Annotated in this window: 30 protein-coding genes; 13 read left to right on the top strand and 17 right to left on the bottom strand. The window is 71.5% G+C overall.

From position 1 onward, the window contains the following. Positions 1–390 precede the first annotated feature (390 nt). The 3 genes from ACGFZA_RS40970 to thyX all read right to left on the bottom strand — a co-directional run bounded on the left by ACGFZA_RS40970 (position 391) and on the right by thyX (position 3,998). Positions 391–2,076, bottom strand: a complete 1,686-nt coding sequence (locus ACGFZA_RS40970; RefSeq protein WP_385281774.1) for a ribonuclease J — start codon at positions 2,074–2,076, stop codon at positions 391–393. 132 nt (positions 2,077–2,208) lie between these two features. Next, entirely contained in the window at positions 2,209–3,108 is a 900-nt protein-coding gene (dapA, locus tag ACGFZA_RS40975) for a 4-hydroxy-tetrahydrodipicolinate synthase (RefSeq protein WP_385281771.1), read from the bottom strand. Between the two features lie 152 nt (positions 3,109–3,260). Next, on the bottom strand, positions 3,261–3,998 hold the full coding sequence (gene thyX, locus ACGFZA_RS40980) for an FAD-dependent thymidylate synthase (RefSeq protein WP_385281768.1): 738 nt from the start codon (positions 3,996–3,998) through the stop codon (positions 3,261–3,263). A gap of 186 nt (positions 3,999–4,184) precedes the next feature. Here thyX and ACGFZA_RS40985 point away from each other — a divergent pair, with 186 nt between their 5' ends. Then, positions 4,185–4,424, top strand: coding sequence for a hypothetical protein (locus ACGFZA_RS40985; RefSeq protein WP_385281765.1), 240 nt, complete (start codon positions 4,185–4,187; stop codon positions 4,422–4,424). Positions 4,425–4,518: 94 nt separating this feature from the next. Beyond that, a complete protein-coding gene (locus ACGFZA_RS40990) occupies positions 4,519–5,070 on the top strand; it encodes a hypothetical protein (protein ID WP_385281762.1) in 552 nt (183 codons plus the stop codon). A gap of 117 nt (positions 5,071–5,187) precedes the next feature. On the opposite strand, the gene ACGFZA_RS40995 is transcribed toward ACGFZA_RS40990, so the two are convergent. The 6 genes from ACGFZA_RS40995 to eccD all read right to left on the bottom strand — a co-directional run bounded on the left by ACGFZA_RS40995 (position 5,188) and on the right by eccD (position 12,270). Continuing rightward, a complete protein-coding gene (locus ACGFZA_RS40995; RefSeq protein WP_385281759.1) occupies positions 5,188–5,658 on the bottom strand; it encodes a hypothetical protein in 471 nt (156 codons plus the stop codon). 14 nt (positions 5,659–5,672) lie between these two features. Beyond that, positions 5,673–6,425 carry a 4-hydroxy-tetrahydrodipicolinate reductase gene (gene dapB, locus ACGFZA_RS41000; protein WP_385281756.1) on the bottom strand — a complete coding sequence of 251 codons (753 nt, stop codon included), beginning with the start codon at positions 6,423–6,425 and terminating at the stop codon, positions 5,673–5,675. A gap of 24 nt (positions 6,426–6,449) precedes the next feature. Continuing rightward, the gene (locus ACGFZA_RS41005) at positions 6,450–7,829 is read right to left on the bottom strand and encodes a M16 family metallopeptidase (protein ID WP_393686091.1); all 1,380 of its coding nucleotides are present in this window, start codon (positions 7,827–7,829) and stop codon (positions 6,450–6,452) included. Further along, positions 7,826–10,039 (bottom strand): polyribonucleotide nucleotidyltransferase, encoded by a 2,214-nt coding sequence (locus tag ACGFZA_RS41010; protein WP_385281785.1) that lies wholly within the window; start codon positions 10,037–10,039, stop codon positions 7,826–7,828. The genes ACGFZA_RS41005 and ACGFZA_RS41010 overlap by 4 nt, the downstream gene beginning before the upstream one ends. Positions 10,040–10,308: 269 nt before the next feature. Further along, positions 10,309–10,599: a 30S ribosomal protein S15 gene (gene rpsO / locus ACGFZA_RS41015; RefSeq protein ID WP_018551846.1), complete on the bottom strand. Its 291-nt coding sequence runs from the start codon at positions 10,597–10,599 to the stop codon at positions 10,309–10,311. A 222-nt stretch (positions 10,600–10,821) separates the two neighbouring features. Continuing rightward, positions 10,822–12,270, bottom strand: coding sequence for a type VII secretion integral membrane protein EccD (eccD, locus tag ACGFZA_RS41020; protein ID WP_393686094.1), 1,449 nt, complete (start codon positions 12,268–12,270; stop codon positions 10,822–10,824). A gap of 202 nt (positions 12,271–12,472) precedes the next feature. Here eccD and eccCa point away from each other — a divergent pair, with 202 nt between their 5' ends. Together eccCa and ACGFZA_RS41030 are read left to right on the top strand one after the other, a co-directional pair. Then, the gene (eccCa, locus tag ACGFZA_RS41025) at positions 12,473–16,429 is read left to right on the top strand and encodes a type VII secretion protein EccCa (RefSeq protein ID WP_393686096.1); all 3,957 of its coding nucleotides are present in this window, start codon (positions 12,473–12,475) and stop codon (positions 16,427–16,429) included. Positions 16,430–16,602: 173 nt separating this feature from the next. Further along, positions 16,603–16,836, top strand: coding sequence for a DUF397 domain-containing protein (locus ACGFZA_RS41030; RefSeq protein ID WP_148021251.1), 234 nt, complete (start codon positions 16,603–16,605; stop codon positions 16,834–16,836). Between the two features lie 78 nt (positions 16,837–16,914). On the opposite strand, the gene ACGFZA_RS41035 is transcribed toward ACGFZA_RS41030, so the two are convergent. From ACGFZA_RS41035 to eccB, 4 genes are all read right to left on the bottom strand, one after another. Further along, positions 16,915–17,220, bottom strand: a complete 306-nt coding sequence (locus tag ACGFZA_RS41035; protein WP_385281744.1) for a WXG100 family type VII secretion target — start codon at positions 17,218–17,220, stop codon at positions 16,915–16,917. 46 nt (positions 17,221–17,266) lie between these two features. After that, on the bottom strand, positions 17,267–17,617 hold the full coding sequence (locus ACGFZA_RS41040) for a hypothetical protein (protein ID WP_385281742.1): 351 nt from the start codon (positions 17,615–17,617) through the stop codon (positions 17,267–17,269). Between the two features lie 342 nt (positions 17,618–17,959). Then, the gene (mycP, locus tag ACGFZA_RS41045) at positions 17,960–19,180 is read right to left on the bottom strand and encodes a type VII secretion-associated serine protease mycosin (RefSeq protein ID WP_393686099.1); all 1,221 of its coding nucleotides are present in this window, start codon (positions 19,178–19,180) and stop codon (positions 17,960–17,962) included. 53 nt (positions 19,181–19,233) lie between these two features. Next, on the bottom strand, positions 19,234–20,775 hold the full coding sequence (gene eccB / locus ACGFZA_RS41050; RefSeq protein WP_393686101.1) for a type VII secretion protein EccB: 1,542 nt from the start codon (positions 20,773–20,775) through the stop codon (positions 19,234–19,236). A 375-nt stretch (positions 20,776–21,150) separates the two neighbouring features. Between eccB and eccE the strand changes: the two genes are divergently transcribed. The 8 genes from eccE to ACGFZA_RS41090 all read left to right on the top strand — a co-directional run bounded on the left by eccE (position 21,151) and on the right by ACGFZA_RS41090 (position 32,759). Next, the gene (gene eccE / locus ACGFZA_RS41055) at positions 21,151–22,320 is read left to right on the top strand and encodes a type VII secretion protein EccE (RefSeq protein WP_393686121.1); all 1,170 of its coding nucleotides are present in this window, start codon (positions 21,151–21,153) and stop codon (positions 22,318–22,320) included. Further along, on the top strand, positions 22,320–23,042 hold the full coding sequence (locus tag ACGFZA_RS41060) for a hypothetical protein (protein WP_393686103.1): 723 nt from the start codon (positions 22,320–22,322) through the stop codon (positions 23,040–23,042). The genes eccE and ACGFZA_RS41060 overlap by 1 nt, the downstream gene beginning before the upstream one ends. A gap of 310 nt (positions 23,043–23,352) precedes the next feature. Then, positions 23,353–26,493, top strand: a complete 3,141-nt coding sequence (locus ACGFZA_RS41065) for an SCO5717 family growth-regulating ATPase (RefSeq protein ID WP_393686105.1) — start codon at positions 23,353–23,355, stop codon at positions 26,491–26,493. A 197-nt stretch (positions 26,494–26,690) separates the two neighbouring features. Then, positions 26,691–28,568 (top strand): ABC transporter substrate-binding protein, encoded by a 1,878-nt coding sequence (locus ACGFZA_RS41070; RefSeq protein WP_385281729.1) that lies wholly within the window; start codon positions 26,691–26,693, stop codon positions 28,566–28,568. A 117-nt stretch (positions 28,569–28,685) separates the two neighbouring features. Further along, positions 28,686–29,768 (top strand): ABC transporter permease, encoded by a 1,083-nt coding sequence (locus ACGFZA_RS41075; protein ID WP_385281726.1) that lies wholly within the window; start codon positions 28,686–28,688, stop codon positions 29,766–29,768. Continuing rightward, positions 29,765–30,733 (top strand): ABC transporter permease, encoded by a 969-nt coding sequence (locus tag ACGFZA_RS41080; protein ID WP_393686108.1) that lies wholly within the window; start codon positions 29,765–29,767, stop codon positions 30,731–30,733. The genes ACGFZA_RS41075 and ACGFZA_RS41080 overlap by 4 nt, the downstream gene beginning before the upstream one ends. Then, entirely contained in the window at positions 30,730–31,758 is a 1,029-nt protein-coding gene (locus ACGFZA_RS41085; RefSeq protein ID WP_385281721.1) for an ABC transporter ATP-binding protein, read from the top strand. The genes ACGFZA_RS41080 and ACGFZA_RS41085 overlap by 4 nt, the downstream gene beginning before the upstream one ends. Next, the gene (locus ACGFZA_RS41090; RefSeq protein ID WP_393686111.1) at positions 31,755–32,759 is read left to right on the top strand and encodes an ABC transporter ATP-binding protein; all 1,005 of its coding nucleotides are present in this window, start codon (positions 31,755–31,757) and stop codon (positions 32,757–32,759) included. Before ACGFZA_RS41085 ends, ACGFZA_RS41090 begins: the two co-directional genes overlap by 4 nt. Positions 32,760–32,989: 230 nt before the next feature. Here ACGFZA_RS41090 and ACGFZA_RS41095 read toward each other — a convergent pair whose 3' ends face one another. Continuing rightward, positions 32,990–34,102: an XdhC family protein gene (locus ACGFZA_RS41095; protein WP_393686113.1), complete on the bottom strand. Its 1,113-nt coding sequence runs from the start codon at positions 34,100–34,102 to the stop codon at positions 32,990–32,992. A gap of 274 nt (positions 34,103–34,376) precedes the next feature. Then, positions 34,377–34,955: a MarR family winged helix-turn-helix transcriptional regulator gene (locus tag ACGFZA_RS41100; protein ID WP_393686115.1), complete on the bottom strand. Its 579-nt coding sequence runs from the start codon at positions 34,953–34,955 to the stop codon at positions 34,377–34,379. A 493-nt stretch (positions 34,956–35,448) separates the two neighbouring features. Between ACGFZA_RS41100 and ACGFZA_RS41105 the strand changes: the two genes are divergently transcribed. Then, positions 35,449–36,813, top strand: coding sequence for an MFS transporter (locus ACGFZA_RS41105; protein ID WP_385281710.1), 1,365 nt, complete (start codon positions 35,449–35,451; stop codon positions 36,811–36,813). Between the two features lie 89 nt (positions 36,814–36,902). Here the strand turns inward: ACGFZA_RS41105 and ACGFZA_RS41110 are convergent, their stop codons facing one another. Next, positions 36,903–37,856 (bottom strand): bifunctional riboflavin kinase/FAD synthetase, encoded by a 954-nt coding sequence (locus ACGFZA_RS41110; protein ID WP_385281707.1) that lies wholly within the window; start codon positions 37,854–37,856, stop codon positions 36,903–36,905. A gap of 43 nt (positions 37,857–37,899) precedes the next feature. Continuing rightward, entirely contained in the window at positions 37,900–41,550 is a 3,651-nt protein-coding gene (locus tag ACGFZA_RS41115; protein ID WP_393686118.1) for a trypsin-like peptidase domain-containing protein, read from the bottom strand. Positions 41,551–41,821: the final 271 nt, after the last annotated feature.

Consider the following 41,821-nt stretch of genomic DNA (forward strand, 5'->3'; position numbering starts at 1 on the left):
GGGCTTTCCTCCGGGCGCTTCCCTTCGGTCTTGCGTTTCCGACTCTATCAGACTCTTTCGTGTCCGATTCCCGGTCGAAGCGGGCCTCGCATTTTTGCTTTCCAGTTCTTCGCTCTCGCGATTTCCCTTTCCAGCGATTCCAACCTTACCAGACTCATTTCGTTCCGTTTCCGGTCCGAATTTGAATTCCGGTGGCCTTTGGAATGGCCTTGCCTTTCGGCGGATACCGACTTTATCAGAAGTTCTGAGTCGGAATTTCCAACCCCCGCAGACGCTCCCGGCACACATGTGTGCGCCGTGCTTCCCGGTGAGGCGGAGACGCAAACGTACTGGAGCGGGGCGCCCCGATGCAAATCGGGGGCCCCGCTCCGGAGTTCACGCCCGTCGGGGTCAGACCTCGACGACGACGGGAAGGATCATCGGACGCCGGCGATAGGTGTCGGAGACCCACTTGCCCACCGTGCGACGGACCAGTTGCTGGAGCTGGTGCGGCTCCATCACGCCATCCTGGGCCGACTTGTTGAGAGCCTCCTCGACCTTCGGCACGACAGCGCTGAACGCGGAGTCGTCGATGCCGGAGCCCCGCGCCTGGATGTGGGGGCCGCCCACGATCTTGCCGGAGGAGCTGTCCACCACGATGAAGACAGAGATGATCCCCTCGTCCCCGAGGATGCGGCGGTCCTTGAGGGAGGTCTCGGTGACATCGCCGACCGAGAGGCCGTCGACGTACACGTAACCGGCCTGGACCTTGCCGACGATCTTGGCCTTGCCGTCGATCAGGTCGACGACCACGCCGTCCTCCGCGATGACGATGTGGTCCTTCGGGACACCGGTGAGAGCGCCCAGCTCCGCGTTGGCCCTGAGGTGGCGCCATTCGCCGTGGACCGGCATCAGGTTCTTCGGCTTGCAGATGTTGTAGAAGTACAGCAGCTCGCCGGCCGAGGCGTGGCCCGAGACGTGGACCTTGGCGTTGCCCTTGTGGACGACGTTGGCACCCCAGCGGGTCAGACCGTTGATCACGCGGTAGACCGCGTTCTCGTTGCCCGGGATCAGCGACGAGGCCAGGATGACGGTGTCGCCCTGGACGATGCGGATCTGGTGGTCGCGGTTGGCCATCCGGGACAGGGCCGCCATCGGCTCACCCTGCGAACCCGTGCAGACCAGCACGACCTCGTCGTCCGGCAGGTCGTCGAGGGTCTTCACGTCGACGACGAGACCCGCGGGAACCTTCAGATAGCCCAGATCGCGGGCGATGCCCATGTTCCGGACCATCGAACGCCCGACGAAGGCGACCCGGCGGCCGTATTCGTGGGCCGTGTCGAGGATCTGCTGGATGCGGTGCACATGGCTCGCGAAGCTCGCCACGATGATGCGCTTCTGCGCATTGGCGAAGACCGTGCGCAGGACGTTCTGGATGTCGCGCTCGGGCGGGACGAAGCCGGGGACCTCCGCGTTCGTCGAGTCGGAGAGCAGAAGGTCGATGCCTTCCTCGCTCAGCCGGGCGAACGCGTGCAGGTCGGTGAGACGGCCGTCCAGCGGAAGCTGGTCCATCTTGAAGTCGCCGGTGGCGACGGCCATGCCCGCGGGGGTGCGGATGGCGACCGCGAGAGCGTCCGGGATGGAGTGGTTGACCGCGATGAACTCGCAGTCGAAGACTCCGAGGCGCTCGCGCTGCCCCTCCTTGACCTCAAGGGTGTACGGCCGGATGCGGTGCTCCTGAAGCTTCGCCTCGATAAGCGCGAGGGTCAGCTTCGAGCCGATGAGCGGGATGTCCGGCTTCAGGCGCAGGAGATACGGGACACCACCGATGTGGTCCTCGTGTCCGTGCGTCAGGACGATGCCCTCGACGTCGTCGAGGCGGTCCCGGATGGTGGTGAAGTCCGGAAGGATCAGGTCGATTCCGGGCTGCTCCTCCTCCGGGAAGAGGACGCCGCAGTCGACGATGAGCAGGCGGCCGCCGTACTCGAAGACCGTCATGTTGCGGCCGATTTCGCCGAGGCCGCCCAGCGGGGTGACCCGCAGGCCGCCCTTCGGGAGCTTCGGCGGGGTGCCGAGTTCAGGATGCGGATGACTCAAAAGACTCTCCTTACCACACACGCCACGTACCGCTTGGGCACGTGGCGCGCATGTCATTCGTGCACTTGCTGTTGTCTTTGGTGGTGCTCTGTCGCGAATGTTTCTTCGCGTATTCAGTTGTGAAGTCTGTGGTTACAGCTGTACCCCACCGGCGGCGAGATCGATCTTGAGCTGTGCCGTTTCCTGTGCGCTGAGTTCCACCAGCGGGAGGCGCAGCGGGCCCGACGGGAGGCCCTGGAGGGTCAGCGCGGCCTTGGTGGTGATCACACCCTGTGTGCGGAACATGCCTGTGAACACGGGCAGCAGCTTCTGGTGGATCTCCGTGGCCTTCTGTACGTCTCCGCCGAGGTAGGCCTCGATGAGGGCGCGCAGGTCCGGGGTGACGACATGGCCGACGACCGAGACGAAGCCGACCGCGCCGACCGACAGGAGCGGCAGGTTCAGCATGTCGTCGCCCGAGTACCAGGCCAGGCCGGACTGTGCGATGGCCCAGCTGGCGCGGCCGAGGTCGCCCTTGGCGTCCTTGTTGGCCACGATGCGCGGGTGCTCGGACAGCCGGACCAGGGTCTCTGTGTCGATCGGCACACCGCTGCGGCCGGGAATGTCGTAGAGCATCACGGGCAGACCGGTGGAGTCCGCGATGGCCGTGAAGTGGCGGAGGAGGCCCTCCTGCGGCGGCTTGTTGTAGTACGGGGTGACCGCGAGGAGGCCGTGGGCGCCGGTGCGCTCGGCCGTACGGGCGAGCTCGACGCTGTGCCGGGTGTCGTTGGTGCCGATGCCGGCGACGATGTGCGCACGGTCTCCGACCGCCTCCAGCACAGCCCGTACGAGCTGGTCTTTCTCCGCGTCGCTGGTGGTCGGGGACTCGCCGGTGGTGCCGTTGACGATCAGGCCGTCGTTGCCTGCGTCCACCAGGTGAGTGGCGAGCCGCTGGGCGCCGTCGAGGTCGAGTGCGCCGTCCGCCGTGAAGGGCGTGACCATAGCGGTGAGGACCCGCCCGAAGGGGGTCTGCGGAGTGGAGATCGGAGCCATGGGTACCACGCTACTCGTTGCTCGGCGCCCGTTGTCCCCTCGGGGGGACAAGCAAGAGGAGCCCGGCACTGCCTGCTCGGGGGTTCAAGCAGTGCCGGGTCCGTTTGATCAGCCTAGATGAACTTCACGAAACGCCGCAATACGGACACCGCTTACGGGGCGACGCGTCCGTTTTTGTTGAAGGCTGCATGGGTAAGCGGCATGAGCTGCGCCCAGTGCGCCTCCATCTGCTCGCCCACCATCTCGATCTCCCGCTGCGGGAACGAAGGGACCTTCGCCAGCTCGTGCTGGGTGCGCAGCCCGAGGAAGTGCATCAGCGAGCGGGCGTTGCACGTGGCGTACATCGACGAGAACAGGCCGACCGGGAGGACCGCGCGGGCGACCTCGCGGGCCACTCCTGCCGCGAGCATCTCCTGGTAGGCCTCGTACGCCTGGCGGTACGAGTCCTCCATGACCCGGCCGGTGAGCTCCGACTGCGCCTCGGTGCCCTCGACGAACTCGTACTTGCCGGGACGGCCCTGCTGGACGAGCTTGCGGGACTCCCCCGGGACGTAGAAGACCGGCTCCAGCTCCCGGTAGCGGCCCGATTCCTCGTTGTACGACCAGCCGACGCGGTGCCGCATGAACTCGCGGAACACGAAGATCGGGGCGCTGATGAAGAAGGTCATCGAGTTGTGCTCGAACGGGCTTCCGTGCCGGTCCCGCATCAGGTAGTTGATGAGCCCCTTGGAGCGCTCAGGATCCTTGGTGATCTCTTCGAGGGACTGCTCACCGGCCGTGGAAACGCGGGCGGCGAACAGCACATCGGAGTCACCGGCGGCGTGTTTCACCAGGTCAACGGTGACATCACTGCGGAAGCTGGGCTTTGCGGGCTCGGGGGTCTCGGTCACCGGCGGGGTCCTTCCAATGGCGTCGCTCGGGCGGCGCCCACTCTACGGGCCGCCACTGACAACGAGGTCAGCACCGCCCGTTCGAGGATTTCTTCGGCCAATTCGGTGATTCGGGGCACCGATCGGGCTTCCCGCGCGTCTGACTCAGTAGCACCACCCGAATCAGAGTTCAAGGAGAGTTTCCTCATGTTCCGCCGGCGTGAATCCGTCCCGTTCTCGTTCGTAGCCGAGGCCGACCGATTCCGCAGTAACGTCACACCGCCCCCGCGGGAGCGCGCCTCACTCTCCGAGAAGGCGGGCCGCACCCTGACCGGCCTTGCCGTGATCGCCGGGCTCGCCGGATCTCTGCTGCTCGGTCTGCCCGCTCTGGGCCCCGACCAGTCACCGCTGCACGACCAGCGGGCCGAGGCCGCACAGGGGCGCTGACCCGACCGGGCCCCCTGGGGTGGCCCGGTCGGTACGCTCCTCGGTAGCCTCACCGGGCACAGCAATCGAGCGTGCTTGTGAGTGAGGATCAGTCGTGCCCCTGCCCTTTCTGACGGCCGACCGCGCATTTGACGCGAGCGCTGAGGACGTCGCGCTGCCGTTCGACGACCACGACAGCTGGCGGCGCCCCTACCGCCCCGGGCCCTGGCGTGTCGCCGCTGCGGCGGGCCTGCTGCTGCTTGCCTCGTTCATCCTGTTCGCCGGGATGATCACGGCGTTCGCCGGAGCGCTGCCCGGGGCCGGAGCCTGTCTCGCCCTGGCCCTCGCGGTCATCCTCTGCGCGCTGCGGATGCTGCGGATCGGCGCCTGGGTCAGCCGGCACGGCGTGCGCCGGGTGGCCTTCTTCCGGACGACGACCGTGCCGTGGCACCGTGCCGCCGCGGTGCGTACGGTGCAGCAGCCGGTGAAGTGGCTCGGTTTCCCGCGCACGGTGCAGGGTCAGGCCCTGATCGTCGTACGCAAGGGCGGGGACGCGGTGCCGCCGCTGCTGACCGACTCCAACGCGGACTTCCTCGCGCGCAGTGAGGCGTTCGACAGGGCTGCCGACACGATCGAGGCGTGGGGGGACGAGTACCGCCAGCACTGAGGGCTCGCCTTCCCCGGCGGAATCGACGGGACCGCGCACACGACGAGACCGTCCGGCGTTCTTCGCGAACGCCGGACGGTCTCGTCGTGTGCGGGGAACGTACCGGTTCCCCCTCCCCTAGGTGCCGGAAGGCGCCGCCGAGGCCGGTGTGCGGCCCCTGTGGAGGGCGATGGCCCGCTGCATGGCCTTCCTGGCCCTCGGCGTGTCCCGGGCGTCCTGGTAGGCGACAGCGAGGCGGAACCAGCAGCGCCAGTCGTCCGGCGCGTCCTCCGTCTCCTCCCTGCGGCGGGCGAACACCGCGTCGGCGGAGTCCCGGTCGATACGTCCGCTCGGAGTGCGGACCAGGTCGTCGACGGGCAGGCCGCCCTCGGCGTCGAGTTCGGCGGCCAGGGCGTTGGCCCTCCGGACGAACTGGGTGTTCTTCCAGAGGAACCAGATGCCGATCACCGGAAGGATCAGCACGGCGACCCCGAAGGTCACCGTGAGCAGCGTGCCGTGCTCGATGAGCAGGACACCTCGGCTGCCGACCAGGACGAAGTAGAAGACCAGGACGGCAGCGGTGACGGCGTAAGTGATCTTTGCGCGCATGGTGGTGGGCTCAGTCAGTTCAGGTCGAGGAAGTTTTCCAGGCCGAACGTGAGGCCCGGCGTGGTCACCACGCGGCGTGCTCCGAGCAGGATGCCCGGCATGAAGCTGCTGTGGTGCAGGGAGTCGTGCCGGATGGTGAGGGTCTCGCCCTCGCCCCCGAGCAGGACCTCCTGGTGGGCCAGGAGGCCGCGGAGCCGTACCGAGTGGACCGGAATGCCGTCCACGTCGGCGCCTCGCGCCCCGTCCAGTGCCGTCGCCGTGGCGTCCGGCTGCGGCGCGCAGCCCGCCTCGCGGCGGGCGTCGGCGATCAGCTGGGCGGTGCGGGCGGCTGTGCCGGAGGGGGCGTCGGCCTTGTTCGGGTGGTGGAGTTCGATGACCTCGACCGACTCGAAGTAGCGGGCGGCCTGCTGCGCGAACCTCATCGTGAGGACTGCGCCGATCGAGAAGTTCGGCGCGATGAGCACGCCGGTCCCCGGCGAGGCGGAGAGCCAGGTGCCGAGCTGCGCGAGCCGTTCGTCGGTCCAGCCGGTGGTGCCGACCACGGCGTGGATGCCGTGCCGGACGCAGAAGTCGAGGTTGTCCATCACCGACGTGGGGGTGGTGAGCTCGACGACGACCTGGGTGCCGGAGTCCGTGAGGCTCTCCAGCTTGTCGCCGCGGCCGAGCGCGGCCACGAGTTCCAGGTCGTCGGCGGCCTCGACCGCTCGTACCGCCTCGGAGCCGATACGGCCCCCGGCTCCGAGAACGGCTACGCGCAGCTTGCTCATTGCTCTGCTTCCTTACAAAGGGATTTAGGAGACCGCTTCGTCGAGGCGGCCGGCCTGCTTGTCCTTGAGCGGGCCGATGACGGAGAGCGAGGGGCGGTGTCCGAGGACCTCGCCCGCCACCGCGCGGACGTCGTCCGGGGTGACCTGCGCGATGCGGGCCAGCATGTCGTCGACCGACATCTGCTCGCCCCAGCACAGTTCGCTCTTGCCGATCCGGTTCATCAGGGCGCCGGTGTCCTCCAGGCCGAGGACGGTGGAGCCGGAGAGCTGGCCGATCGCGCGGCTGATCTCCTCGTCGTCCAGTCCGTCCGACGCGACCTTGTCGATCTCGTCGCGGCAGATCTTGAGGACGTCGTGGACCTGGCTGGGCCGGCAGCCCGCGTACACGCCGAAGAGTCCGCAGTCCGCGAAGCCCGAGGTGTACGAGTAGACGCTGTAGGCCAGTCCGCGCTTCTCCCGTACCTCCTGGAAGAGGCGGGAGCTCATGCCGCCGCCGAGGGCGGTGTTGAGTACGCCGAGCGCCCAGCGGCGCTCGTCGGTGCGGGCCAGCCCCGGCATGCCGAGAACCACGTGGGCCTGCTCGGTCCTGCGGTTCTGCAGTTCGACCCGGCCCGCGGTGCGCAGCGTGCGGGAGCCCGCACGCGGCGCCGTCGGGACGGCGTCGGTGCGGGACAGAGCCCCGGCGCGCTCGAAGGCCTTGCGGACCTGGCGCACGACCGTGGCGTGGTCGACGTTGCCGGCTGCGGCGACGACCAGGTGCGTGGGGTCGTAGTGCTTCTTGTAGAACCGGGCGATCTGGCCGCGGTTCAGCGCGTTGATCGTGTCGACGGTACCGAGGACCGGGCGGCCGAGCGGGGTGTCGCCGAGCATGGTGTGCGCGAACAGGTCGTGCACGCAGTCGCCCGGGTCGTCCTCCGTCATCGCGATCTCCTCGAGGATGACGCCGCGCTCGGCGTCGACGTCCTCGGAGGTGATCAGGGAGCCGGTCAGCATGTCGCAGACGACATCGATGGCCAGCGGCAGGTCCGTGTCGAGGACCCGCGCGTAGTAGCAGGTGTACTCCTTCGCCGTGAAGGCGTTCATCTCGCCGCCGACCGCGTCGATCGCGGACGAGATGTCGAGGGCGCTGCGCTTGGCGGTGCCCTTGAAGAGGAGGTGTTCGAGGTAGTGCGTCGCGCCGTTCAGCGTCGGGGTCTCGTCGCGTGATCCGACGTTGGCCCAGATACCGAAGGTGGCGGAGCGTACGGAGGGCAGCGTCTCGGTGACGATGCGCAGGCCGCCGGGCAGGACCGTGCGGCGGACCGTGCCGATGCCGTTGGTGCCCTTGAGAAGCGTTTGGGTACGGGCGACGGCCCGCCCCTCCGAGGAGGGGCGGGCCGTCGTCACGGAACTACGGGACGTCACTTGTCGGTGTCGTCCTTCTTCTCGTCCTCTTCGCCCTCGATGACGGGGATGAGGGAGAGCTTGCCGCGGGAGTCGATCTCCGCGATCTCGACCTGGACCTTGGCGCCGACGCCGAGCACGTCCTCGACGTTCTCCACGCGCTTGCCACCGGCGAGCTTGCGGATCTGCGAGATGTGCAGCAGGCCGTCCTTGCCGGGCATCAGGGAGACGAACGCACCGAAGGTGGTGGTCTTGACGACCGTACCCAGGTAGCGCTCGCCGACCTCCGGCATGGTCGGGTTGGCGATCGCGTTGATCGTGGCGCGCGCGGCCTCGGCCTGCGAGCCCTGCTGGGCACCGATGTAGATGGTGCCGTCGTCCTCGATCGTGATGTCGGCGCCGGTGTCCTCCTGGATCTGGTTGATCATCTTGCCCTTGGGGCCGATGACCTCACCGATCTTGTCCACCGGGATCTTGACGGTGATGATCCGCGGGGCGTTCGGGGACATCTCGTCCGGGACGTCGATGGCCTCGTTCATCACATCGAGGATGTGGAGGCGTGCGTCACGGGCCTGCTTCAGCGCGGCGGCCAGGACCGAGGCAGGGATGCCGTCGAGCTTGGTGTCGAGCTGGAGCGCGGTCACGAACTGCTTCGTACCGGCGACCTTGAAGTCCATGTCACCGAACGCGTCCTCGGCACCGAGGATGTCGGTGAGGGCGACGTAGTGGGTCTTGCCGTCGATCTCCTCGGAGATCAGACCCATGGCGATACCGGCGACGGCGGCCTTGAGGGGCACACCGGCGTTCAGCAGCGACATGGTGGAGGCGCAGACCGAGCCCATGGACGTCGAGCCGTTGGAGCCCAGCGCCTCGGAGACCTGGCGGATCGCGTAGGGGAAGTCCTCGCGCGACGGCAGCACCGGCACGATGGCGCGCTCGGCGAGCGCGCCGTGGCCGATCTCGCGGCGCTTGGGCGAGCCCACGCGGCCGGTCTCACCGACGGAGTACGGCGGGAAGTTGTAGTTGTGCATGTAGCGCTTGCGGGTCACCGGGGAGAGGGTGTCCAGCTGCTGCTCCATACGGAGCATGTTGAGGGTGGTGACGCCCAGGATCTGGGTCTCGCCACGCTCGAAGAGCGCCGAGCCGTGCACGCGCGGGATGGCCTCGACCTCGGCGGCGAGCGTACGGATGTCCGTGACGCCGCGGCCGTCGATGCGGACCTTGTCCTTGATGACGCGCTCGCGGACCAGCTTCTTGGTCAGCGCGCGGTAGGCACCGGAGATCTCCTTCTCGCGGCCCTCGAAGGCCGGGAGGAGCTTCTCGCCCGCGATCTCCTTGATGCGGTCGAGCTCCGCCTCGCGCTCCTGCTTGCCGGCGATGGTGAGCGCCTTGGCGAGCTCGGTGCTGACGGCCTTGGAGAGCGCCTCCAGGACGTCGTCCTGGTAGTCGAGGAAGACCGGGAACTCGCCGGTGGGCTTGGCGGCCTTGGCGGCGAGGTCCGACTGGGCCTTGCAGAGCGACTTGATGAAGGGCTTCGCCGCTTCGAGACCGGCGGCGACGACCTCTTCGGTCGGGGCCTCGGCACCGTCCTGGACGAGCTGGATGGTCTTCTCGGTGGCCTCGGCCTCGACCATCATGATCGCGACGTCGCCGTCCTCCAGGACGCGGCCCGCGACGACCATGTCGAAGACGGCGTCCTCGAGCTCGGTGTGCGTCGGGAAGGCGACCCACTGGCCCTTGATCAGGGCGACGCGGGTGGCGCCGATGGGGCCGGAGAAGGGCAGGCCCGCCAGGATCGTGGAGGCGGAGGCGGCGTTGATCGCGACCACGTCGTACAGGTGGTCGGGGTTGAGCGCCATGATCGTCTCGACGATCTGGATCTCGTTGCGCAGGCCCTTCTTGAAGGAGGGGCGCAGCGGGCGGTCGATCAGGCGGCAGGTGAGGATCGCGTCCTCGGAGGGGCGGCCCTCCCGGCGGAAGAACGAGCCGGGGATCTTACCGGCGGCGTACTGCCGCTCCTCGACGTCCACCGTGAGGGGGAAGAAGTCGAGCTGGTCCTTGGGCCGCTTGGAAGCGGTGGTGGCCGACAGCACCATGGTGTCGTCGTCCAGGTACGCGACGGCGGAGCCGGCGGCCTGCTTGGCCAGGCGGCCCGTCTCGAAGCGGATGGTGCGGGTGCCGAAGGTTCCGTTGTCGATAACGGCCTCGGCGTAGTGGGTCTCGTTCTCCACTAGTGATTTCTCCATACTCGTCGTCTTTCGTCCTGACGCCCGTGTGGCGCAGGACGGTGCGGAGAAGCGCACCTGTGTGCGGGGCCGGTCTTCGATCGAAGCTCCCGGGCGTTGTCCCGGGGGCCACTACCGAGGACCGGCGGCGGCCGTGGCGCGCCTCTCCTCGTCTGTTGTTGTACGTCCAGGTTACTGAGGTTCCCCCCGGTCCCGCACGTACGGCAAAGGGAGCGGCCCCCTAGAAGTGGGAACCGCTCCCTTTCACAGCGTCCTTACTTGGCGCCGCCGGCCGCGCCACGGCGGATGCCGAGGCGGTCGACGAGCGCACGGAAGCGCTGGATGTCCTTCTTGGCCAGGTACTGCAGGAGGCGGCGACGCTGGCCGACCAGGATCAGCAGACCACGACGGGAGTGGTGGTCGTGCTTGTGCGTCTTGAGGTGCTCCGTCAGGTCCGAGATACGGCGCGAAAGCATGGCGACCTGAACCTCGGGGGAACCGGTGTCGCCCTCCTTCTGCGCGAACTCGGTCATGATCTGCTTCTTCGTAGCGGCGTCGAGCGGCACGCGGTACTCCTCTTGGTGTTCGATGCGCCCACGAGTGCCCCTGGTCTTGATCTCAGGGGAGCTTGAGTGACTCGGGAGCGAAGGTCCGATGAGCGCAGCCCCCAGAGCCAACCGGGAACGCGTACACAAACGGCCACAGCCAGACTACCAGCCGTCCGGAGCAGCCCCGACGGGCCTCAGCCCGTCAGCGCCCCGGCCAGTCCGGAGCGGCCCCGACCGGCCTCAGCCCGTCAGCGCCCTGGCCCTGGCGAAGACGTCGAGGACCGCCAGGCAGAGCGGGACCAGGGAGAGCAGGAGCGCGCTCTCCGTCAGGTCCAGGACGCGCCCCCAGAACGGGGAGAGCCCCTTGCGCGGAACGATCAGGCCGGCCGCGGTCAGCAGCGCCGCCCCGGTTGCGATGGCCGCGGACAGCTGGACCGTGCGGATGGCGAGCGCCGCCGCCAGGTCGGCGGGCGGATTCAGTGCGAGGCCGAGGATCAGCAGGGTGAGCGCCCCGAGGCCCGCCGCGAGCGCGCAGACGACCTGCGAGGTGTAGCGGAAGAGCCGGGCCCGCAGCAGCATGGCGAGCCCCGTGGCCAGCGCGAGGAGCTGCCCCCGGACATCGCCGGAGAAGCCGAGCACGGCGGCGGACGCGGCGACGAGGGCCGCGCAGCCTCCGACGAGGCCGAGCAGGAGCTCGTGGCCCCGCCGCGCCCGCTCCGCGATGTGCGCGGCGTCGACGGGGGCGTCCCGGTGTCCGGCGTCCGGATCGGCGTAGGGGTCGTCGTGGCCGGTCCCGGCGGTGTGCTGCGGGACGTACCCGATGGGGAGCCGGGCGAAGCGGGCCGAGAGACCGGGCAGGAAGGCGACGAGTCCGATGGCGGCCGGCGCGCAGACGGCGGCGGCCGAGGCGGCCGTGGATTCGGCGAGGATCGCGCCGAAGGCCGCCAGGGTGCCCGCGGTGGCGAGGAAGGCCGCCGCGACGAACGGGGCATCGCCCCCCGGGGTGACGGCGGTCAGCACGACGGCGGCGACCAGCACGGCGACGCAGCCGAGCAGGAACTGCAGCCTGCCCGGCCCCTGACCTGCGTCCGGGCCGATGATGCCGGAGCCCGCGAGGAGGACGAGGGGCAGGGCGCCCAGGCCGAGCGCGACGGCCGTGAGGCGGTCCGCGTAGACCCGGGCGCGGACCCCCGCGAAGGCGGTGAGCAGCACTCCGGCGGCTCCCGCGATGACGCCGGGCAGGCCGTGCATGTCGTGGCGGACCGGGTCGGCGGACCAGAGGACGAAGCCGAGCAGGACGAACAGCAGCGCGGCCCCCGCCGGGCCCGCGCCGCGCAGCAGGTCGTCGCTCCACAGATGGCGGTCGCGGGCGACGGCCGAGGCGACGGCGTCCGAGACGTCGTCGAACACGGCGGGCGGCAGCGAGTCGGCGAACGGTCGCAGGCTGAGGATCTCGCCGTCGAGCACCTGCTGGGCCGCGAGGGTGCGGGCGCCGTCGAGGACGGTGCCGTCACGTCGTACCAGGTGGTACCCGGTGGGGGTGGCGACCGCCTGGGTCCGGCCGGTGAGGCGGAGGATCTCCGGGCAGACGTCGGCGACGGCGAGGTCGTGGGGCAGTGCGACGTCGATCCGGCTGTCGGGTGCCACGACTGTGACACGGCAGAAGCCGGTCGCCGCGGTCGTACTCACGTGTCTGGTCCCCCTAGTCGACGGTTGCGCACGATGCGCGCGCAACCCTACCGGGAGGGGTGAATCCCGGAACTTCCGCGAAGGTCCGGCCAGTAGGATCGCGGTCGCGCGGAGGCCAGTCCGTGGGCGGAGGCAGCCACGGGGGCGCCGGTGCGGGTCCGTCCGGCCTCCGGCCCGTCCGTACCGAAGGATTGATGCACCGGTGAGCCACATCGTCGTGAAGCGACCGCCGCGGGCCCTGCCGCCGGAACTTCCCTCGGACGGGCTGACGTTGAAGGCTCCGCCCTCGCTGCCGCGCGGACAGCGGGAGGGCGTGCTGATGCAGGTCCTGCCGGTGCTGGGCATGGGTTCGTCGGTGGTCTTCTTCTTCTCGCCGCAGGCGCCGCCGTTCATGCGGATCATGGGTGTGCTGATGCTCGTGTCGACGGTCGCCATGGCGGTGGCGCAGCTGGTCCGTCACCGCCGTGGCACACAGGGGCAGTTGGCGGACGCCCGGCGCGACTACCTCACCTACCTGGCGCATACCCGGCGTACGGTGCGGCGGACCGCGCGCGCCCAGCGTGATGCGCAGTGGTATCTGCATCCGGGCCCCGACCAGTTGTGGGCGGTGGTCGCCGAGGGCGTCCGGGTCTGGGAACGGCGGTCCGGTGACCAGGACTTCGGGCAGGTGCGGATCGGGCTCGGGGTGCAGGGGCTGTCGACGCCCCTGTCGGCGCCGGAGACCGATCCCGCCGATGAGGCGGAGCCGGTGTGCGCGGGGGCGCTGCGGCGCTTCCTTGCGGTGCACGGCTCGCTGGACGGGCTGCCGGTGGCGTTCCCGGTGCGGGCGTTTCCCCGGGTGACGGTGAGCGGGCCGCCGGAGTCGGCGCGCTCGGTGGCGCGGGCGATGGTGGCCCAGTTGGTGACGCTGCATGCGCCGGACGACCTGGTGATCGCGGTCGTGGCGGGGCCGGACGCGGTGGCGCGCTGGGACTGGACGAAGTGGCTGCCGCACACCCAGGTGCCGGGGCAGGCCGACGGGGCCGGTTCGAAGCGGCTCTTCGCGGCGGATACGGCCGCCCTCGATCCGTTGCTGGGCGACCGGCTGGAAGGACGGCCGCGGTTCGGCCGGGAGAGTGCGCCGCTGCCCGACCAGCCGCACATCGTGGTGGTCCTGGACGGTGGCGCGGTGTCGACGGACTCGCTGTGGGCGGCGCCCGAGGGGTTGCAGGGCGTGACCGTCGTCGAGCTGGTGCGGGGCGAGCCGGCCGTCTCGCGCGGCGGCCTCTCCGTGACGGTGCGGCCGGGACTGCTGCGGATGGAGTCGGGTACGGGGGCGGCGTACGACGGTGTTCCGGACGGCATCTCCCTGCCCGCGGCCGAGGCGCTGGCCCGGCAGCTGGCGCCGCTGCGGACGGGCGGCGGCAGGGAGGGCGAACCCCTGCTGTCCGACCTGGACTTCACCGAACTGCTTGATCTCGGCGACGCGGACACGGTCGACGTGGCGCGCACGTGGCGGCCGCGTCCCGTCTCGGAGCGCCTGCGGGTGCCCATCGGGGTGGGCGAGGACGGGCTGCCGGTGATGCTGGACCTCAAGGAGGCGGCGCAGGACGGCATGGGGCCGCACGGGCTGTGCGTCGGCGCGACGGGGTCCGGAAAGTCGGAGCTCCTGCGCACGCTCGTGCTGGGGCTCGCGGTCACGCATCCCTCGGAGACGCTGAACTTCGTGCTCGCGGACTTCAAGGGCGGGGCGACCTTCAGCGGTATGTCGCAGCTGCCGCACGTGGCCGCGGTCATCACCAACCTGGCCGACGACCTGGCCCTCGTCGACCGGATGGGCGACGCGATCCGCGGGGAGCTCCAGCGCAGGCAGGAGCTGCTGCGCTCGGCGGGCAACTACGCCGGCGTCCACGACTACGAGAAGGCACGGGCGGCGGGGGCGGCACTGGAGCCGCTGGCCTCGCTGGTGCTGGTGATCGACGAGTTCTCCGAGCTGCTCACCGCCAAGCCCGACTTCATCGACATGTTCATCCAGATCGGCCGCATCGGCCGTTCGCTGGGGGTGCATCTGCTGCTGGCCTCCCAGCGGCTGGAGGAGGGCAGGCTGCGCGGTCTGGACACGTATCTCTCGTACCGGATCGGGCTGCGGACCTTCTCGGCCTCGGAGTCCCGGACGGCACTGGGGGTGCCGGACGCGTACCACCTGCCCTCCGTGCCGGGCTCGGGCTATCTCAAGTCCGGGACGGAGGAGATGACCCGGTTCAAGGCGGCGTACGTGTCGGGGGCGCATCGCACGGGCGGTTCCGCCGCGGTGGGGCAGGTGCCGGCCGTGCGGCGGGCGGCCCTGTTCCGTGCGCTGCCGGTGCCGGTGCCGTCGGCGGGTGCGGAGGCCGGTGCGGCCGCCGTGACGGTCGCACCGGCGCGGGACGAGGCGTTCGCCGACACGGTGCTCGACGTGGTCGTGCGGCGGCTGGAGGGCCAGGGGGTGCCGGCCCATCAGGTGTGGCTGCCGCCGCTGGACCGGGCTCCGGCACTGGACCAGTTGCTGCCGGGGCTCGCGCCGGCCGAGGGGCGCGGGTTCACCGCCACGGAGTACAGCCGGCCCGGCGGGCTGACGGTCCCGCTCGGTCTGGTCGACAAGCCGTTCGAGCAGCGGCGCGAGGTGCTGTACCGGGACTTCTCCGGGGCTGCGGGGCATCTGATGGTGGTCGGCGGGCCGCAGTCGGGCAAGTCGACCCTGCTGCGGACGCTGATCGCGTCGTTCGCGCTCACGCACACGCCGCAGGAGGTGCAGTTCTACGGTCTCGACTTCGGTGGCGGCGGGCTCGCCCCGATGGCGGAGCTGCCACATGTGGGACAGATCGCCTCACGGCTGGATCCGGAGCGGGTGCGGCGCACGGTCGCGGAGGTGGCGGGGGTACTGGCCCGGCGCGAGGAGCTCTTCCGGGCGCAGGGTATCGACTCCGTCGCCACGTACCGGCGCATGCGCGCTCTCGGAGAGCTTCCCGGTGAGGCGTGGGGTGACGTGTTCCTGGTCATCGACGGCTGGGGCGGTTTCCGGACCGCGTACGAGTCGCTGGAGCCGGTCGTCACGGACATCGCCGCGCGCGGTCTGGGCTACGGGGTCCACGTGGTGCTCTCCGCCGCGCGGTACATGGAGGTGCGCGCCGCGCTCAAGGACCAGGTCCTCGGGCGGCTCGAACTGCGGCTCGGCGACGTCATGGACTCCGAGTTCGACCGGAAGGTCGCCGGCCGGGTGCCGGCCGGGGCGCCGGGGCGCGGTCAGGTGGCGGAGAAGCTGCACTTCATGGCCGCGCTGCCCCGCGTCGACTCGGTCACCGACGCGTCGGGCCTCGCCGGGGCGACCGCCGCGCTCGTCGGTACGGTGCGGGCGAGCTGGACGGGCGCGTCGGCACCTTCCGTACGGCTGCTGCCGCTCACCCTGCCCGCGGAGCGGTTGCCGAAGGGCTTCGAGTTCCCGCACCGGGGCGTCGCGGTCGGGATCGCGGAGACGGATCTGGAGCCGGTGTTCGTCGACTTCGACGCCGACCCGTTCTTCCTGGTCTTCGGCGAGAGCGAGTCGGGGAAGACCAATCTGCTGCGTCTGATCGCGAAGCAGATCGCGGAGCGGTACTCCCCCGACGAGGCGAAGCTCGTCGTCGGGGACTACCGGCGGGGGATGCTGGGCGCGCTGCCGGAGAGCCATCTGCTGGAGTACGCGCCGACGGCCGACGCGCTGGGGACGCACATGGAGGCGCTGGCCGGTGTGTTCGCGCGGCGGCAGCCGCCGGCGGACGTGACTCCGCGGCAGCTGCGCGAGCGGAGCTGGTGGACCGGTCCGCGGATCTTCGTCGTCGTCGACGACTACGACCTGGTGGCGACGGGCGCGGGTGGCCCGCTGGCCCCGCTGGCGGAATACCTGCCGTTCGCCCGGGACACGGGGGTGCGCTTCGTCATCGCGCGCAGTTCGGCGGGGGCGTCGCGTGCGATGTACGAGACGTTCATGCAGCGGATCAAGGAGTTGGGTGCCCAGGGGGTCGTGCTGTCCGGCAGTCCGGCCGAGGGGGATCTCATCGGGGCGGTGCGCGGGCATCCGCTGCCGCCGGGGCGCGGGTACTTCGCCTCCCGGCGGCAGGGCAGTCCGCTGGTGCAGACCGGAAGGTTCCCGGAGCGCCCCTGAGCCGGGCGGCGGTCAGCTCCCGGGAGGCCTCGCCGGGCACGGAACGGCGGCGCGCGAAGCGTCGCGGGAGCACAGAAAAGCACCTTTCGCCGGGGAACTCCAGACACGGCCAAAGGCCGCGGCGGTGCCTGTACGGTGCCGTGCAGAGCCACGTACGGAGAGGAACCCTGACCATGGGCACGCAGGCGGAGAAGGACGAGCTGTACGCACTCGACATCTCGGGGGTGGAATGGCTGAGTGCGCCCGGGACCGAGGAGGCGGAGGAGCGTGTCGAGATCGCGCATCTGCCGGGCGGGGCCGTGGCGATGAGGTCCTCGCTGGATCCGGACACCGTGCTGCGGTACACGGAGGCCGAGTGGCGTGCCTTCGTTCTGGGCGCCCGGGACGGCGAGTTCGACCTGACGTAGGGCGTGGGGGCATGCCGGAGGGGCCCGTTCCACGGAACGTGCCCCTCTTGTCGTCGTGCGCGGCCCGGCCGGCTGCGTTCAGTACGCCTCGGTGAACAGGCGTGAGGACCTGAGGTCCGTGGCGCGGTAGCTGTCCTTGCCGTTCTCGATGATCCTGGCGACGTGTTCCAGGCGGCCCTTCATGTCGTCGGCCTTGCCGCGGTACTTGTTCTGGAGCAGCACGTACGCGGTGTGGGCCTCGCCGTCCCAGGTGTCGGTGACCACCTTGAGCGCGCCGTCCATCTCCTCCAGGTCGCGGCAGATGTTCCGCGACACCACGCGGATGCGGTTCGCCATCTCCTGGACGCTTTCGTACCTGACCTTGGTGTGCGGGTCGTGACCCATCCGGGTTCTCCTCTGGATCGGCTGCGGGAAAAGGGGAGGTGCGGGTTCAGACTCCGTGGAGCCCCGAGGCGCTGCCCGCCGCGGCCGGAGTCCTGACCGCGTTGAAGGCCGCGCGGACCTCGTCGTCGTTGGCGTTGCTGAGGTTCCTGGTGCTGCCCACCGCGTGGAGCAGCACATTCAGCAGCCGGCGGATCTCGTCGTGGTCCTCGTTGATCACGAGCTGTGCGGACGTGAACCCCGAGGCGCCGATGCCGGTCCACCCCGCCCCGGCCGTCGCGAGGATGTCGGCGAGTTCCCTGGCCTGCGCGGAGACCGCCTCGGCGGTTCTGACGATCTTGTTCCGGGCCTGGATGACCGGCTCGTCGGCAAGTCCGAAACCGCCCGCGGGGTTGCTCATGCGGAGGTCCTCTCTGGGTTCGCTGAGGGATGCGGGGCAGGGGTGGCCGCACCGGCTCCGGTGGAGTGCCTCCGGCCGTCCTGACCCCCCGTCACCCGCCTGAAGTCCGGGCTCACCCTAAGGGCTGTCCCACAATTCCTGGCGGGCGCACGACGACAGCTACGGCACCTCGCCGCGTTGTCGGAACGCCCGAATACATCCAGTATGCGGGCGCCCCTCCGCCTTGCGATGCACCGCATCTGACGCCGCGCGCTGATCCACCACGAATTGCGGGACAGCCCTTAGCCACTTCGGCACCTCGTCCCGGTACGCACCGGTGGCGCGCAGGCGTCTCGGCAGCGGTCACCGGCGACGCGGTGCGCGGCGTCCGCGGAGGTCCCGCGCCACGGTCGCGGCGCCGGCCACCGCGGCGACCAGCACGGCCGCGGCGGCCAGTGCGTAGGTCGCGTACCGCTTGCTGCGTTGCTGCGAGGTCTCCGACATCGCCAGGTGCGCGGGCTCGGGTGCCAGGGCCCCGGTGGGCGGGGCGTCGGGGTGGGGGGCGTCCTGCGGGACGTCGTCTCCGGACAGCGCGCGGACCGGATCGACTACACCCCATCCGATGAAGGCGTCTCGGCCGTTGACGGAGCGCTCTGCCGTCTGTTCGATACGGGCGATGATCTGCGCCGCCGTCCAGTCCGGGTACTTGGCGCGCATCAGGGCGACGACTCCGGTGACGTACGGCGCGGCGAAGCTGGTGCCGTTGTCGGTGCATTGTCCGTTTCCCGGGACGGTGGACACGATGTCGACACCGGGGGCGGCGACCCCCACGAAGTCCCCTGCCTGGGAGAAGGGTGCGCGCTCGTTGTTGCGGTCGGACGCGGCGACGGCGAGGACGCCGTCGAAGGCGGCGGGATAGGTGCTCCGCCGTCTGCCGTCCGCGCCGTCGTTGCCCGCGGCGGCGACCACCACGACGTCCTCGGCGACCGCCCGCGCCACCGCCCGGCCCAGCACGGAGTCGTCGGCCAGCGGTCTGGTGGTGTCCTGGGAGATGTTGATGACCTGGGCGCCCTCGGCGATCGCGTGGTCGATCGCGGCGGCCATCGTGCTGTCCCTGCCGTTGTGCCGCCCGTCGTTCTGACGGATCGGGATGACGGTGGCCTCGGGGGCCAGGCCGACGAAGCCGGTCCCGCCGCGGGGGCGGGCGGCGATGATGCCGGCGACCTTGGTGCCGTGGCCGACCGTGTCCACGGTCCCGTCGCTCCCGCCGCCGTCGGTGTAGTCGATACCCGCGGAGACGTCCACGGCGTCCCTGAGCTGGGGATTGGTGTCGTCCACCCCCGTGTCGACGACGGCGACGCGGATGCCCTTGCCCCGGGTGTCCTGCCACAGTTCGTCGAGGAGGACCCGCTGGAGCGGCCAGGGGCGCCCCTCGAACTGTTCCTTCATCGGGAAGTCGCATGTGCCGCCGCCGGCGGGGCGCAGACCGCCTGGGTCCGCGACGGCGTACGCGGCCTGCGGCCCCGCGAGGGCGCCCAGCGCGGCGGCGGCCGCCGTCAGCAGGACCCTTTTCCGGTACGGCATCGCGCTCTCTCCCACGTGTGTCCACTGGTGTCCCGCCGCCCGGCCCCGGTGCGTCACGAACCCTGGGGCCGGCGGGCGCTGCTGGTGTCGAGCCGGGGGCCCTTGGCGAGAAACTCCGACCAGGCGATCGGGACGAGGGCGGGCGTCACCTCCCCGTATCCGAGCCTGATCTGTGCCTCGCCGGGTGCCGGCCGCCCGTCGGGGCCGTCCTGCGTGCCGCCGGTGCCGGTGCGTTCGGAGTCGCTGTCGCCGTTGGCCCGGACCGCGTACCGCAGTCCGGTGTCGGTCACCAGGAAGAGTGATCCGTCCCGGCCGGTCTGTCCTTCCCTCACCTGGGTGTAGAGCAGTCCGCTGCCCGGGGTCACGTACGTGCTCGTGCCCCCGGCGCCGACGGGGGCGGGGTACGCGGCGCCGGCCCACGTACTCAGCGTCGTCCGGCCCGAGGCGTCCGTGCGGCGCAGCACGTTGCAGACGGTGTCGCGGCCGGAGGCGCCCGCGTCGGTGGTGTTGACGCGGACGGCTCGCTGCGCGGGCCAGTGCGCGGCCTGGCCCGCGAAGGGCTCCGGGCCGGGGACGAAGTCCTGGAGGCCGGCGGGGCGCGCCTCGCCGGCCAGGTCGAGGGATGCGGTCTGCGGGGAGTTGATCAGCAGCCATGCCGTGAACGCGGAGACCGGACGGACCTCGCCGTCGAGGACGACGTAGTGGGCGGTGCCCTCTCCGGTCCTGGTGCGCAGCACCGTGCCGACGCGGTTCTCCCGCGCGGACAGGTGCCCCTCGATGCGGGCCGGGGCGCCGATGTCGCCGGGGATGCGCGGGAAGGCGACCGGGCTGCCGTCGTGCAGCGTGGCCAGCCAGTCGTCGGTGACGGGCTGCGGCTGGGCACTGCCGACCAGGGCGCCGGTCAGATGGCCGAGGTCGGCGGCGGTCTCGTCGATGCGGTACTTGGTGCCGCGGGCGTCGACGAGGTAACGGGTGCCGTCCTGTCCCCTGACGTAGAGGACCTGGCCGCCGGTGAGCCGTCCGGCGCCCTCGGTCAGCCCGTCGTCGCGTGCGGCGAGGACGAAGGCGGCCTTCTGCACGGTGTCCCCGCCACCGGGCTGCACGCAGACGGCCCAGCGCTTGGCGGTGCCCGCGTCCTCTTCCTCGGGCAGCCGGTCGGGGGCGTACGGGATGCCGAGGACGGGCCCGCGCGGGGGCTTTCCCGCGTCGAGGATGTCGTCGGCGACCTGGACGACGCCGTAGTTCTCCGGTGTCAGCAGCAGCCGGGCGGAGGCGAGGTTCAGCACCGGGTGCAGGAGCGTCCTGCGGCTCTCTCCCTTGCCGGTGGTGAGCACCACGTAGCGGGTGGTGGACGTCTTGCCGACGATCACCTTGGTGCCGGGGCTGTCCCAGCCCCTGGGGGCGGCCGGTCTGAACATGCCGTAGGCGCCGGACCCCGCGAGGATCAGGGCGCCCGCGACGAGGCCGGGCAGTACGGCGCGAAGGGGGCGCGGGGCGCCCTCGTCGGAGCCGGTGGCCGAGGGCCGGAGGAATGCCGCCACCATGCGTCGCTTCGCGAAGGTGTACGCGTTCAGGTCGTCGCGCCGCGATGCCATGAGTCCGTCCGTCTCCCCGTGTCCGACCGCGCGGCACCGGGAGCGGCCGCGGCCGGCGTCCCGTACCGGACCCCCGATGCCGGACCGGCTCCCTACTATGCCTGTCGATTCAGGGGTGTTGCGGGGCGGGTAGGGTGATGCACCCCGTTGGAGACCTCGGCGGGACGGGCGTGGCACGGGTCGGGTCGCGGGACACCGGACCCGGATGAACGGGGGGATGCCGCCATGACGGCTTCCACGGCGCGGACGGCTCAGGGCCGGGACACCCGGCCGCCGGAATCCCTCCGGGCCGGGGCGCCGGACGCCTCGGTGCACGGCGGCGGGCCGGACATCGTGCGGTGGGGCGGTCGGGCCGGATCGCTCGGGCCGTTCCGGCTGCACCAGCTCGTCCTGTTCGAGATCGCGGGGGCGCTGCTGCTCTGTGCCTGGGTGGTGGATCCGCTGCTGCTGGCCCCGGCCTCGTTGGCGGCCGGGCTGCTGGTGGTGCTCGCGGTCGTACGGCGGCGACGCCGCTCCCTTCCGGCGCTGCTGCACGCCGTGCTCGCCCTGCGGGCCCGTCGCCGCAGGGCCGCGTCGGCAGAACCGTCTGCCGGAACCGAACCGGGCATCGCACCCCTGACCGAGTGCGAACCGGCTTTGCGCACGCACTCGTTCGGGGGCTGTGAGCGGAGGCCGGTCGGCATGATCGGCGACGGTACGTACCTGACCGCCGTCCTCAGGATCGACGCCGACGGTACGGCACTGCGCGCGGACCGGTCCGCGCGGCCGCTCCCCCTGGCGCTCGTGCGGGATGCGCTGGACGTCGACGGCATCCGGCTGGAGTCGGCACAGATCGTGCAGCACACCCAGCCGGCGCCCGCGCCGCGCCTGCCGGTGGACTCCATCGCGGCCCGCAACTACGCACCCCTGCAGGCCCGGACGGGCTCCCCGGCGGTCCGGATCACCTGGATCGCGCTGAAACTGGCCCCTGAGCTCTGCCCGGAGGCCGTTCGGGCGCGGGGCGGCGGCTTCACCGGGGCGCAGAAGTGCCTGGTGCGGGCGGCCGACCAGCTGGCCGGCAGGCTGACCGGGGCCGGGCTGTGCGCGACGGTGCTCACGGAGCAGGAACTCGGCGCGGCGATCACCACATCCGCCTGCGCGAGCCCGTCGGCCACGGCGGCGGCCGACCGGGACGTGGCGCCCGCCCGCCGCACCCGGGAGACCTCGCGCACCTGGAGCTGCGACGACCGGCCGCACACCACGTACTGGGTGCGTCGCTGGCCGGAGTTCGGCGGTGGCGGCGCCCCGATGCCACAGCTCGTCGCGCTGCTCACCTCGGTCCCGGCCCTGGCCACGACGTTCAGTCTCACGCTGGGGCACGGCGAACGGCAGGAGGTCGCGGTCACCGGCCACCTGCGTGTCACCGGCCGCGATGATCAGGAACTCCGATTCGCCCGTCGCGAGTTGGAGCGTACGGCCCGCGGGGTGAAGACCTCGCTGGTGCGGCTCGACCACGAGCAGGTGCCCGGCTTGCTCGCCACCCTGCCCCTCGGAGGTACCCGCTGATGTCCGTACCCGTACGGGCCCGTGGGCGGCTGGGGTTCGGCCTGATGGGGCCGCGTCGGCCCCGGCACACGGTCCGGCCCGAGCAACTGGCCTCGCTGGCACTGCCGGTCGGTGACGACGGCGTGGTGATCGGCGTGGACGACGAGGGACGCCCCGCCGTGCTCGGCCTCCTCCGGCCCACTCCGTACGACGTCACCCTGATCGGAGGGCTCTGGACGGCCCAGGTGCTCGCGCTGCGGGCGGCGGCGACCGGAGCCCGGATCGTGGTGGAGACGGGTCGGGCCGCGGCCTGGGAGGGGCTGGTGCGGGCGGCGGGCGGTGACGGCTGCGGCATCGCGCTGCACGAGGTGGGCCGGGTGCCGCCGCAGGGCCCCTCGGCGGGGTCGCCGGTCGTGGTGGTGCGGGACTGCGGCATAAGGCCACCGCGCGGGCGGGTGGCGGCCGGGCCCTGGCAGTCGGTGGTGACACTGCTGCCCTATCTGAGCCCGACGGCGTCCGGGCTGATGGAGAAGTCGTCCCTGGTCGGCATTCAACGGGTGTCTCCCGACGAAGCCGAACAGATCGGGCATCTCATGCGTCTGGGGTCCGGCGAGACCCGGGCCCTGTCCACTCTGACGGACGGTGTGACCCTCTGGTGCACCCGGCGGGACCGCCGGTTCGTGATGATCCAGCCGACCGATGCGGAATCGGGACTGCTGGGCAGCGCACGCAGGATGGACTGACACCCCACCACCACGCGCACGAATTGCGCGCTTTTCCCTGCACAGATGTGCACGTTTGACCGCTTTACGCCTCACTACCGGCCGTACTTAGTCCACTTGGGGGCAGTACGTGACGTACGGGACAGCGGCCGCAGTGCCGTACAGCCTGCCGTGGCGGGCCCGATGGCGATTAGGGTGGGTCGGGGCGCGGCAGAAGAACCTGCGGGCAGGCAACGCGCGTCCCAGGGGGAGAGCCGGGCGGTACGCATTACGGGAACGGTCGCCCCCACCCCCCACGGCACGAGGGTGCTCGACCACACCAGGAGGCAAAGTGAACGGCGATCGGGACGAGATGCGCGGGAGCTGGAACAAGCCCGTCGACGAGTCGTCCGACGCGGAGCCCGCCGAGATGACGGGTGAGTTCACCATCGACTACACCCCGCCCGCCTGGTACACGCAGAATGCGCCGGGCGACTCGTCGGGCGGCGCCGGAACGTACCTGGCACCGCCCCCGCCGCCCAGCGGCTCTCCGGTGTCCGTGCCCGGACTGCCGCCCGGGAGCGGTTTCGAACCCGACTGGACCCCGGCGCCGCCGGCACCGGCCCACGGTGCCGCCGCCGGTGATCCGGTGCCGGGTGCGGCTGGCGCGAGCGGTGCGCCGGATCCCTTCGGGGGCGGCGACGTGGAGAGCGGCGCGACCATGCGGTTCTCGTCCGCCGCCCTGAAGCGGGAGATCGCCGAGCGCGCGGCCGCCGAGGCGACCGCCGCTGAGGCGGGGGCCGACGACTCCGGGTCCGCCGGCACCGGCCCGGACGCCGGCACCGTGGCCGGTGAGGAGGCCGCGGACGCCGAAGCCGATGCGCCTGCGGACGCCCTGCGGAGCGACGCCGGGGAGACCGACGAGACCGGCTCCGGGAAGACCGGCTCCGGAGAGGCCGACTCCGTCAACACCGACGCGGATCCGGATTCCTCCGCGTCCGAGCCCGCCGCGTCCGAGTCCTCCGCATCGGAATCCTCCGCGTCCGAGTCCTTCTCGGCACCGTCCGACGCCGTACCGTCCGACGCCGTACCGTCCGACGCGCCTCCCGCACCGGTCGACGCCGTGCCGTTCTCCGCCGAGGCGGACGAATCCCACGAGGCAGCCGCCTCGCCCTTCGGCACCCCGCCGGTGGACCGTGCCGCCGTCGATGCCGCGCGTCAGGACGACCCCGACGACGGCCCGCAGGCCGACGAGCCGTCCGACGCCGTACCCACGGACGCGGCGCCCTCGGACTCGGCACCCTCCGACACCGCGTCCCCTGCCTCCCTCGCGGATGCGGCCCCCCTCGACGTACCGTCGGACACCACTCCTCAGGACGCGGCACCGGCACCGGCACCCTGGACACCCACTCCCGGACCGGGCGGACTCCCGCCGCTGCCCCCCTCCTTCCAGCCGGCGGCCCCGCAGCCCGCCGCACCGCAGCCGGCGTCCCACTGGCCCCCGCAGGCTCCCGCAGCCGACGCACGGCAGGGCGGTTACGGATTCCCTCAGGCTCCGCCGGCCCCGCAGAGCCCGCAGGCCCCCCAGTCACCCCAGCCTGCCGCCCCGGCACCGCAGGGCGGGTACGGCTTCCCGCAGCAACCGCAGCCCCAGCAGGCCCTGCCGGCAGCCGCGCTTCCGGCGCAGCTCCCGCAGCCGACCGCACCGCAGGCGACTCAGACACCTCAAGCGACTCAGACACCGCAGGCGCCCCAAGTGCCGCAAGCACCTCAGGCCTACCAGTGGTCCCCGCAGCAGCAGGTCGCGGCGCAGCTCCCGCCCGCGCCCCAGGCCCCTCAGCCGCAGCAGCCGTCACCGCAGGCACAGCCACAGCCACAGCAGGGTGGCGGCTACGGATTCCCTCAGGGTGCCCAGCCGCCGGCTCAGGCCACGCCCAATCTGCCCGCGCAGATCCACCCGCAGCAGCAGCCGCAACCCCAGCAGCAACCTCAGCAATTGCAGCAGCCCCAGCAACAGCCGCAGCCCCAGCAGCACCCGCAACAGCAACTCCCGCCGCAGGGGCCGCCCGTCGACCCCCGGGCCGGGGCCGCATGGCCCACGCCGGTCACCCACGACCAGCGCGAGCGCTCCGTGCCGGGCGCGCCGCTCGGCTACACGGCCGCTGTCGAGCTCTCCTCCGACCGGCTGGTCCGGGGCAAGCAGAAGGCGAAGAGCAGCCGCAACCCGTCGGGCGCGTCCCGCTTCAAGCTGGGCGGCAAGAAGGAGGAGATCGAGCGGCAGCGCAAGCTCGATCTGATCCGCACCCCGGTGCTCTCCTGCTACCGGATCGCGGTGATCAGCCTCAAGGGCGGCGTGGGCAAGACCACGACGACCACGGCCCTCGGCGCGACCCTGGCCACCGAGCGGCAGGACAAGATCCTCGCCATCGACGCCAATCCCGACGCCGGCACGCTGGGCCGCCGGGTCCGCCGCGAGACCGGGGCGACCATCCGCGACCTGGTGCACGCGATCCCGCACCTCAACTCGTACATGGACATCCGGCGGTTCACCTCGCAGGCGCCCTCCGGCCTGGAGATCATCGCCAACGACGTGGACCCGGCGGTCTCGACCACGTTCAACGACGAGGACTACCGGCGCGCGATCGAGGTGCTGGGCAAGCAGTACCCGATCATCCTCACGGACTCGGGTACCGGACTGCTCTACAGCGCGATGCGCGGTGTTCTGGACCTCGCCGACCAGCTGATCATCATCTCGACGCCGTCGGTCGACGGTGCGTCAAGTGCCTCCACCACGCTGGACTGGCTGTCGGCCCACGGGTACGCGGAGCTGGTCCAGCGGTCCCTGACCGTCATCTCCGGGGTGCGCGAGACCGGCAAGATGATCAAGGTCGACGACATCGTCCAGCACTTCGAGACGCGCTGCCGCGGCGTGGTCGTCGTGCCGTTCGACGAGCACCTGTCGGCCGGCGCCGAGGTCGACCTCGACATGATGCGCCCGAAGACCCGGGACGCGTACTTCCACCTCTCCGCCCTGGTGGCCGAGGACTTCGCCCGCGCCCAGCAGCAGCAGGGGCTGTGGACGGCGAACGGCAGCAACCCGCCGCCGCAGTACGCCCCGCCGATGCCCGGTCAGCAGCTGCCGGGCCAGCCGGTACCCGGACAGCAGCCGTACGCACCCCAGCAGCCCCAGCAGCCCGGTCAGCCGTATCCCCAGCAGCCCGGCCAGCCGTACCCGCAGCAGCCCTACGGCGGCCAGCCGCAGCAGCAGCCCTATCCCTCGCAGCCGGCACCCGGCGCCGGGCAGAACTGGCAGCAGTCGCCGCCCTCGCAGTCCCAGCCGACGGCAGGTCAGGCCGGCCCGCCGCCCCAGCAGCAGTACGGCGGACAGCCAGGTCAGCCAGGACAGCCCGCCCACCCGGAACTTCAGGGTCCGGTTCCGCCCGCGGGGTGGCAGCAGCAGCCTCCGCAGCCGCCGCCAGCGCCTCAGCAGTAAGGCGTCAGAGGTCTGAACCAATGAGGGTCCCCATCGCTTCCGCGAAGGGGACCCTCACTGCATTCCCGCAGACCACACGCCGTTTCGATGACCGTTGACGCGGCTCGACCACCGCTGATAAACCTTCGCTTCACCAGCTGGCGAACCACAGATCAACCCGCCTTCTCCGTGCGAGTCATGACGCGAGGTCCTAGACCATGGTCGAAAGAGTTCCACCACCCTCTGCCCAGCCACGTTCACGTCTGCGTATCCTCCTGGCATCCGGCGCCGCCGCCCTTGCTCTCGCAGCCGGGTCCGTCGTGCCGGGCATGCCCCTCGGGGCCGCCCCCCAGCAGGCGCAGGCCGCCGACAACGGCAACAAGACGCTGACCGTCGCGGTCGCGCAGAGCGTCGACTCCCTGAGTCCGTTCCTCGCCCAGAAGCTGCTGAGCACCAGCGTCTCCCGGCTCATGTACGACTTCCTGACGAACTACGACCCGAAGGACAATCACGCCGTCCCGGGTCTCGCCACCAAGTGGGAGCCGTCGGCCGACAAGCTGACGTGGACGTACACCATTCGGTCCAATTCCAAGTGGTCGGACGGACAGCAGGCCACCGCCGAGGACGCGGCCTGGACGTTCAACAAGATCATGACGGACGAGGGAGCCGCCCAGGCGAACGGCAGCTTCGTCACCAACTTCAAGAAGGTGACGGCGCCCAGCCCGACGAAGCTGGTCATCGAGCTCAAGGAGCCGCAGGCCACGATGGCCGCGCTCGACGTCCCGATCGTCCCCAAGCACGTCTGGGAGAAGGTCAAGGACTTCTCGAAGTTCAACAACGACACCGAGTTCCCGATCGTGGGCAACGGGCCGTTCGTCCTGAGCGACTACAAGGTCGACCAGTACGTGAAGCTCAAGGCCAACAAGGACTTCTGGCGCGGCAAGCCCAAGTTCGACGAGCTGGTCTTCAAGACGTACAAGGACCAGGACGCCGCGGTCGCCGCTCTCCGCAAGGGCGAGGTCTCCTTCGTCGCCGGTTCGCCCGCGCTGACGCCCGCTCAGGCCGCGTCGCTCAAGGGTGACGCGAACATCAAGGTCAACGAGGGTCCGGGCCGCCGCTTCTTCGCGCTGGCCACCAACCCGGGCGCGCAGACCAAGGACGGCAAGAAGTTCGGCAACGGCAACAAGGCGCTGCTGGACCAGAAGGTCCGCCAGGCACTGTTCCTGTCGATCGACCGCAAGACGATCATCGACAAGGTCTTCCAGGGACACGCCGTCGAGGGCAAGGGGTACATCCCGCCGCGCTTCTCGGCGTACAGCTGGGAGCCGTCGGCGAGCCAGAGCCTCGCCTACGACCCCGCCAAGGCAGGCACGCTCCTGGACCAGGCGGGCTACGAGCTCAAGGACGGCAAGCGCGTCGGCAAGGACGGGAAGGCGCTCGACCTGCGCATCCTGTGCCACGCGACGGACCCGAACGACAAGGCGATCGGCAAGTACCTCAAGGAGTGGTGGGGCAAGCTCGGCGTCGGCCTCAAGGTCGACTGCCTCGACGACGTCTCCGTGCCCTGGTACGCCGGTGAGTACGACCTCGCCTTCGACGGCTGGTCCGTGAACCCGGACCCGGACTTCGTCCTCGGCATCCACACCTGCGCCGCCCTGCCGACCAAGGCCAAGGCGAGCGCCGCCACGGACAACTTCATCTGCGACAAGACGTACGACGGGCTCTACAAGAAGCAGCTCGCCGAGTACGACCCCGCCAAGCGGGCGGACCTCGTCGGGCAGATGCAGTCGTGGCTGTACGACTCCGGGTACATGAGCGTCATCGCGTACCCGAACGCGGTCGAGGCCTACCGCACCGACCAGATCAAGTCGATCACGACCATGCCCGAGGCGGCCGGCAACATCTACGGCCAGGACGGGTACTGGAGCTGGTGGTCGGCCGTTCCGGCCGGCAGCGGTGACGGAACCGGAGACAGCGACTCCGGCTCGTCCTCCACGGGCATCGTCATCGGCATCGTCGTCGCCGTGGTGGTTCTCGCCGGTGGCGGGTTCCTCCTCTCCCGGCGCCGCCGCACCACCGCGGACGAGCGCGAGTAGTTCCACGGACCGCGGGTAGTTCCCGCGGACGGGATGAGAGTGATCGGCGGCGGGGTCCGGGCAGCCGGGCCCCGCCGGCCGGTCCCTCTAAGTGCAGCACGAGTAACGAGAGTTCCCATGACAGCTGACAGCACTCCGGCGCTCGTGAAACAGGCGGATGCGGACACGGACGGCCCGGCTCCGGCCGCGCCCCCGGCCGCCCGCGGCCCACGGGCGCACAACACCAAGGCCTATCTGAAGTACGTGGCCGGCAAGATCCTCGGCGCGGCCGTCTCGCTGTTCGCCGTACTGGTCACCAGCTTCTTCCTCTTCCGGCTCATCCCCAGCGACCCGGTGAAGCAGATGACCGGCGGGCGTCGCGTATCCGCCGAACAGCTCGAATCGCTGCGCCACCAGTTCGGCCTCGACCAGCCGATGTGGCAGCAGTTCACCAGTTACATCGGCGACGCCCTCACCGGCGACTTCGGCACCTCGTTCCAGTACCACGCCCCGGTCATGGACAAGATCACCGAGGCGCTTCCGGCGACGCTGCTGCTCACCGGCACGGCGTACGTCCTCTACAGCGCGCTGGGCATCTGGCTCGGTACGCGTACCGCCTGGCGGAACGGGTCGAAGAGCGACCGTTTCAACACCGCCCTCGCGCTCACGCTCTACTCGGTGCCCGCGTTCTGGCTCGGCCTGCTCCTCATCATCGTCTTCGCGGTGGGCGTGGGACCGATCCCCGGCATGTTCCCGACGGGCGGCCTGGAGTCGGGCAACGAGTCGGGCTTCGCCTACGTGCTCGACGTCGCGCACCACATGGTGCTCCCCGTGATCACCCTGGTCGCGGTCGGCTACGCGCAGACGCTCCTCGTGATGCGCTCCTCGCTCCTCGACGAGATGGGCAGCGACTACCTGACGACGGCACGCGCGAAGGGGCTGCGCGACGACGCGGTCCGCCGCCGGCACGCCGTCCCCAACGCGATGCTCCCGACGTTCACGCTGATGTTCGTCAACCTGGGCCACGTGGTCGCGGGACAGATCCTGGTCGAGACGGTGTTCTCCTGGCCGGGACTCGGCGGGCTCTTCTACTCCGCGCTCAGCGTCCCCGACCTCCCCCTCGTCCAGGGACTGTTCTTCGTCTTCGCCACCGCGGTGATCCTGGCGAACACCCTGGCCGATCTGCTGTATCCGCTGCTCGATCCCCGGGTGGGCCGATGACGACCGAATCCATGCCCGCGTCCACGCCGGACGCCGAGGCGCCCGCGCCCGGAGATCCCGGCACCGGCGCCGCCAAGAGCCCGCGGGCCCTGGCCCGGGCCCGCAAGCGCCGCTCCGCCGCCCGGTTCTGGCGGGAGTACCGCGGCCACCGGGGCGGCCTGTGGGGCCTGGCCGGACTCGTCCTGATCGCGCTGATCGCCGTGTGCGCGCCCGTGCTGACCGGTGCGAACGCGCAGAGCGTCACCGAGGCCCCGGGCGGCGCGCTGGAGTCGCCGAGCGCCGAGTTCCCGCTCGGCACCGACCAGTTCGGCCGCAGCGTTCTCGCCCTGCTGATCTGGGGCGCGCGCGTCTCACTGACCGTGGGACTGCTCGCGGCCTTCCTCTGTGTGGCCATCGGTACGGTCGTCGGGATCGTCGCCGGACACTTCCGCGGCTGGTACTCGACGGTTCTGATGCGGGTCACCGACTGGTTCCTGGTGATGCCGACCCTGGTCCTGGCCATCGCGCTCGCCACCGTGATGGACCGCTCCCTGTGGACGGTCATCATCGCCATCGGCGTCACCACATGGCCGACGACGGCCCGGCTGGTGCGGGCGCAGACCCTCGCCGTGGAGTCCCGCCCGTACATCGAGCGCGCCCGCGCACTGGGCGGCGGGCACGGGCACATCATGCTCCGGCACGTGCTGCCGAACGTGATGCCGCTGGTGCTCGCGCAGACCACGCTGGTGATCTCCAGCGCGATCCTGACGGAGGCCACGCTGGCCTTCCTCGGGCTCGGCGACCCGACCATCACCTCCTGGGGCGGCATGCTCCAGGACGCGCGCGAAGCCGGTGCGGTGAGCGCGGGCGACTGGTGGTACCTGGCGCCGCCCGGCATCGCCATCGCCCTGGTGGCCCTGGCGTTCACGCTGTGCGGCCGCGCCATCGAGTCCGTCCTCAATCCCAAGCTGGGGGTGGCCCGTTGAGCACGACGAACATCCGCAAGACGCCTCTTCTCGAAGTACGCGATCTGACGGTGACCTACGCCGGCGGAGCCCAGGCGGTCCGCGGGGTGAACCTGGAGGTCGACGCGGGCAGGAAGCTCGGCATCGCCGGGGAGTCCGGCTGCGGGAAGTCCACGCTGGCGCTCGCCCTGCTGCGGCTGCTGCCCGCGGGCACGAAGGTCACCGGCGAGATCCTGCTGAACGGCGAGGACGTCCTCGCCATGAAGTGGGGCCAGGTCAGGGCGGTGCGCTGGGCGGGCGCGTCGATCGTCTTCCAGGGTGCGATGCACTCGCTGAACGCGGTGCACCGCATCGGGGACCAGATCGCCGAGCCGATCCTGCTGCACAAGAAAGTGAGCCAGGCCGCCGCACGCAAGCGCGCCGGTGAGCTCCTGGAACAGGTGGGCCTGCCCGCCGCCCGGGCGGACGCCTATCCGCACGAGCTGTCCGGCGGACAGCGTCAGCGCGTGATGATCGCGATGGCACTCGCCTGCGATCCGGGCCTGATCATCGCCGACGAGCCGACCACGGCCCTCGACGTGATGATCCAGGCCCAGATCCTGCGGCTGATCGAACAGTTGGTCTCCGAGCAGGACCTCGGTCTGATCATGATCAGCCATGACCTCGCGGTGCTCTCGGACACCTGCGACCGGCTCGCCGTGATGTACGCGGGACGGGTCGTCGAGCAGGGTCCGGCGTCCGAGGTCTACGAGCGGGCGCACCACCCGTACAGCAAGGCGCTGTCGGGTGCCTTCCCGCGGATCGGTGACCCGGCGTCGCGGTTCGCGCCCCGGGGGCTGCCGGGCGATCCGCCCGACCCGTCGGCGCTGCCGGCCGGCTGTACGTTCCATCCGCGCTGTGCGGTGGCCGTGGACTCCTGCACCACGCAGGACCAGGTACTGCGGGTGGCGGGGCCGGGGCGTGAGGCCGCATGTGTGCTGGTGGGTACGGAAGGGGCGGCCGCCCCGGTCCTGCCGGGCGCCGAGGAAGCAAGGAGCACATCATGACCACCACCACGGACCTGCTCAGCGCGCGGGAGCTCCAGGTCACGTTCCCCGGCAGGCACGGGGCCGAACCGGCGCGTGCCGTGGACGGGGTCGACCTCGACATCCGGCCGGGCGAGATCGTCGCGCTGGTCGGCGAGTCGGGGTGCGGCAAGACGACGCTGGCCCGTTCGCTGCTGGGCCTGGTCCCGCCGACGGGCGGCCAGGTCACCTTCGGCGGCAAGCCGCTCGACTACGGGAGCCGTGCGCTGAAGGCGTACCGCAAGCGGGTCCAGCTGGTGCTCCAGGACCCCAGCGGTTCGCTGAACCCGCGGCACACCGTGTACGACGCGGTGGCGGAGGGCCTGCGGATCCACCGGTACGGCGGAGACGAGCGGGAGGCGGTGACGAACGCCCTCTCCCGGGCGGGCCTGCGGCCTCCTGAGCGGTTCTTCCTGCGCTACCCGCACGAGCTGTCGGGTGGTCAGCGTCAGCGCGTCGTGATCGCGGGGGCACTGGTCCTGGAACCGGAACTCATCGTGGCCGACGAGCCGGTGGCCTCGCTGGACGCCTCGGTGCGCGGCGAGATCCTGGCGCTGCTGCTGCGTCTGCGGGACGAACTGGGCCTGTCCGCGCTGGTGGTCACGCACGACCTCGGTCTCGCGTGGAACATCGCGGACCGGGTGGCGGTGATGTATCTCGGCCGGATCGTGGAGACGGGGGACGTGGAGCAGATCCTCACGGCTCCACAGCATCCGTACACCCAGGCACTGTTGTCGGTGCTGCCGGAGGCCGAGGGCGAACCGGTGGTACTCACCGGTGAGCCGCCGGACCCGTCCAACGTGCCGTCGGGCTGCCGTTTCCACCTGCGCTGCCAGGTCCTCGCCTCGGGCGAGGCGGAGCGGGCCGGAGTCGCCGACGCCTGCCGTACGCGGGACCTGCCGGTGCTCGCGGGCGGCGGCGAGACCCAGGTGGCGTGCCACTGGGCCGGCGCGACGGCGATGGCGCGGGCCGCGCAGTCCTGAGGCGGCCGGCTCCGCGGTGCGGGCGCAGCCCGGTGGGGCGGTGCGGGCAGGTCCCCGGTTCTCCGGGCCTGCCCGCCGGGTCCGTGTCCGGATCAGACCGGATCACGGCACCGCGAGCCGGCCAGGCCCGGACGAGGTGCTCTGCCGCTGCTCGTGGTGAAGTCGGACTGCTGCCACTGTGGTCGCGTTGGCTTCGGGCCACAACCGCGGTTCGTGGTGGCTTCGGGTCGCTATCCCTGGTGTTCGTGGTGGTGGATCGCGCCGGACAGTTCACCGAGGGGCCGCCCGGTGCCGCCCCATCGGTGCTGGATGATCTCCGCGGCGATCGAGACGGCCGTCTCCTCCGGCGTCCTGGCGCCGAGGTCGAGCCCGACCGGTGAGGCGAGCCGGGACAGGTCGGCCTCGCTCACGCCCTCCTGCCGCAGCCGGGCCAGCCGGTCGAGGTGGGTGCGCCGGCTGCCCATCACCCCGATGTAGGCGGCCGGGGTGCGCAGGGCGGCGACCAGCAGCGGCACATCGAACTTCGGGTCGTGTGTGAGGACGCACAGGACGGTGCGCGCGTCGACGTCCGTGTCCGACAGATAGGTGTGCGGCCAGGCCCGGACGACTTCGTCGGCGGTGGGGAAGCGCTCACGGGTCGCGAAGGCCGGACGGGCGTCGCACACGGTGACCCGGTAGCCGAGGAAGGATCCGATGCGGGCGGTCGCCGCCGCGTGGTCGATGGCACCGAAGACGATCATGCGGGGCGGTGGCGCGTACGTCTGGATGAAGACGGACACGTCCTGCATCCGGCGCTCGCCCCGGGTCCCGTACCACTGCCGGCCCGTCGCGCCCTGGGCGAGGAGGCCCCGCGCGTCGTCGGTGACGGCCGAGTCGAGCCCGTCGTTGCCCAGCGAGCCCTCCGCACCGTCCGCCCGCACCACGCGTCGCGCGCCCGGGGACCCGGTGTCCGGGAGGAGGGTGGCCACCGCGACCGGTTCGCCGCGCGCGACGGTTTCGCCGACGTCGCGGAGCCAGGACCGGTCGGCCGCCGCCGCGAAGGGGGCGACGAGGATGTCGATGGTTCCGCCGCAGGTCAGGCCCACGCCGAACGCCTCGTCGTCGCTGATCCCGTACGACCGCAGCTGCGGGGCGCCGGTGGCGAGCACCTCGCCGGCCACTTCGTACACCGCGCCTTCGACGCAGCCTCCGGAGACGCTGCCCGCCACCGTGCCGTCGGCGGTCACGGCCATCGTGGCGCCGGGCGCACGGGGAGCACTGCCGCGGACGGAGACGACGGTCGCCAGGGCGAAGGGGGTGCCGGCGTCGTGCCAGGCGCGGAGTTCCGACAGCAGTTCACGCACGGTACGGACCTCCTCCGGCCCGGTCCACCCGGCCCTGATGCGGTCACCCTAAGGGCTGTCCCGTAATCCCTGGTGGATCAGCGCGCGGCGTCGGATGCGGTGCATCGCAAGGCGGAGGGGCGTCCGCATACTGGATGTATTCGGACGTTCCGACAACGGAGGGGGTCCCCCGTGCCGTTGAGGCTACGGGGGGAGAGGTGCCGTAGCTGTCGTGCGCCCGCCAGGGATTACGGGACAGCCCTTAGACGCACCTTGAGCGCTCAGATACTGAGCGCTACGGGTGGTGCGGTGGATCCCGTCGCATGGACGCCGCCAGCGCGGCGCGGTCCGGCGGGGTCCGCTCCGCCGTCTCCAGCGAGCGTTCCAGCTTGCCGAGCAGCAGGCCCAGCCGGTGCCGTTCGGCCCCGGACAGTTCGGCGAGCATCCGTTCCTCGTTGGCGAAGTGCGCGACGGCGACCACGTCGGCGATCTCGGTGCCGCGCTCGGTGAGGCGCGCGTACACGATCCTGCGGTCCGCCTCGTCGCGCTCCCTGGTCACCAGGCCCGCCTTCTCCAGCCGGTCCAGCCGCAGGGTGATGCCACCCGTGGTGACCAGCGCGATGTCCGCGAGCTGACCGGCCGTCTGCCGGTACGGTGGCCCTGACCTGCGCAGCGCTGCCAGTACATCGAACGCGGCCATGTTCAGGTCGAAGCATTCGAAGAGGTCGGACAGCAGTCCCTGGTACCGCAGGAAGCTGCGGTGGAGCCGGCCCAGCACCTCCATGGGAGAGGCGTCGAGCGCGGGCAGTTCGCGCTTCCACTGCTCCAGGATGAGGTCGACCGCGTCGGGGCGGCCGGATGCTCTACGCGTCATGTGCGGTGGGAGGACGGTGCGTTGCCGCGCCCCCGCGTCTCCTTCCGGGAACACCGCGCAGGACGCAGCGGTGCGGTGTTCACGATACAAGCCGACGCGGGTCGCGGGCCCTCTTGTGACGACAATCCCTTGGTGCTAGAAATCTCAGCGTTAGCTATTTCACTTCTTAGATAACCCTCTGCTGTCACGGCGGGGGCCAGGAGGCCCGGTCCGCATGCCACGTAGGCGCACGTACAGGGTTGCGGCGATCCGTTCACCCGGCTCCACGAGGGGCCGGACCCACGTGGACTGACCCACCCCACGCCACACCCACCACCGACCCCCGACCGCTTGCGTCAGGGGTCGGCGAGCCGCGCCCGCAGCCTTACGGGTGGACGAAACCCCTGGTCAAGGCCGGTTCCACTTCGTTATGAAATTTAAGTGCTTAGTTATTGACCGCTAAGACACTTCTTCCTAGGGTCACCGCAACTCCTCTGTTCGCGGAAGGATCCCCATGTCAATCGTGGCCAACGGCCCCACGGTGAGCACCGTCTCGGCCAGGCTCGAACGCCTGCCGAGCTCTCGCTGGCACATCAAGGTCCGCACCCTGATCGGCACCGTCACGTTCTTCGAGGCGTTCGATCAGCTGCTGACCGCCTCCGCGCTGCCTGTCCTGACCGAACAGTGGAAGCTGAGCACCGGTCAGGGCACGATGATCGTCACCAGCGGCTCCATCGGCATGCTGCTCGGCGCTCTCGTGGCCGGCTGGCTCGGCGACCGCGTCGGCCGGGTGAACACCGTCGCGCTGGGCGTCGCCGTGACCGCGCTGGCCAGCCTCGCCGTCGCGCTCTCCCCCGGCTTCACCCTGTTCACCCTCTTCCGGTTCGTCCAGGGCCTGGGCATCGGCGGTGTCGTGCCGGTCGCAGCCACCTACATCAACGAGATCGCCCGGGCCGACCACCGTGGCCGCTTCGTGCTGCTCTACGAACTCATCTTCCCGGCCGGTCTCGCCACGGCCACGCTCGTCGCGAGCTGGGTGGTGCCCAGTTTCGGCTGGCGGGTGATGTTCGTGATCGGTGCCCTGCCCGTCCTGCTCGTCGTCGTCCTGCGCCGCCAGGTGCCGGAGTCGCCGCGCTGGCTGCTCTCCCGCGGCAGGGTCGCGGAGGCGGAGGAGGTGATCGCGCGGATCGAGAAGGACGTGGCGAAGTCGACCGGCGCACCGCTCCCCGAACCCGGACCGGCGACGGCCGTCGAGACCGCGCGGGGCGGGCTGCGTGACCTGTTCACCGGCCGGTACCTGAGGCGCACGGTCGTGGTGTCGGCCCTGTGGTTCGTCGCGTACTACGTCAACCACGGCATCGCCACCTGGCTGCCTTCGCTCTACACCAAGGAATTCGGCCTCGACCTGCGCACCGCGCTCAACTACGCGCTGCTGAGCAATGTGACCGGCCTGATCGGCTGTCTGCTCGTCGCGCTCGTCATCGACCGGGTGGGGCGCCGGGTGTCCCTGACCGTCGGTCTCGGCGGGGCGGCGGCCGCCCTGTTCTCGCTGGCCGTCTCCGGCGCCACGTCCGGCGGTCAGGTCGCGGCGTGGGCGTCCGTCACGACCCTCTTCGTCTTCGCCACCAACGTGAGCCTCTACCTCTACACACCCGAGCTCTACCCGACCCGCAGCAGGGCGCGCGGGGCGTCGTTCGGCGGGGTGTGGAACCGGCTCGGAGTCATCCTCGGACCGATCGTCGTCGGCGCGATCATCAGCTCGGGTGCGGGTCTGACCATGGTCTTCACACAGCTGGGCTGTGTGGCGGCGGCCGGCGCGGTGATCGCGCTGTTCGCCGTGGAGACGAAGGGAAAGACGCTGGAGGAGCTCAACAGCTGAGCAGGTTCGGTGCGGAACACCGATACGGCTCCCGGCCGGGACCGCATGACTGCGGGCCCGGCCGGGAGCCGTTGGTTCAGGGAGGCGGTTCAGCCGCGGTCGTATGCCGCGATCAGCTCGCTGCACCGCTTCACATCGGCGGCCATCGCCACGAGCAGGTCGTCGATCGAGTCGAACTTCAGCATGCCGCGCACGTACGCGAGGAAGTCCACGGCGACGTGCAGGCCGTACAGGTCGAGGCCGACGCGGTCGATCGCGTACGCCTCCACCGTCCGTTCGGTGCCGTCGAACTGCGGGTTGGTGCCGACCGAGATCGCGGCGGGCATCGCCTCGCCGTTCACCTCCAGCCAGCCCGCGTACACACCGTCGGCGGGGATGGCGGTGTGCGGCAGGGTCTCCACGTTCGCCGTGGGGAAGCCGAGCTCACGGCCGCGCTGCGCCCCGCGGACGACGACGCCCTCGACGCGGTGCGGACGGCCGAGGATCTCCGCGGCACCGGCCATGTCCCCCTCGGCGACGAGGCGCCGGGTGAGGGTCGAGGAGAACGGCTCGCCGCCGCCCGCCTCGCCGCGCACCCGCAGGTCGATGACCTCGACGCGGTAGTCGTAGGTCCCGCCCAGCTCCGTGAGCAACTGGACGTTCCCGGCGGCCTTGTGGCCGAACCGGAAGTTGGGGCCCTCGATGACCAGCTGCGCGTGCAACTTGTCGACCAGCACCTTCACGATGAAGTCGGACGGGGCGAGCTTCGAGAACTCACTGGTGAACGGCAGGATCAGCACCGCGTCCACGCCGAGCTCCGCCATCAGTTCGGCACGGCGGTGGTGCGGGGCGAGCAGCGGCGGATGGCTGCCGGGCCGGACGACCTCGCTGGGGTGCGGGTCGAACGTCACGACGACCGACGGCACCCCCAGCTCGCGGGCCCGCTCCACGGCCCGGCCGATGATCAGCTGGTGTCCGCGGTGCACCCCGTCATAGGAGCCGATGGTGACGACGCTGCGTCCCCAGTCCTGGGGGATGTCCTCCAAGCCACGCCAGCGCTGCACTCTGACCGCTCCTCGCCCGAACCTGTGTACGTGGGTGTATCTCTTACGCAGGTCTAAGACTGCCATGCTCACGCCCTGCGGCCTGCATCGGCATGGTCATCGGGGCCCCGAGCGCCTCCGCGGTCCGCCGCGCGCCGGGACCGACGACCGCCGCCCACTCCTGCGGGGCGTCGGCCAGCCATCCGGTGACCAGGGCGCCGAAACCGGGCACATCACGGGCGAGCGCGACCAGCAGCCGGTCGAACAGGGCGGCCCCCTCGGGGGTACGGACCAGCAGCATCCCGGTGCGGTGCACCAGGGCCCGGGTACGGGCCTGCGACCGTCCGCCGCACCCGGTCGCGGCGGCCCTCAGCAGCGCTTCCAGCACGACCGGGTCCCGGTGGGCGCCGCCCTGCTCGAAGTCCAGCAGCACCTCCAGCAGGGTGTCCCGCAGTTGCTGGGACGCGGGGCTGCCGGGCGAGGCCAGCACCCCGGCGAGTGCTCCTCGGACCGGCGCGGGCGCCGGCCGGTCCCGGAGCAGTCCGGTCAGCAGGGGAAGCAGGAGCGCCCGGGCTGCGGGCCCGTGCTCCAGCCTGCGGTCGAGGTAGGCGGCGGTGTGCGAGGTGTCCCCGGGGTGACTGTCGACGTAGGCGCGTACGAGCCCGGCGGTGTGCAGGGCGAGCGCGGGAGCATCGACACAGGCGAGCGCGCGGAGCGCCTCCCCCGCACCGTCCCCGGGGCACGCGAGGCGCTCCCGGTACGCGGCCAGCACCGGCTCCGGATGGGTGGGCAGCGCGACGGCGAGCGCGGCGACGGTCACCTTCGGCCCGTCCGCGGTGAACGCCCGGAGGGCCTGCGGCAGATAGCGGTCCCTGCTCTGCGGATCGGCCACGAGCAGGGCGAGCGCGGGGCCGTGCAGATCGGTGTCGGAGGGGCGGGCCAGCAGGGCGAGGGCGGCGCGGCGCAGCAGGGCGCGATCCGCGTCGCGGGCCAGGTGCGGGGCGACGAGTGCCCCGTAGGAGGCCGCCGCGGTCCGCCGGACACGACGGTCCTCGTCGCGCGACCACCGCTCGACGGCCCGGCACAGCGCGGCCGGCTCGTCCTCGGCCAGTGCGGCCAGCAGTTCGTCGGCGCGGGGGTGGCCGGACGCGACGAGCGCGTCGGTCAGATCGTCCACGGCGAGATCGCGGCGTGCGTAGAGAAGCGCCTGCGCCGCCGCCGCGACGGTGGGCCGCAGGGCCACCCCGTCCGCGGCGGCGAGCGGACGGTCGTCGGTGAACCAGGCGCACAGGAGCGGCTGGAGCGCACGCGGATGGGCGGCGAGCCGCCGGGCCACGGCGTCCAGGAACCGGCCGTCCTCGCCGTCGGTGTCGCCGCGCGGCGGCCCGTCGGCGGGGACGAGCCGCCGGAAGAGGTCCATCCGGTCCGCCTCGGGCAGCCGCAGCCGCCGCCAGAACCACGGCCCGAACTCGGCGTACACGCCCCGCGCACCGGAGCCGTCACCAGCGGCCGAGCTCCGGACGATGCGCCCGGCGAGCAGCCGGAGCACCCCGAGGTGCGGCCTGGCGTCGGCTACCCGCAACAGCGTTTCGGAGAGCAGATGGACGGCCCACCAGCGCGCGTCGGGAAACGGCACGCCGCTGCCCGGTCCGTCCTCCGCCGGCGGGGCGGGCCGGGTGGCCTCCCCCGCCGTCAGCCGGTCCAGCGCCTCGATCAGGTCGGCCAGCCGGTGGGACAGGGCGGCCGGGCCCTGGCGGCGGCCCAGGAGGACAAGCGCCTGGATCACCGGCCCGATGCGGTGGCGCGGCACCGGAAGGGTGTGCGGCTGCTCCGGTGCGGGCGCCGCCTGCGGCACGGCATCCCCACCCCGGCGGGGGTGCGGGACCCGGTCGGGCTCCGCCGCGCCCCCGTCCGCGTGCCACCGGTGCACCAGCGCCCGCAGCGCCGCGTCCAGGTCCAGATGTGCGCCCTGGACCCAGTCGCCGAGCTCCTCGTGCGCGAACCGGTATCCCGCTCCCGCCGGGACCAGCAGGCCCTCGGTCAGCACCGCGGACGCCCAGCCCGTGCGCCACGGGAAGACCTCCTCGAACGCGGCCCGGTCCAGCTCCCCCTGCCCGGGCCCCAGGCAGCGCCGGGCCGCCTCATGGACCTGGCCCGCCACCCGCGCCGCCAGCCGCCGCACCACCGTGCCGTGCGGCGAGGGACGCCATTGGGCGGCGATCCGGACCGCGATGCGCAGGCACATCAGGTCCAGGTGGGCGCCGAAGACCTCTTCCGTGCCGGGGCGCCCGGGAGCGCCCGCCGGAAGGGCCTCGCGCACCTCCGCGAGCAGTCGCAGCGTGAGCGGGTGCCGGTCGTGGCCGGCGGCGAGCGCGTCGGGCGGCAGGGCGTACCGCTCCCTGGCCCGTTCGGCCTGGCCCACGGTCAGGTCACCGATGCTGATGGCCGGGGGCAGCCGCCTGGCGGGACGGGCCGGGCGGTGCAGTGCGGCGGGCGGGCAGAGCGCGCCCGCGGTCTCCCAGTGCTCGGGCCGGCAGGCGACGACGAGCCGCGCCCCGTGTGCGCGCAGCCAGTCGACCGTGCCGGCCGTCCACCCGGCCAGCCGGTGTGCCAGGACGGGCGGCATCTCCTCGGGAGCGTCCAGCAGGACGAGCAGCGGGCTGCCGGCTTCCGCGGCCAGCCGGGCCACCCGCTCGGGGGTGGCGGTCGCCATGTCGCCGATGGCTCCGGCGGCGGTGACGATGCGCGCGGCCTGCCGGAGCGTGCGGGCGATCGCTTCGGCGACGGAGGTGTCGTCGGCCAGCAGATCGGCGCCGCGCAGCCACAGGGTGAGCGCGGGCACCGGGCCCCGGGCCCGTCGTGCGGCAAGCGCGGCCAGTTCGGTGGTGCGGCCGGTGCCGGGGGCTCCGACCAGGCCCAGCACCACCGCGGGCCGCTCCGCGTCCGTGGCGGGGCCCGGGGCGGCGAAGGCGTTGAACTCCGCGAGGACGTCGGGCCGTTCCACCGGGTCGGGCCAGGCGGCCGGGCCGCCCGCTGAGCCGACCGACATCGCGGTGAGCTGGAGGGCCCCCGCCGCGTTCAGGTCGATTCCGTAGCCCGGCACCTCCATCGCGTTGCGCCGCAGCAGCGCGCCCAGCGGGCCGTCCCGGTCCGGTCCGGCCAGCGGCACCGCGCAACCGGCGGCGGCGTGCCCGGTGCGCAGGGCGATGCCCAGGACCGCGACGACGGCGCCGCTCTCCGGGTCGAGGACGGGCCCGCCGACAGCCGCGCCGCCGAGCCTGAGCGCGTCGCTGCCGTCCGTGCCGAGGGCCAGTTCCAGCGCCCGGCCGATCGTGTGGGTGCGGCCGCCGGCGGTGTACGTCACCGGGGCCGTGCCGAGGACGCGCGCCTCGCGCCAGCCGTGCGCGGCGATCGCCACGTACGTACCGGCGTCGATCCGCGCCCTGGGGGCGATCGGCAGGGGCGGCACGGCGAGGGTGTCCGGTCCACCCGTGGGCAGGAGCGCGAGGTCCAGTTCCGGCAGGGCGGTGATGTCGTGGGCCTCGACGCGGCAGCTGCGGCCGTCGGGGCCGTGCACGAGAAGGTGGGGCAGCCCGTCGACCGCCTCGTGACTGGTCACCACCGTGCCGCGGCCGTCCGCGACGAAGCCGGTCCCCCGCGGCCGGCCGGCCGGATCGCACAGTCGTACCAGCGTCGCCCGGTCCCCGCATCCCATGGTCCGACGGTAGGGCGACGGTGATCGGCACGACGAGCGATCAGGGTAAAAGCGCCCCGTTTGCACCCCCGATTCACTCCGAGCGCCTGCCCGTTGGGGTGAATCAGGGGTGTTCGCCGGACAGAATCCGGTGGGGGGTCGTGGGGGGGGGCCCCGGGGGGCCCCCCCCCCCCGGGGGGCGGGGGGGGGGGGGCCGGGGGAATAAAAAAACCCACGGGGGTTGGGAATGCCCAAATGAACACAAACACGGCCACCTAAACAGCCGCCGGGC

Source organism: Streptomyces sp. NPDC048211 (genome assembly GCF_043202315.1).
Lineage (GTDB): Bacteria > Actinomycetota > Actinomycetes > Streptomycetales > Streptomycetaceae > Streptomyces.

Excerpts from the sequence above, each read along its gene's own strand:
- mycP (WP_393686099.1), bottom strand. The coding sequence starts at position 19,180 with ATGCCGTACCGGAAAAGGGTCCTGCTGACGGCGGCCGCCGCCGCGCTG.
- ACGFZA_RS41105 (WP_385281710.1), top strand. The coding sequence starts at position 35,449 with ATGTCAATCGTGGCCAACGGCCCCACGGTGAGCACCGTCTCGGCCAGG.
- ACGFZA_RS41075 (WP_385281726.1), top strand. The coding sequence starts at position 28,686 with ATGACAGCTGACAGCACTCCGGCGCTCGTGAAACAGGCGGATGCGGAC.
- ACGFZA_RS41035 (WP_385281744.1), bottom strand. The coding sequence starts at position 17,220 with ATGGGTCACGACCCGCACACCAAGGTCAGGTACGAAAGCGTCCAGGAG.
- ACGFZA_RS41060 (WP_393686103.1), top strand. The coding sequence starts at position 22,320 with ATGTCCGTACCCGTACGGGCCCGTGGGCGGCTGGGGTTCGGCCTGATG.
- ACGFZA_RS40995 (WP_385281759.1), bottom strand. The coding sequence starts at position 5,658 with ATGCGCGCAAAGATCACTTACGCCGTCACCGCTGCCGTCCTGGTCTTC.
- dapA (WP_385281771.1), bottom strand. The coding sequence starts at position 3,108 with ATGGCTCCGATCTCCACTCCGCAGACCCCCTTCGGGCGGGTCCTCACC.
- ACGFZA_RS41100 (WP_393686115.1), bottom strand. The coding sequence starts at position 34,955 with ATGACGCGTAGAGCATCCGGCCGCCCCGACGCGGTCGACCTCATCCTG.
- eccB (WP_393686101.1), bottom strand. The coding sequence starts at position 20,775 with ATGGCATCGCGGCGCGACGACCTGAACGCGTACACCTTCGCGAAGCGA.
- ACGFZA_RS41115 (WP_393686118.1), bottom strand. The coding sequence starts at position 41,550 with ATGGGATGCGGGGACCGGGCGACGCTGGTACGACTGTGCGATCCGGCC.
- ACGFZA_RS41090 (WP_393686111.1), top strand. The coding sequence starts at position 31,755 with ATGACCACCACCACGGACCTGCTCAGCGCGCGGGAGCTCCAGGTCACG.
- ACGFZA_RS41040 (WP_385281742.1), bottom strand. The coding sequence starts at position 17,617 with ATGAGCAACCCCGCGGGCGGTTTCGGACTTGCCGACGAGCCGGTCATC.
- ACGFZA_RS41070 (WP_385281729.1), top strand. The coding sequence starts at position 26,691 with ATGGTCGAAAGAGTTCCACCACCCTCTGCCCAGCCACGTTCACGTCTG.
- ACGFZA_RS41080 (WP_393686108.1), top strand. The coding sequence starts at position 29,765 with ATGACGACCGAATCCATGCCCGCGTCCACGCCGGACGCCGAGGCGCCC.
- dapB (WP_385281756.1), bottom strand. The coding sequence starts at position 6,425 with ATGAGCAAGCTGCGCGTAGCCGTTCTCGGAGCCGGGGGCCGTATCGGC.
- ACGFZA_RS40985 (WP_385281765.1), top strand. The coding sequence starts at position 4,185 with ATGTTCCGCCGGCGTGAATCCGTCCCGTTCTCGTTCGTAGCCGAGGCC.
- ACGFZA_RS41030 (WP_148021251.1), top strand. The coding sequence starts at position 16,603 with ATGGGCACGCAGGCGGAGAAGGACGAGCTGTACGCACTCGACATCTCG.